Below are 48761 nucleotides of genomic sequence, written 5' to 3' on the forward strand. Positions count from 1 at the left end.
GTACCGTTGATCGTGATGGTCAATACAGCCGGATTACTCGTCGTGCCATCGGCATCAGTAACGGTATAGGTGAACTGGTAAGTAAGCTGCTGACCTTCGGCCAATGCTTGAGTAGCTTGCTTGGTGTTGTCTAATACAAAGCTATAAGTACCATCTTTGTTCAGGGTCAAGGTTCCGTAGTCGGAGATATTTGTTTCACTGGCTGCCCAATTAACAGTGACGGGAACATCCGCACCAGTCGAATCATTTGTGAGTACATTGCCGCTAACTGAATTAGCTTGCGCATCATCTTCCTTGACACCAACAGGTCCATCGTTAACAGCAACAGGCCCAGTATCCGTAATCGTGATATTCAGCTGAGCAGAAGATGCGCCGCCACCGCTGGTACCCATGGTGTAGGTGAAGGTGTCGACCACAGGATTGGGGCCGGAGTTATCGACGTGTGCAGGAGCAGTGTAAGTGTAGCTTCCGTCTGCGTTCAGCACTAAAGTGCCACCCAAGGCAGTGGTGTAGGTTCCAGGATTGGTGACGAAGGAAGTTTCGTCAGGGCTTACCGGATCGTTGGTCAGAACATTACCCTGAACGGTATTAGGAGCGGCGACGACGCCATCTCCAGACTCGGTCAAATATGTACCTTCTTGCACGGTAGCAACATCGTTGACAGCCTTATCGTCGTCGACAATCGTGACCGTGGCAGTATCGTTCGCCAGGGTCACGCCGATCGGATTGCTGAGAACGATCTTGAAGGTTTCGTTGGCTTCGATGTACTGATCCTGAACGATGTTTTCAGTCACAGTGAAGCCGGGAGAGCCGGCAGGAATGGTGATGGTGCGGGTTGTTGCGCCGTCAAAATAGTCACCAGGATTTGTCGCCGTGATAGGAACGATGGTGTAAGTGATCGTAACAGGCGTGGTGGCGGGTTGATCCAGCGTAATCAAGAAGGTGACAGTACGAGAACCACCATCGGAGCCCTCGATAATATTTGCAGCACTCGGGCCACCAACAGGAACAACGGTGCCGGGAGGCAGAATGATCACGCCGCCGCCATCGCCACCACCTGTGCTCACGCCTACGGTAACGCCTACAGACGCGGTGGGCGCTGCAGTCGGCACGGTAGGTTGGAGAATTTCAGCTGCCGATGCAAATGTCTGAGAAACAGGCCCAGTTGGGAAGCCGCTGTTCACATTGCCTTGCGTGTTGTTGAAATCGATCACTAACGGCGTGGAAGAGCCTTCATCCCCACCAGTACCACCGGCAGCGGCAGCATCGGTAACGATGGAAGGATCGCGGCCTTCTGCAATGGCTTTTTCGATTCGTGCGGCTTCGTCTTCGGCTTTTTGCTCGACATTTTCCTTCGGAGCATAGACGTCAGCATCGAGGACGATATGGGCAGAATGCGGGAGGTCGAGGTGAGTGCCGTCCTGGAATTCGATGAGGACGGTGCCATCGCCGGCAGTAACGATGGTTTCATTGGCAAAGACGGTATCACCAGCTTGGAGTACTCGCTCGTTTCCGTTTTGGTCCACAGCCTTGACAAGGCCGACTACAGCCTTGACGGTGCCGATGGAGGTGAGATGGGTGCCGGAAGCGACTGATTTGGTTTCTGTTGCCATGATGCTCTCCCCTATTCCTACAGTTCAAGTTAACCGAATGTAAGGCTATCCCTACATGATGATGGGATACTAGAGCACAGCAATTCGAGACTCCATTGTACTTTGGTACTAGGACACGATTATCTTCAATTGGATGTTTTCCTACTCCCGTCATTATCCCATGAGCCGCCTGTAGGGACACTTCTACAGCGCTGATAAAAAAACAGGCGCCAAAGGCGCCTGTAGAAGTTGCTACCCTTTTTGTTGTTGTTATAAGCGTTATGCGTCAGCCTTGAGATTACCGTGGCCGAGCAAGTTATTAATGATGCTGGTACTGTCATGTCCGGTAACCAGATCAACCCCTTGGAGAGTAATGGTCTGCGTCACAGCTGAGCCTGCTCCATCGGCATGAATACTGATAACAGTATCTCCACTCTTATTGATACTGAACGTGAGATAGTTATCCAGCGAAGCAGCATTGGAATGCTCACCGTGCAGCACATCGGACAAATTCAGCACATCACCGCCGTCACCCACCTTGAAGTCGGTGATGGTATCCGACCCGGTTTCGCCGGATTTCCAGACAAAAGCATTGCTACCCTTGCCGCCGGTGAGTAGATCATCCCCGCTGCTGCCTACTAAGATGTCATTTCCAGCGCCACCGACCAAGGTATCGTTGCCAGCGCCACCGACCAGGATGGAGTCACCCGTGCCAGCCTGCAATGCATCGTCGCCAACAGTGCCGGAAACCACGTGCACCGTATCAGAATTAGAGGCTGGTGCAGCCGTGCCATCCTGAGCTGTCGCGGTAGCAGTGATCTTGAAGGAATGCACGTCTGTCGATACCGTCACAGACAAATCGCTAACAGAAACAGTCCCAGTCTTGGCATCGACCGACACATGGCTATCGTTCAGCGGGATTGAGTAGGAACCATCGCTGTTTTGCGCATACCGTGAACGTTTCGTCGTGGCTTTCGCCAGCCGCCAGGGATTGGACATTCTTGGCATCGTTGTTCAGCGTGTAGGTCCAGGCGCCGGTCTGTGCGTCAACCGTCAGCGAGCCGTACTGGCCTGCGGCAGACGGACCGCCTTCGGCTTCATTGATGCTCCAGGTCTGGGTGGCTCCGTTGTCCACGTCGCTGGCGGTCAGCTGACCGCTCACGGAGGTCGTGGTGTCTTCCTTCACGGCACCAACGGCATCATTGGCGGAGCTGGTGATCACCGGGGCGTCGTTGGTGCCGGTGACCGTGATGGTCACGGTCTGTTCAGCCGTCGCACCCTGATCGTCCGTCACACGTACCGTGAACGTTTCGTCGTGGCTTTCGCCAGCTGCCAGGGATTGGACGTTCTTGGCATCGTTGTTCAGCGTGTAGGTCCAGGCGCCGGTCTGTGCGTCAACCGTCAGAGAACCGTACTGGCCTGCGGCAGACGGACCGCCTTCGGCTTCGTTGATGCTCCAGGTCTGGGTGGCTCCGTTGTCCACGTCGCTGGCGCTCAGCTGACCGCTCACGGAGGTCGTGGTGTCTTCCTTCACGGCACCAACGGCATCATTGGCGGAGCTGGTGATCACCGGGGCGTCGTTGGTGCCGGTGACCGTGATGGTCGCCGGTTTGAAGAACACGCTCGTTACCGTTGACATCAATGGCCTTCACCAGCCCGATGACGGTCTTTACCGTTCCTGCAGCATTCAAATGCGTGCCGGAAGCTACTGTTTTTGTTGTTGTTTCGTTCGCCACTTTAAGTTTCCCCTTAGAAAAGACTTAACCATCACTATGAAAACAGCTTTGGCGAACTATAAATAACGCTTAAAACCGGGCCAATCGTACCTCGGTACGTCAGCATTTCCTTACCTGCTCATAGGGGAAAAGCGGTAGTCAAATCGTCTATTTTCAAACCCCAAGCTCGGGCGTAAGATAATTCTTATGAATATGCGCTCTCTTTTGGTTTCGCTCGGCTATGTAGCGACGATTAACTCTGCCACCACAGGGTTGGCCATCGCCGACACCCCCATCCCTGATGAACCGCCGAAAATCCATGCCTTGTTATATATGGCAGAGCGCTACGAAGCGGGCGCCGAGGATCCGGAAAATGTCTGGCAGGCAGCGGTCAATTATTGCGAGGCCTCGCGTCTGGGTAGCATCGAAGCCCAGTATCGGCTGGGCATGCTCTACGCCTTCGGCAAGGGCGTGCCGGCGAATAAAGCCCTGGCGGCAGCCATGTTCTCGATGGCGGCTAACCAGGGACATGCCGAAGCTCAGAACATGCTGGAAACCATCAACCTCACGTCCTCCGAATTACCGGCTTGCGTAACCAGCGAAGCGCTGCCTGAACGTCCGCCCAAGGTGGTCTACGAACGCGATCTCGCAATGACGAATATCGAGCGTCATGTGGCATCGCTTCCTGACAACAAGCGCTGGATTATCGATCTAGTGGACACCTTGGCGATGTGGTACAGCGTCGATCCAAAACTGGTGCTTGCAATTATCGCCGTCGAGTCCAACTTCGAAACCAAGGCCCAATCACCCAAGGCCGCAATGGGCCTGATGCAACTCATTCCCGAAACTGCGGAGCGTTTCAACATCAAGAACGCTTTCGATGCGGCCCAGAACATCAAGGGCGGCATTCGCTATTTGCGTTGGCTACTCTCCTACTATCGCGGGAATGTGGCGCTCGTAGCAGCGGCTTACAATGCCGGAGAAAAAGCCGTGGACCGCTACAAGGGTGTGCCGCCTTACCCAGAAACCAAGAATTACGTGAAGCGCGTGATGGAGCTTTACCAGCACCAATCCCACCCTTACGACGAGAAGTTCACTCTGCCTTCCCCAGTGATCACGCGTGCAGGCTAATTCTTAACGTCGCAAACTAAACCATCAAAAACAAAACGCCGCCTCTTCTTTCGAAGGGCGGCGTTTTTCTTTGCCGATTAACGCTTAAGTCTTAGCGCTCTCTCAGCGCATCCGACTTGGCCTTGATGATGGGCTTGAGCAGGTATTGCAGGATAGTTTTCTTACCCGTACGAATATGCACTGTCGCCATCATGCCAGGCATAATCGGTAGTTTCTTCTTGCTGGCGCTGAACGTCGTTGATTTCGTCCGTACGCGCACCAGGTAGAAGCTCTCCGACTTGTCGCCTTTTTCGGTGGTAATGGTGTCTGCCGTGATGTTTTCCACTTCGGCATCCAGGCCGCCGAAAATGGAAAAGTCGTAAGCTGTGATCTTGACCGTTGCCTCCTGTCCTGGACGAATAAAGCCGACGTCGGAGGGACGAATCTTGGTTTCGATCAGCAACGTATCTTCCAAGGGCACGATTTCCATGACTTCCATGCCTGGCTGGATCACGCCGCCTACCGTCGTTACTTTAAGCTGCTTGATAAAACCGGTGACCGGAGCGCGCACTTCAGTACGGGTCAGGCGGTCGACCGCTGCAATGCTGGTTGCGCTTGTGCTTGCCAGTTCGGCACGGGCGGTATTGAGATCGTTTGCCGCATCGGAACGGAATTTCGCAATGGAAGCTGAAATCTTGGACTTTGCCTCGCCGATAGCTTGCTCCAGTCGCGGAATGGCCAGACGGGCCTCGTCCATTTCGCCTTTGACGTCGCTCAGCTGGCGTTCGAGTCGAAGGATTTCCACGTCCGACATCACACCCTGCGCAGCCAGGGGCTTACTCATCTTGAGTTCCTGGCTGACCAGGTTGTAGCTTTCTTCCAGTTGCTTGACCCGTGCCTTTTTCTCGCTGACTTCTTGCTGGCGCTGATCGGCCTGCTGGCGCAGCACAGTGAGGGCAGTTTCAAGTTCCTGCTGGCGGTTGACCATTAGCATGCGTTCTTCGCTGATCAACTGAGGGTTGGTCTTGAGCAAGTCGGCCGGTGCCTGGAATGCTTGCCCGGTAGACTCGGCCTCCAGTCGCGCCACCTTGGCGACTAGCGCATCGTGCTTGGCCTGCGTTTCGCCCAAGGAGGACGAAAAGCGTGTCGGATCCAATCTCATCACGATATCGCCTTTGTGGACCAGATCGCCGACCTTGACCGGAATCGCAGACACAATGCCGCCTTCCAGGTTCTGGATCACCTGCACCTGACTGGAAGGAATCACCTTGCCTTCGCCCACCGTGATTTCATCGATCTGCGCAAAATAGGCCCAGACGAAAAACACCAGGATGAAGGCCAGGACGCCCTTGGTGATCATCGAAGCGAAGTGCGGCGTAGATTGGAACAATGCCGCATTGCTGTCGGAGAGCAAATCCAGATCGGCCGGATTGACCACTTCCGGTTTCTTGGGCGGCTGTGGCGCGGGCTGCACCAGCTCCATGACGGGTTCAGCCACGTTGGTATCAGTTTTTTGCGACATGTAGTTTCCCCCCTGCCAAGGCTTCCAGAACCTGATCCTTCGGACCGTCAGCAACGATGCGTCCGTTATCGACCACGATGAGGCGATTGACGAGCGACAGCATCGAAGCACGGTGGGTAATGAGGATGAAGGTCTTGCCTGCAGTGTGTTGCATCAACTTGTTCTTGAGATTGTCCTCGCTGCGGTTATCCAAGGAGTTACTCGGATCGTCCAGCAGCATGATGGGCGGATCGAGCAACAATGCCCGCGCCACGGCAACCGTCTGTTTCTGACCGCTGGACAAGCCTTGACCGCGCTCACCGATCGGCATGTCGAAGCCCTGCGGATGGCGGTTGATGAACTCGGCCGCGCAGGAAATTTCCGCCGCACGCAACACCGCCAGGTCATCGACATAGGGCGCACCCAACACGATGTTGTCTTTCACCGAGCCGAAGAACAGCAAGGGTTCATCCGGGACGTAGCCGATGCTCTTGCGCAGCTCTGCCGGATCAATTTGACGGATATCCACGCCATCGATCCAAACCGAGCCTTCAGTCGGCTGATACAGACCGAGGATCAATTTTTCCAGCGTCGTCTTGCCGGAGCCGATACGACCGATCACACCAACCCGTTCACCCGGTTGGATATGGAACGACACATTCTGCAAGGCAGAGACTTGCTGGCCTGGATAATTGAATGTGACGTTCTTGAATTCGATCTCGCCCTTGAAGGTCTGGCGATTGACGAAGTTCTTGCCGGGTTCACGCTCCACAGGCAGCGCCATCATACGGTTGATGCCTTCAAGCGCAGCTTTAGCGTGGTGGAAGCGTGTCAGCAGCGATGCCACCTGCGACAGCGGCGCCAATGCTCGACCTGTAAGGAGGCTACAGGCGACCAGCGCGCCCATCGTCATTTCCTTGTCGGCGATCAGGTAAACCCCAACCACGACCACACCCACCGTCGCCAGTTGCTGGATGAAGGTGGCGGCATTGACCGTCACAGACGACAGGATGCGCGCCTTGAGGCTCAACTTGCCCAGATGCCCGATCAGTTGCTCCCAACGGCGCTGCATCGGCGCTTCGGCACCGATGGATTTGATGGTCTCAAGGCCGGTCAGGGTTTCGATCAAGGTCGCCTGACGTTGCGAGGATGTACGGAAGGTTTCAGCAATCACCTTGCCGAGCGCTCGCTGGGCAAAGAACGAAATGATCAGGATCAGCGGCACCGCGACAAGCACCGGAATCACGGTCAAGCCGCCCAGCCACCATATGATGAACAGGAAAATCAGCAGGAACGGCAAATCGACCAGCGTTGTAATGGTGGCCGACGTGATGAAGTCGCGGAATGATTCGAACTCCTGCACGCTGCTGGCAATTGCGCCGACTGAGGCAGGCCGCGCCTCCATACGGATGGACTGGATTTTCTCGAAGATATTGGCAGAGAGAATCACATCGATCTTCTTACCGGCAATATCGATGAAATAGCCGCGCAGGCCGCGCATGACGAAATCGAACACGTAGACCGCCATGACACCGATCGCCAGCACCCACAAGGTTTCGAAGGTGTGGTTGGGTACGACGCGGTCGTACACGTTCATGGTGAACAGCGGCACTGCGAGCGCAAACAGGTTGATCAGCAGCGAAGCCATCAGCACTTCGGCATAAATAGGCCACGCCATCTTGACCGTATCCCAGAACCAACTGGTCGGACGCGGGATAAAGCTGATGTCGGAACGGCTATCGAAGCGGAATGCCTGTTTCACGAAAATCGCGAAACCGGTGTATTGCGCCTGGATTTCTTCCAAAGATACCTCGATATCGCCGGCGCCGGCATCGGGGCTCAGCAAGCGCACGCGCCCATTGGCAGCATTACGCATCAAGATAGTGGCGCCGCCACCCTTAAGCAGCAGCACGACCGGCAGCGTGATGTCGGCAATTTTTTCTATTGGCCGCTTCAGAATCTTGGCCGTGAGACCAGCGCGCGCCGCAGCACGGGGAAAAAGCTCCGGTGTAAGCCTGGAAGACTCGAGCGGCAGGCCTGCTGTCAGGGTTTGGGGAGAAAATGGCCGATGCTGGAGCCGGGTCAACAGCACCAGGCAATTAGTCAGCGGATCGTCGGGAAGCAATGCATCCCGAGGAATATTCCATGAGGCCTCGTTATTGTTGGCAGACATGAGCGATCCTAAAATGTTGTAACGCGTCGTTAATAAATCATGGCTAGGCTTACAGCACCCGCCTCAAGGGAGCTACAGCAACCCCTCGTCGGGCACCACAAGATCGTTGGAACCGGCAAGACGACCACGCGCATCGCGGCGGCTGAGGATTTTCTCGCGGGCTTTTTCTGGTAACTCGGTAAAGGTGAGGAGATTCTTGTGGATCAGGAGGTCGACGACGTCCTCGATCACGCGAACGAAGGCGATGTCGGAATGCGTCAGTTCGCTGAGCGGGCTTGATTTGACGCTTTCGGGCAATACACCGCCGAAAAAGGTGAGGATATCTGGATGGTCGTTGGGAAGAAATTCCGACACGGCTTGACTAGGCTTAAGGAAGATCCCGCTTACCGCGCCCCCTGCATCCCTGCTGACATAAGGCATATTGTCAACCTTGTAAAATTTATTATCATTCATGATAGCATTGTTTTAATAATGTGCTTAAGAGCCTGTTCCACCGGTTCATTTCTGCCAGCATGGTTTGGCCGCCCTTATCTAAAAATGGAGCAGTAACCTGATGAATTTCCTCGTCAGCAAGAATCCAGCTCTGATCGATCATTTCTGGTCGGCGCTGCAAGAAAACGGAAACGCACAATTGCTCCCCAATTTTGCCGAGTTGACTTGGCGAGGCGCCACTTCTGGTAAGGGACTTGCCCTCATCGACACCAACGTTGCAGACTTCAAAGGCCCGGCAGGACTCGCTCATCTCAAACGTACCAATCCCGATATCAAGATACTGCTGCTGACGGAACAGCTCTCGCCGGAAAACGAGCTTTCGGCGCTGGCAGCCGGTGCAGCCGGCAGCTGCGGCCCCAACCTGCTCCCTGACAAAATACGGCAGATTCTCGCCACAGTTGAGGATGGCGGCGTATGGATTTCCAGCGCAGCGTTGCCTCAACTTCTGCAACGCCTGAAACGCTGGGAGAGCAACACTCAGGCCGAACAGAATGCAAAAAATCATAACGGCAGCGATCATCACGCCAGCATGGCTGGGCTGACCCCGCGAGAGCGCGAAATCGTCAATCTCGTCGCCAAGGGCGACAGCAATAAGATCATTGCCCGGGAACTCAACATTACCGATCGCACGGTAAAGGCGCACCTCTCCATCATCTTTCAAAAGCTCAAAGTCAACGACCGCCTGCAACTCGCGCTGCTCGCCAATCGCGCCATGGCAGAGTAACCCCGGCAATCCGTTTTCGGACCTGCATCACCGAATTTATGCTTGGCGCATGAATCTGGTGATAAACTTACGTCCGCCGATGAACCACGTTCAATCATTTCTCATCTTGCGCAGCCATCGCTGCTTGCGAAATCCGTTACAGAAATCGTCTATTGGCTATCCAGCCCTGCTGACCTGCCGGACTTAAGAGATTTTTGCCTATGTCGACACACTCCGAAAGCAACAGCCGCCTCGCAGCACTTTCTCTCGCCGCACTAGGCGTCGTTTACGGAGACATCGGCACCAGTCCGCTCTACACCATGAAGGAGGTGTTCGCCGGCACGCACCATCCCGTGCCGATCACACCGGACAATGTGCTGGGCATTTTGTCGCTTGTGTTGTGGTCGCTCATCATGGTGGTGTCGGTCAAGTACGTGGGCTTCGTGATGCGGGCGGACAATAGGGGCGAAGGCGGCATCATGGCCTTGATCGCACTGGCCTCGCGGCAAGCTGGAGATGACGCCGCCAAGCAGCGTTTCATCATGCTGGTCGGGATTCTCGGGGCCTGCATGTTTTACGCCGACGGCATGATCACCCCGGCCATTTCGGTGCTTTCGGCCGTTGAAGGCATGGAAATCGCCACCCCGGCATTTTCGCACCTGGTCGTTCCCACCACATTAGTCGTCCTGCTGGGATTATTCCTGGTCCAACGTCGCGGCACCGCCCTGATCGGCGGACTGTTCGGTCCCATCATGGTGGTATGGTTCGCCACCCTCGCCGTGCTCGGTCTCATCAAGATTCTCGAGGCCCCGGATGTATTGGCTGCCGTCAATCCCATCTATGCCTTCCACTTTTTCACGCGTAACGGCGATCTTGCCTTTTTAGCACTGGGCGCCGTAGTCCTCGCGGTCACCGGCGGCGAAGCGCTGTACGCTGACATGGGCCATTTCGGCCGACGCCCCATTCGCATCGCCTGGTTCGGCTTCGTGCTGCCGGCATTGATGCTCAATTACTTCGGCCAGGGTGCCGAAATCCTGCACAACCCGGAATCCATCAAGAATCCGTTCTACCTGATGGCGCCGGATTGGCTCTTGATTCCGCTGGTGTTTCTCTCCACCGCCGCCACCGTCATCGCATCGCAAGCAGTGATTTCAGGCGCGTTTTCAGTCTCCCGCCAGGCGCTGCAATTGGGCTATTTGCCCCGCATGCTGGTCCAGCACACTTCCGAAAGTGAAGTCGGTCAAATCTACCTGCCTCGCGTCAATTGGACGCTCATGATCGCCGTCATGGCCCTGGTCATCGGTTTCGAATCCTCCAGCCGCCTGGCCGCGGCCTACGGCATTGCGGTGACCGGCGACATGGTGATCACATCCATTCTTTCAGCGATTATTTTCAACGGTCTCTGGGGCTGGAGTCGGTTGCGTACCATCGCCGTGGTGTCGGTTTTCCTGTCGGTCGATCTGGGATTTTTCGGCGCCAACGTGCTCAAAATTCCCGCCGGCGGGTGGTTTCCCATCCTCATGGGCGTCATCATTTTCACCGTCATGACCACCTGGAAGAGCGGACGCCAGCTGCTTTACAAGCGTCTCAAGGACGACGCCATGGACTTGGAGCCCTTCATCGAGGCGATCAGCGCACACCCGCCGACCCGCGTTCAAGGCACGGCCATCTTCATGACGCCCAATCCTCATGGCGTGCCGCATGCCATGCTGCATAACCTCAAGCACAACAAGGTGCTGCACGAACAGGTCGTGCTGGTCACGGTCAAGGTGGAAGATATTCCCCATGTACCAGGCAAGGAGCGCGTGACCGTGCAGAACCTCGGTCACGGTTTTTATCGTGTAACCGTGAGCTACGGTTTCAAGGACGAGCCCGATTTGCCGCATGAACTCGAAGCGTGTGCCGATTACGGCTTGCAACTCGATGTCATGGATACATCATTCTTCATCGGCAAGGAAACCGTCATCGCCCGCCGCGATTCGGAAATGGCGTTCTGGCGCGAAAAACTCTTCATTACGATGTTCCGCAATGCAGACAGCGTGACCAACCATTTCAAACTTCCGCCCAACCGGGTGGTGGAACTGGGCGCTCAAGTCGCACTCTAATTTTTCATCAAAACAGGGAGGCAACAATGAATAAAATTGGCATTTTCACCCTATCCGCGATGCTGGCATTCTCGCCGTTGGCCATGGCCAACCACGACGGTTCCGATGGGGACCATTGCACACGCAATCACCGCATGGATTTGTCCAAGGCCGATAAGAACGGCGACGGTTTCATCGACAAGGAAGAAGCTGAAGCCGTACACCAGCAGAACTTCGACGAAATGGACACCAACCACGACGGCAAGCTGTCCAAGGAAGAAATCGCTGCGTGCAAGCGCAAATGCAGCCACAAGACCGGCATGCACGAAAAAGGCACGCAAGCCTTCAATAAAGCCGACAAGGACAACGACGGCACGCTGGATCGTGAAGAAGCGAAGAAGCTGCCGCACGTTTCCAAGAATTTCGACGCCATCGACGCCGACAAGGACGGCACTGTCGACCGCGAGGAAATTCACCAGTACATGAAAGACCACGCTAACAAGTAATATGAATCAGGAGCGCCCAACTGCGCTCCGATTCCCTTGCCATTGATTGCCGAATGTATATGAAGATGAATAAAAAAATCATAGCCGTGCTGCTTGCCGCGGGATTCTTCGCAAGCGGCTGCACACCCGTCCAGACTACCAAATCCGGTGCTGTCGGCGTGCAACGCAAACAATATATGTTGCTGTCCGAAAAGCAGGTCGAATCGATGTCGGCACAAAGCTACGTGCAGACCTTGCGCCAGGCCGAATCCAAGAAGGCCTTGAATACCAACGCCACAGAGACCAGCCGCGTCCGCGCTATTGCCGAGCGCCTGATTCCGCAAACCGCTGTGTTCAGGCCCGACGCTGCCAATTGGAAGTGGGAAATCAACGTGCAGGAAAGCAAGGAGGTTAACGCCTACTGCATGGCCGGCGGCAAGATCATGGTGTACACCGGCCTCATCGACCAGCTGAAACCCAGCGACGACGAACTCGCCGCGGTCATGGGCCACGAAATCGCCCATGCCTTGCGCGAGCACAGCCGCGAGCAGATGTCCGAAGCTTATGCGCAGCAGATCGGCCTGGTCGGCCTGGCAGCCATTGTCGGCGTCACGACCAAGGATTCCAACAACGCCAACGCCACGATGGCGCTGGGAAGCCAGGTAGCCGCCGTATCCCTGACACTGCCGCACAGTCGTCGAGACGAGCACGAAGCCGACGAGATCGGCCTTGAACTCGCCGCACGCGCCGGCTACAACCCCAATGCGGCCCTCTCGTTGTGGGAGAAGATGTCCAAGGTCGGTGGCGGCAAACCGCCAGAACTGCTGAGCACCCACCCTTCCGATGCGTCCCGCATGGCCGATATCCAACGGCTGATTCCGACCGTCATGCCGCTGTACGAGCAGTCCAAACAGAAACACTGATCGATACTGCCATCTGATGCACAGCCGGAGCGCTCATGCTACGCTCCGGCCATCGCACCGCTAGGCGGGATCATGAACAAACGCATCAACGACCTTGTCGACCGCATCAACGACCTTGTCGACCGCATCAAAGCGCTCGAACTCGAACTAGAGTCCGAACTCGATCGAGCCCGCGAACATCTCAACTACCGCCTCATCGGACACAAGGTTCGCTTCGAACAAGCAATCCGCCTGCAACACCGCCGTTTCAAGATCAACCTGTTCCGCTATGTGCTGTTCCCCAAGTGGCAGCATGTTGTCGTCGCCCCCTTTATCTATGCCGTATTTCCGGCACTGGTCGTGCTGGATATTCTGGTCAGCCTTTATCACGCCGTTTGTTTCCCACTCCTGCGCATTCCCAAAGTCAAGCGCAGCGATTTCATGGTTTTCGACCACCAGCATCTCGCCTACCTCAACTTGTTGGAAAAGCTCAATTGCCTCTATTGCTCCTACGGCAATGGGCTCATTTCGTACATCAAGGAAATCATCGGCCGCACCGAGCAATACTGGTGCCCCATCAAGCATGCACGTCATGTGCTTGCAGCGCATTCGCGCTATGGCTATTTCGTGGACTATGGCGACGCGGAAAGTTTTCGCCGCGAGCTGGAAAACATCCGCAAATTCAAAGACTGACGAATAAACGCGAACTCAAGTAAAATTGCGTTTTTTTCAAGTTCGTTAGGGCCGACCATGCAGGAATTGCAATCCATTATCGAAACCGCGTTCGAGAACCGCGCCAACATCAACCCCGCCAACGCCGACAAACAGGTGAAGGACGCCGTGTTCACGGTGCTGGAAGAACTCAACGCAGGCCGCCTGCGCGTAGCCACCCGCATCGGCGACAGTCAGCAGTGGGAAACCCACCAATGGATCAAGAAGGCCGTGCTGCTGTCCTTCCGCCTGGAAGACAACAGCCTGCTGGACGGCGGCTGCACCAAGTATTTCGATAAGGTGCCCAGCAAGTTTGCCGACTACACCGAAGCCGACTTCAAGGCAGGCGGTTTCCGCGTAGTACCCAACGCCGTTGCCCGCCGCGGTTCCTTCATCGGCAAGAACGTCGTCCTGATGCCCTCCTACGTCAACATCGGCGCCTTCGTCGATGAAGGCACCATGGTCGACACCTGGGCCACCGTCGGCTCCTGCGCCCAGATCGGTAAGAACGTACACTTGAGCGGCGGCGTCGGCATTGGCGGCGTGCTCGAACCCGTGCAAGCAGGTCCCACCATCATCGGCGACAACTGCTTCATCGGCGCACGCTCCGAAGTAGTGGAAGGCGTGGTCGTGGAAGACAACTGCGTGATCTCCATGGGCGTCTATATCGGTCAATCGACCAAGATCTATGACCGCGAAACCGGTGAAATCCATTTCGGCCGCGTGCCTGCCGGCTCCGTCGTGGTGAGCGGCAACCTGCCTTCCAAGGACGGCAGCTACAGCCTCTACTGCGCTGTGATCGTCAAGAAGGTCGACGCAAAGACCTTGGGCAAGGTCGGCATCAACGAGTTGCTGCGCGGCGTATAAAGCGCACGTTTTAACTCCGCTGTCACAAGCGCATGGTAGTTTCCCGATAAAAACTTCGGGAACCGCCATGCGCTTTTTACTTCTGCTTTCCCTGCTTTCGCCGCTCTCTTGCCTCGCTGAAACAACACAAAAAGGCTTGGAACAAGTCCAGCACATCATCGTCATCTATCTGGAAAACCACGGTTTCGACAACCTATACGGTCGATTCCCTAACGCCGATGGCTTACCTGAACATCCGACTCCACAAACCGACCCGAACGGCCAGCCTTATGTCAGCTTGCCGCCGGTGATGAATACCGAACACAAGCCTGCCGTACTTGATTCGCGTTTTCCATCCGATCTACCCAATCGCCCTTTTCCCATCGACCGCTACGTCCCGCCCGAGCAGAAAACAGGCGATCTGGTTCACCGCTTTTATCAAAACCAGGCGCAGATCCACGGCGGCTTGAACGACCGGTTTGCAGCGATTTCGGATGCCGGTGGATTAGCCATGGGGTACTACGACGGATCGACACTTCCATTACGGAAATATGCCCAGCGCTACACATTGGCAGATCATTTTTTCCAGGGTGCATTCGGCGGCTCTTTTCTCAACCACTTCTGGCTGGTTTGCGCCTGCACACCTCGATTCGATAACGCTACTGAAGCGATGCGGGCCGTGCTCGACAAAGACGGACGACTGATCAAGGATGGCGCCGTCACCCCGGATGGCTATGCCGTCAACACGCTGCAACCCGCGACCATCCCGTTCAAGCTCGGCACATCCCCAGCCGCAAGACTACCGTTGCAGCCCATGGATACCATCGGCGACCGCCTTTCTGAAAATGGCATCGCCTGGGCTTGGTATTCAGGCGGATGGCAAGCCGCAATCGACGGCCATCCGGGGCCGGACTTTCAGTTTCATCACCAACCGTTCGGTTATTTCAGCCGTTACGCAGAAGGCACACCGGGCCGGGCAGAACATCTCAAGGACGAAGCGGAGTTTTTGTCCGGCATCGATAGCGGACATCTGCCCGCAGTGGCGTTCTACAAGCCTATCGGCGAGTTGAACGAGCATCCTGGATACGCCGACTTGATGGCGGGAGAACAACATATCGCCGAGTTGCTGGGCCGCATCGAGAAAAGCCCACTCTGGCACAACGCCGTCGTCATCGTGACTTATGACGAAAACGGCGGCTTCTGGGATCACGTCGCTCCGCCCGCTAAAGACCGTTGGGGGCCGGGGACACGCGTACCGACGTTGGTGATCTCACCGTGGGCAAAACGCAGCCACGTGGACCATACCGAATACGACACGACCTCCATCCTCAAGCTCATCGAAACCCGCTTCGGGCTACAGCCGCTGGGCACCCGCGATGAAAATGCAGACGGATTGAGCGGCGCTTTCGATTTCGACCAACCGCCTGACTGATAAAATAAGAATTTTTAGCTAGCAGACTTTCATGAAACTCTACGGCATTCCCAACTGCGACACGGTCAAGAAGGCACGCCACTATCTCGACAGCCGCAACATTCCCTACGAATTCCACGATTTCAAGAAGCACGGCGTAACGGAAGCGCTGATCTCCGGATGGATGAAGCAAGTTGGCTGGCAAAAGCTGTTGAAGAAAACCGGCCCGACCTGGGGCAAGTTGCCGGACGATATTAAGGCAAACATCCAGGACGACACATCCGCCACCGCGCTCATGCTGGAAAAACCCAACATCATCAAGCGCCCTGTTTTGGAGAAGGATGGAAAGGTGCTGGCATTGGGCTTTAGCGAGAGCGATTACGCCGCGCTTTTTTAATGGCACAAAAGAAGTGCGTCCATGTAGGGCGGCACGCACACTTTTAAGGCATTTCCTACAATCCAAAGTCGCAATGCCCGCGAGCCAAGCACCACGGCGTGCGTGGCATGGGGCTTGCTAATAAACACAGTATCTCCGGTTAACTTGGCCAACGGCGGCCATCGACAACGACGTCTCTCCGGCAAAAATTCTTCCATGGGCCACAAACCCATGGGGTTGCATGTCCGTTATTCGAGGGATCGTCTCATGTTGCTTTCGCCCGCCATTGGCCTGATGCACCGGTTGCGACTGAAAAATAAATTCAGTCTTAGCGTACTGTTTCTGCTGGCCCCCGCCGCACTCATCTACCTGCGCGATTGGCTGCCGCAGTTTTCTCAACCGCTGCTCGTTATCGCCGCGTTTATGCTGGCACTCGGGCTCATCGCCTTCCTGGCCCTCTACCTTTCCATTCGCCAAGCCATCGAGAACATCCTGACTGCCGTCAAGGCGATGGCCGAAGGCGATTTGGCTGCACGGAGCAATTTGGACACACCCGACGAATTCGGCCTGGTTTCGGTTCGCCTCAACGAGATGGCACGAGAAACTGGACGTTTGATCAAGGATGTCCATGCGGCTGCAGAAGAAGTGGCCAGCGCGTCGTCCGAATTAGCCGCTGCGGCTTCGCGCGTCGTATCCGGGGCCAATGCCCAGAATGCGCTCTCGGAAAAATCGACGCTGTCCATGCAGCACATGCAGGCCAGCGCTTCGCAAGTAGCCGAAGCCGCTGAGCGGTCGCAAGCCATCGCGGAAAAAGCCGGTCAATTGTCCGAAAACGGCACGGCCATCGTCAAAGCTGCCGGTGATGAAATGCAGCGCATCCAAGGCTCGATGATCAGCCTCACCGAACTGGTGTCCTCCATGGGGCAACGCTCAGATGAAATTCGCGGCATCGTCGATGTCATTCGAGGCATTGCAGACCAGACCAACCTACTGGCGCTTAACGCCGCCATCGAGGCCGCACGTGCCGGGGAAGCGGGACGAGGGTTCGCCGTGGTGGCTGATGAAGTTCGCAAGCTTGCCGAGCGCACCTCCAATGCCACAGGCGAAATCGGCGGCATGATCCTCGGCATCCTCGAGGAAATATCAGCGGCCGTCGCCGGCATGGAAGAAGGCCGCCAACAGGCCGAATCCGGTGTTCGCATGGCCCTGGAGGCAGCAGAAGCGTTGCAAAGCATTCGTGAAGGCGCCCACAGCACCATGGATCGTGTGCGCGCCATTGCCGATGCGACCCAGGAACAAACGCGCAACAGCCGCGAAGCCGTGCAAAGCATGGCGGATATCGCCAGCATGGCGCAGGAAAACACCGCAGCCAGCCATGAAGCCGCCAGCGTATCGCAATACCTGGAAACGCTGGCTTCGGACCTGCGCTTGTCCGTGCAACGTTTCAAAATCTAATCGCCGCGGAGCTTTTTCATGACGACCACTTTGCTTTGTCTCGCCGTATTCATCGTCATCGGCATCATGCTTAACCTGGCCGAACACGGCCGCCGCAAGCGCAAGCAGCAGCGGCAGGAACATGGCCTTGCCGTACTGCGCGCGGGCCTCGACCTCATGGCTGCCGTACAGCAGCATCGCGGCATGTCAATTGCCTTTCTCAACGGCGACGCCTCATTCCGCCCCAAGCTCATGGGCAAACGCCAGGAAATCCAGAACATCCTCAACCGCATCCCGCCGGTACTGGAAAGCACGCCCGAACTGCACCCGGATCGCCGCAGCTTTGCCGTGATCGTCGATCAGTGGAACGAAATGCTGGCAACCTCCGAAGGCCAAGTCCCGGAAACGAGTTTTAAACAACATACCTCGCTGGTACGCGGAATCATCCACCTCATGGGCGACATGGGCGAGCATCTCGGTTTGCTGGATGGAGAAGGCAGCACCTTGGCGCGACTCTCCAATGCGCTGCTGTTGAAACTGCCGCTCCTGCTCGAAAGCATCGGCCAGGCGCGCGCATTGGGGTCCGGCTATGCCGCGCAAGGCCAGTGCGGCGCCGTCGGCCGCATCCGCTTGAGCTTTCTCGAACAGCGCATTCGCGAATGTTTCGAGGGCGTGCATAATGCTTCCATCGAGAATGAAGCGGTTTCCAAGAAGGTAGACGAATTCCTGCTGACGCTCGAAAGCCGGTTCATCAAGACGGATGCGGTAGATATCGCGCCTGCGGTGTTTTTCCAGACTGCCACGGACGCCATCGATTCATGCCTGGCGCTATGGCGCGATGTCGCCCAGGACACGAGTACAGCCGTCATGAGCCGCGGCTAGGGCGAGCACTGCCACGGCTGACTGGAACAGCCGTGGAATGCTATGCTTTCGTTTTTGCATCATTCCAGACCATCATGACCGCCACCCTTGATCTTGCCCGCGCCCTGATTGCGCGCCGTTCGCTGACGCCGGACGATGCCGGCTGCCAGGAAATCCTTATCGAACGCCTCGAAAAACTAGGCTTTCGCATCGAAAAAATGCGTTTCAGCAACGTCGATAACTTTTGGGCTCGCCGCGGCACGGCCAGCCCCGTCATCGTATTTGCCGGCCATACCGATGTGGTGCCGAGCGGCCCTATCGACCAATGGGTGAGCCCGCCGTTTGAACCCACCATCCGCGACGGCATGCTGTACGGTCGCGGATCAGCAGACATGAAGACCTCTATCGCCGCCTTTATCGTGGCGCTCGAAGAGTTTCTTGCCAACAACCCCGACCATCCTGGCTCTATTGCACTCCTGATCACTTCCGATGAAGAAGGCGTGGCCGTGGACGGCACAGTGAAAGTGGTGGAAGCCTTGCAGGCACGCGGCGAACTGCTGGATTACTGCATCGTGGGCGAGCCGACGTCCAACAAGAAGGTCGGCGACATGATCAAGAACGGCCGCCGCGGTTCGCTCTCCGGCACGCTTATCGTCAAAGGCATCCAGGGCCATATCGCCTACCCTCACCTGGTCAAGAATCCCATCCACATGGTAGCGCCTGCCGTGGCCGAACTCGCCACGACGGAGTGGGACAAGGGCAACGAATATTTCCCGCCGACCTCGTGGCAGATTTCCAATTTCAATAGCGGCACGGGGGCAACCAACGTTGTGCCGGGCCATGTCGAAATCCTGTTCAACTTCCGATTCTCCACCGCGAGCACCGAGCAAAGCCTGAAAGATCGCGTGCATGCCATCCTGGACAAGCACGGGCTGGAATACGATCTCGAGTGGGAGTTGTCGGGCAAACCCTACCTCACGCCCAAGGGCAGCCTGGTTGCGGCCATTTCCGCCGCCATTGAAGAAGCCTATGGTGTCACGCCGGAGCTTTCCACCAGTGGCGGCACTTCAGACGGTCGCTTTATCGCCGATATCTGTCCTCAAGTGATCGAGTTCGGGCCGCTCAATGCCACCATCCACAAACTCAACGAATGCGTGGGCGTGGCAGATATCGATCCGCTCAAGGACACGTATCGGCTGACGCTGGAAAAACTGCTTAAATAATTTTTATCACACTCGAGAGACCAGCGAGCCCCGCCTCGCAGGTTCCTTTTTGCGGAAAAAAGAAACATGACAACGCATTCCCATACCGAACTCTTCACCATCCGCGACTGGCTGCGCTTTGCTGTCAGCCGCTTCGAGGAGGCCGGCCTGTTTTTCGGACATGGCACGCAAAACAGCTTCGATGAAGCGGCCTGGCTCATCATGGCAGCGCTGCATTTACCGCACGACGCCATGGAAACCTTCCTGGACGCAGTGATCACCGAAACCGAACGCAAGCATCTGCTGCACCTGATCGAACGCCGCGTGGATGAACGGATTCCAACAGCCTATCTGGTTCGCGAAGCATGGCTGGGCGAATACAAGTTTTATGTCGACGAACGCGTCATCGTGCCGCGCTCCTTCATTGCCGAACTACTGCGCGAAGACCTGGAACCCTGGATCGAGAATCCGGAAGAAATCGTGCATGTGGCCGATATTTGTACCGGTAGCGGGTGCCTCGCCATCCTGCTGGCGCATGCCTTCCCCAATGCAGACGTGGACGCCATCGACATCTCGGACGATGCCCTTGCCGTGGCGCGCCGCAACATCACCGACTACGGGTTGGAAGACCGCGTGCATGCCGTCAAGTCGGACATGCTGTCTGCGCTGGGTGACAAGCGCTATGACATCATCATCTCCAATCCACCCTATGTGAACGCCCCCTCCATGGACGCCCTGCCACCCGAATACCGTCGCGAGCCGCAACTGGCGCTGGCCTCTGGCGACGATGGGTTGGACCACGTCCGCGATTTGCTGGAAGCGGCGCCGGCCCACCTCATCCCCGGCGGCCTGTTGATCGTCGAGATCGGCCATAACCGCGATGCGCTCGAAGCGGAATTCCCCGGGTTGCCCTTTACTTGGCTGGATGTCAGCGCGGGCGACGAGTTCGTATTCATGTTACGGCGCGAAGACATCGTCGGCGGTATTTGAAAACCGCTTAACCTCTGCAATAATCCGGTTAATCTGACACCGCCATCCGAAACTTCAAAAATGTCAGAATCAGGGTCAGGGGATTGAATAAACAACGATTAATTCATGCCATCGTCGCAGGGGTGCTGCTCAGTGCAGCTTATGCCCGGGCCGACGCAGGGAAAACCAGCGACCTCACGGTGCTGCCCTTCGAGCAACTGCTTGGCATGGAAGTCACGACCGCCGCCAAGATCGCACGGCAAGTCACGGATGAGCCCTCCGCGGTCACCGTCGTGACCGCAGACGACATCCGCGCCTACGGCTACCATTCCCTGGCCGATATTCTCAACAGCATACGCGGGCTGTACACCACCTACGACCGCGCTTTCCAATATCTAGGCGGCCGCGGATTCGGCCGTCCCGGCGACTTTGCCGGGCGTATCCTGTTGATGATCGACGGCTATGCCACCAACGACAACATCTATAACCAGAGCTATATCGATAACTCCGGGCTGATCGACGTCGAATTGATCGACCGCGTGGAATACGTTCCCGGCACCGGCTCCGTGGCTTACGGCAATAACGCCTACTTCGGCATCATCAACATCATCACCAAGAAAGGCCGCGATTTCGGCGGCACGCAGTTCTCCGCCGAGGGCATGAGCTACGGCGGCAAGAAAGGCCGCGCCACTTACGGCAACCGGCTGCAAAACGGCGCCGACGTGCTGCTCTCATTCTCCTGGCTGGATAGCGACGGACAAAACCTGTTTTTCCCCGAATTTCTCGACCCGGCCAACGAGAACCCCAATGTCGCCAGCAATCATGCCGTGGCCCGCCATCTGGACTACGAGGAAAGCAAGCGCGTCTTCGGCAAGCTGCAATACGAAAACCTGACGCTGGAAGCCGCCTACGTCGATCGCAGGAAAGGCATTCCCACCGCATCCTACGGCGTCGAATTCAATGCCTACAACCAGTATTGGGACAACAACGGTTTCGTGAGCGCCAAGTACGATCTGGACCTCGGTGCCAAGCTCAAGTCATCGACCCACGCCTATTACGGCAACTATCTCGACCGCGGCGCGGGCATGTATCTCGTGGGCGGTATGTGGCGCGAACACAACCTGGGGCAATGGTGGGGCATCGACCAGAAGTTCGTGAGCACGGCTTTCGAGGACCATACGCTGGTATTCGGTGCCGAATACCGCGACGACTTCCAGATGGATCTGCACGACCCGGTGGCCACTTCGAGCCATTCGCGCCAGACCATCAGCGCCTACCTACAGGATGAAATCTCGCTCACCGATCAATGGCGGCTCAACCTGGGCGCGCGCTACGACTATGCCAGCGACTTGGGCAGCGAGGTCAACCCGCGCATTGCGGTGATGTATGCCCTACAGCCGCAAACCATGCTCAAGGTCGCGTATAGCACGGCGTTCCGCATGCCGGCCACCTACGAGAAGTACTACACCGACGGCGAGCAGCTTCCTAACAATCGTCTGCAATCCGAATACGTCACCACGACCGAGCTGATACTCCAACACGATTTCACGCCGCAAACCCGACTCATCAGTTCGCTCTACCATTACCGCACCCACGACCTCATCACCGACGTCGATATCGACGCCAACACCAACCATTTCATCAACGTCGGCAGCAGCCATACCACCGGCATCGAGATGGAACTGGAGCGAAAATGGGATAACGGCGTGCGCTTGCGGGCCAGCTATTCACATCAGGATTCCATCGACCAAAACAATCAGTGGATGGTCAATTCCCCCCGCAACCTCGGCAAATTCAACCTCACCTTCCCGTTCATGCAGCATTGGCTGCGGAGCGGCCTGGAATTGCAATACACGGGTTCCCGCCGCACCAAGGGTAATAACGAACTGGGCAGCTACACGCTTGCCAACCTGACCTTCACCACCGAACGGCCAGTTTACGGGCTGGGTGCTTCGCTCAGCCTTCGCAATGTGTTCGATCGCAATTACGCCGCCGTGGCCCCGGATGGACTAACGCAAGACAGCCTGCCCATGGACGGTCGCAACGTGTGGTTGCAGCTGACGTACGATCTTAAATGACCTTGCCCCGGCTCACACTGATTGCGTTGACCCTAGCCTCACCCGCCGTACTGGCGGACCCGGTGCCGGAATACGAGATGAAGGCGGCTTTCCTGTATAACTTCGCCTCGTTCACCGAATGGCCCGAGCCCATCGCCGGCAATTTCAACCTGTGCGTTTTCAGCAACGACCCTATCGGCAACGCGCTATCGTCGCTGGAAGGCAAGCCGATCCAGAACGCCCGGCTCTCCGTGCTGCGCATTACCGAAACCGCCCAGGCCCGACAATGCCAACTGCTATACTGGAGCGACTCCGGCGTCGTCAATGTCAGGAGACTGCTGCAAAACGTCGCCGACCTTCCTATCCTGACGGTCAGCGCCGACGGAGAATCTGAAAGGGCCGGGGCCATGATCAATATGACGGTCGAGAACAACAAGCTCGCTTTCTCGGTCGATGTGGAACCCGCCCACCGCGCTCGTCTCAACCTCAGCTCCAAGATGCTGCGGCTGGCTTACCGGGTGTACTAACCATGCTCGCTCGCTTCTTCAGTCGCACCCAGATCAAGACCAAGCTCGCGTCGTTCCAGCTCTTTGCCATTTCTTCAGCCTTGTTCGTGGTGCTGGCGGTCATGCTCAACTATGAGTATTTCTCAGTTCGGCAGGAGCTCAAGCAAAAGGTCGAGGTCGAGGCGAGCATCATCCAGGAAAACAGCGTAGCAGCGCTGGCTTTCGTCGATGCCAAGTCTGCCAAAGAAGTGCTCGCTACGCTGGAGGTGGCGCCCGGCGTCACCCAGGCCGCATTGTTGCTGCCGAACGGCAAGGTATTCGCCCAATACCGCCGCTCGATGGACACCGAGCTTCATTACGACCCGGAAGGCAGCGGCGCTCATTTCGGCCTGAATACGCTCACGCTCTATCGCGACATCAAGCTCAACGGCAAGCCGATCGGCAAGCTCTTTATCGAAGCCGGACTGTCTCGTTTCCACGAGAGCATGAAGCTCTACACCATGGTGTTTATCCTGGCGGCGCTGGGCGCGCTCGGGTTTTCGCTGCTAGTACTGGGCAAGCTCAACCGGACCATTTCCGAACCGCTGACCAACTTGGCCCGCCTCACCCGACACGTTTCCCTCTGGCAGGACTATTCGCTACGAGCGGATATCGAGAGCAACGACGAAATCGGCGAACTGGCCCGCGGGTTCAACGCCATGCTGGAGCAGATCCAGCGACGCGATAACGAATTGGGCACCGAGCTTAACCAGCGCAAGCAGGCCGAGCAGCGGCTCAATCAACTGGCTTACTACGACAACGTCACTCACCTACCCAATCGCCACTACTTCAAGGAACGCCTGGAACTGGTGATCAGCAGCGTGCAGCGTTTCGGCGAAGTCTGCGGATTGATGTTCATCGACCTGGACGATTTCAAGATCGTCAACGACACGCTGGGCCACCATATCGGCGACGAATTGCTGAAGGAAGTGGCCCACCGCTTCAACCATGCGTTGCGTACCGGCGATATCGTATGCCGCATCGGCGGCGATGAATTCGCCGTGATCCTGGAAAACATCCAGAATTCCGACCAAGCGGAACGGGTGGCCGACAAGATCATTAAGACGTTGGCCAAGCCCATCCATGTCGAAGGCAAGGATATCTTCATCAGCGCCAGTATCGGCATCGGCATGTGCCCAGACCATGCCTCGGATATTCCCAACTTGCTCCGCAATGCCGATACGGCCATGTATCGCGCCAAGGAGCATGGCAAGAACTGCTACCGGTTGTATCTACCTGAAATGGAAGGCAAGGCGATCAAGCGCTTCACGCTGGAAAACAGCTTGCGCCGCGCTATCGACCAGGATGAGCTGGTTCTGCATTACCAACCGCAGATCGATATCGTCAGCAATCGTATTGTCGGGTTCGAAGCGCTGTTGCGCTGGCAACATCCGGAAATGGGCATGATCCCGCCGTCGGAATTCATCCCTGTCGCGGAAGAGAGCGGCCTCATCATTACCATCGGCGAATGGGTACTGCGCACCGCTTGTCTCCAAGCGCGAGAATGGCAAACCCTGGCGCCGGAATTGACCATGAGCGTCAACCTATCTGCAAGACAGCTGCGCCAGGCGGATATCGTCGAGCGCGTGCTTCACATCATCGAACAAACCGGCATGCCGCCGCATTTGCTTGATATTGAGCTTACCGAGAGCATGCTGATGGACAACATGGAAGAAACCATCCGCAAGACCGAACATTTGCGGAGCACGGGCATCCGCATTTCCATCGACGATTTCGGCACCGGCTATTCGTCCATGAGTTATCTGAAGCGTTTCCCGATCACCAGCCTCAAGATCGACCGCAGCTTTATCCAGGACATCCCGACCGACGCCGACGATATGGCGATTACCCAAGCCATTATCGCCTTGGGCAAGAGCCTGCAAATCAACCTCATCGCAGAAGGTGTGGAAACGCAGGAACAATTGGAGTTCTTGCGCGACAACTTCTGCGCCCAGGCCCAAGGCTTCTTGCTTAGTAAGCCGTTGCCGCCGGAAGCCGCTGCAGATTACCTCTGCGCCAATCTAGGCATTGCTGTACCGTCCCAGGCCGAACTGGCGTAGGTAGGTTATCCACCCACCTTATTCATTGAGTTCCTTCTTGCGGGCCCAAACGTCAAACAGGGTCATGAATTTTTGCTTGCTGCTCAAACGCTCATCGGATAGCGCGTCCAGGAATACCGACAGGCGTTTGGATTTCACGATGGTGTAAAGGGTCAGCACCGTCACCGGTACGAACACCGCCATGAAATAAGCCAGCTTCATCATGGGTGTGCTGTCGGCATCGGCGAACAGATTCATCCCGAGCACACCTGTTGCAACCGTACCGATCAACCCGAAAGTCGTTACCACGGTCAGCCGGATCACGATTTCCGCATGGCGCTTGAGCTGATCGCTATCGAGATATTCCGTCATATCCAGGATGCGGCGGCGAGTGCGCTCGAACAACTCCTGCGTATCCAAGTGCCGGATCATCATGGCGAACAAGTCGCGCGATTGCGCTTGGTCGGAAACCGATTGGAACCAGTAGCGGTGGGTAAACCGCAGGAAAATCTCCAGCGTATGGCGCACGTTCTTGCGGAAATCGCGTATCGATTCCGGGTCGTCGATATCGAGCCGGCTGATGGCGGAAACAAGCCGGTCCGAGAGCATCAGCAACGCGGCTTTCTGGAAATGCGCAATGAGGAACAACAAGAAATACTGGTGGCGGAACTGGCTGATGATGCCGGTTTCCTTATCCGTAAAAAATGCTTCGCCCGCACTGCCGAGCACGGTAAAACTTTGGCCGTTGCAAATGATCCGGGTATTGCCCCAATGCTCGTGCCCCGGCTCCCAATAACGATCGTAGCAATACCTGGCCTCGAAATCCTGCAGGAACCCTTCGGAATACGGCAGGCTTTGCGAATCGCCGGGGCGTGTCACCAGACCCAGGCGGATCAAGTCGCCGCGAGTCAGGCATGACACATCGTCGAACGCCATGTAGCTCATAAGCGGCATGCGCTGGTATTCGATCTCGCGGTAGCGAATCAGCCCTTCCTCGTCGGAATAATGCTGCACCAGCGGCTTGAGCAAATATTCCCAGTGAGACGCTACTCTCGGTACCCGTTGCTCGCGCACGAACTTGAGATAGCGTTCTTTCTGTTCGTAATCGGATGCGGCCAGGACATTGCCTTGCTTATCCAGCCATTCGACTTTCTCTGCACAATGGCCGCCCTGGCCGTTCTGTTCCCAATGGCTGGGATACGCACGGCCGAAGCGGAACAGCGTTTCCATCGCCCGGTCCAGCGGCAGCTTATCGCCGATGATCTCGACCACGAGAATGGCGATATCGATGTCGTAGAAGAAATAGAGATCGGTATGGTCGACGGTAAACAGGTGTGGTTCTAAATCGCCGCCGAACTTGATGCGCGCTTGGGCCACATCGCTGCGGGTAAAAACACGGATAGGCGATTGTCCGTAACTGCTATCGTCCTGGCCGCGGATGCCTTCGCCGTAAAGAAAACGCTGGGCGAAAGGCAAGAAGGTGACGAACTCACGGTACCGCCGCTCGCTGAACCGGCCCGAAGTGGCGTTGAATTCGTCCTGCACCAGATTCCAGGGCGTATCCGGCGTTGCGGCGAGATAATCCCAATAAGGATGAATTTGCAGGTCGTTGCCCTGGGGGATTAATTGCACCGGCCACAACAGAACTTGGCGGAAGCTCGCGATCGCTGGCTGCTGCCCGGACTGGCTCATGACATTCCCCTCTGGTAACAGCCCGGCAATCATCGTCCTGACCCGAGCTGGATGTTGTTTTTAACCTCTCCCGCGGTTGCGATCGCTACGCCGCTGCTGCTTGGTTGCGGGATTAAAGGAAGCCTTGGGCTTGGCTTTGGCCCAGCCGGCTTTCCTGACCTTGCGTTCCTTGGGTTCCTGGGCGGCAGCGGCCATGGCAATGCGGGAAGCGCGCGGCGTAAACGGTTTGCCAACCTGCTCCTTCTCGCGTGCCGTCATCGGGCGCTGCTGCTGGCTGCTGCGCGGCACAGGCAAACCGGCCCATTCCAACAGCGCACGCACTTCCTTGTCCTGCAAGGTCAGCAACTGGCCGCGTTTGAGGCGTGGCGGCAGCGTTACCGGGCCGAAGCGCACGCGCATCAGGCGGCTCACCATCAAGCCCTGGGCTTCGAACAGGCGGCGCACTTCGCGCTTGCGGCCTTCGCGCAGGATAACCTGATACCAGTGGTTGGAGCCTTCGCCGCCCCGATCCTGAATCGCGTCGAAGCTGGCGATACCGTCATCCAGTTCCACGCCTTCGGTCATCTGTTCCAGTTGCTCGTCGGTCAGCTCGCCCATCACCCGCACGGCGTATTCTCGCTCGACTTCATAACGAGGATGCATGAAGTGGTTGGCGAGTTCGCCAGAAGTGGTAAAGATCATCAGGCCGCAAGTATTGATGTCCAAGCGACCGATCGACACCCACTTGGCACCGCGAATATGCGGCAGCTTCTCGAACACGCTGGCACGCTTTTCCGGGTCGTCCTGGCTGACGATCTCGCCTTCCAGCTTGTGGTAGAGCAGCACGCGCGGCATTTGCGGCTCGGTCTGCAACTTGACCACGCGCTTGTCGATACGCACGACGTCATCCGCCCCCACTGTTTGCCCGAGTTGGGCCGGCTCGCCGTTAACGGTGACGCGGCCGCTGGCAATCAGCTCTTCCATGTCGCGGCGCGAACCGAGACCGGACACCGCCAGCACCTTTTGCAAACGTTGCGGTGCGGCAGCTGCGGGTTTCTTGCGCGCGCGTACTACCGGCGCTTCCTCTTGTTGCTCCTGCACCGGGCGGCGCATGGGGCCTGTTCTGCGAGTACTCATATTTCCAGCTTGATCTCCTGTTGTGCCAGCGTTTGCAACGGTGGCAGCTCCTGCAACGATCTCAAGTTGAGATCGTCCAGGAACGTTTTCGTAGTCGCGTAAAGCGAAGGCCGTCCTGGCACTTCGCGCTGGCCGACGATGTCGATCCAGCCGCGTTCCTGCAGTGTGCGCATCACATTCTGGTTGACTGCCACACCGCGAATTTCCTCGATATCGCCGCGCGTGACCGGCTGTTTGTAAGCGATGATCGCCAAGGTTTCCATCACCGCACGCGAATAGCGCTGCGGCCGTTCAGGCGTGAGCCGGGCAATAAATGGCGCGTACTGCGGCTTGGCCTGGAAACGCCATCCGCTGGCAACTTGGAGCAAGTCAAGCGTGCGCGGCTGCCAGTCGCCGCGCAGTTCATCCAGCAGCATGCGCAAGGTCGCCCGCTCCATCCTCGATTCGAACAGCCGCTGCATGTCGTCCAGCGACAGTGGTTCCGGGCTGGTGAGCAAGGCGGCTTCCAGCACGTTTTTAAGCTCCTGGATCGATTCAGACATTCGTCATGACCTCGACAGGTTGCAGATAAATCGGGTCGTAGGCCTGCTGCTGGGTAATCCGCAGCAAACCTTCGCGCGCCAGTTCCAGCATCGCCAGGAAATAAGCCACCAGCTTGGGTACGCCCTCTTTCACGTTGAACAAGGCAGTAAACTCCAGCATGCCGTCCTGGTTCAGCCTGCGCAAAATCAGCGACATGTGCTCGCGCACCGACAACTGTTCGCGGGTAATGCGGTGATGGGTAAAGTGCTTGGCACGTTCCAGCACGCCGTGCCAGGCCGCAAGCAAATCGTCCATGGTGACCGTCGGCAAGTTCTGCTGCGGCATATGGTCGAAATAAGCCTGCGCCACCATCAGTTCGCGCCCCACCTGCGGCAACGCGTCGAGCTGCTGGGCTGCAAGCTTCATGGATTCGTATTCCAGCAAGCGTCGCACCAGTTCAGCACGCGGGTCTTCTTCCTGCTCAATCTCAACAGGTCGAGGCAACAGCATGCGCGACTTGATCTCGATCAGCATCGCCGACATCAGCAGGTATTCCCCCGCCAACTCCAAATTGCCCGCCCGCATCTGCTCGACATAATCCATGTACTGCCGCGTCAGCTCCGCCATCTGGATATCCAGGATATCCAGGTTATGCTTGCGAATCAGGTACAGCAACAAGTCCAGCGGGCCTTCGAAGGCTTCGAGGTACACCTCGAGCGCATCCGGCGGGATGTAGAGATCCTGCGGCAGTTCCAGGAGCGGTTCGCCGTGGATGAGCGCATTGATCTCGGCAGTTGCCTTGAACATCGCAGCCACTTGCGGTGCGGCACGCCCTTCGCTGTCCTGCCGAGTCGCCTCGACCGCGCCGTCCCGTGCTGTTGCCATTGTCGCCCCTAACTCGCGCTCATGCCGGAATCCAGCATGATTACGAGTAGTTCAACCCCATCACTTCGCGCACTTCGCGCATGGTTTCACGAGCCAGCTTGCGCGCTTTTTCGCAGCCGTCGGCGACGATGTTCTTCACCAGCGTCGGGTCTTCGGCGTACATTGCGGCGCGTTCCTGGATGGGCTTGAGCTCGGCCAGCACGCCGTCGATCACCGGCTGCTTACATTCGATGCAGCCGATGCCGGCGCTACGGCAGCCGTTGAGCACCCATTCCTTCTTCTGCTCGTCCGAATAGACTTCATGCAGCTGCCATACCGGGCACTTGGTCGGCTCGCCCGGGTCGGTACGGCGCACACGTGCCGGGTCGGTCGGCATGGTCTTGATCTTCTTGGCGACGACGTCGGGGTCTTCGCGCAGTGAAATCGTGTTGTTGTAGGACTTGGACATCTTCTGCCCGTCCAGGCCCGGCATTTTGGAAGCCGGGGTCAGCTTGGCATCCGGCTCGACCAGGATAATCTTGCCGCCGCCTTCGAGAAAGCCGAGCAAGCGTTCGCGGTCGCCCAGGCTCAAGCCTTGCTGTTCCTCGATCAGCGCCTGTGCGGAGAGAAGCGCTTCATCGTCGCCGGATTCCTGGTAACGATTGCGCAGCTCTTCGTAGAGCGCGCCGCGCTTGCTGCCCAGCTTCTTGATGGCGGCTTCGGCCTTTTCTTCGTAACCCGGCTCACGGCCGTAAATATGGTTAAAGCGGCGTGCGATCTCGCGGGTGAATTCGATATGCGGAACCTGGTCTTCGCCAACCGGAACCTGGGTCGCCTTGTAGATCAGGATGTCGGCGCTTTGCAGCAATGGGTAGCCAAGGAAGCCGTACGTCGACAAATCCTTGCTCGCCAGTTTTTCCTGCTGGTCCTTATAGGTCGGCACGCGTTCCAGCCAACTTAAAGGAGTAATCATGGACAGCAACGTATGCAACTCCGCATGCTCCGGCACGCGCGATTGCAGGAAGATGGTGGCATAGGCCGGATCGACACCCGCAGCAAGCCAATCGATGACCATTTCCCACACGCTTTCCTCAATGATGCTGGGCGTGTCGTAATGGGTAGTGAGCGCGTGCCAGTCGGCGACGAAGAACAGGCACTCATGCTCGTGTTGGAGCTTGAGCCAGTTCTTCAGCACGCCGTGATAATGCCCGAGGTGCAGGTTGCCAGTGGGGCGCATGCCCGACAGTACGCGTTCAACAGCCATTTGTTTTTAACCTTAAAAAATGAACCTTAAGAAGTGAATTTTGGAAAATCCACTCTTAGAAAAATAACCATGAAATCAATTGTAAAACAGTCATGATAAATGGCCACAAAATTGCGCCAAGTACATGGGTAAACATCAGCACCAGCAGGATGATGAATCCGTAGGGTTCGACCTTGGCGAACTGCCAAGCCAAGCGGTGCGGCAGCAGGCTCACTGCGATACGTCCGCCATCGAGCGGCGGCAACGGTAGCAGATTGAGCACCATGAGCACCACGTTGATCATGATGCCTGCCGTGCCCATGAGCGCCAGCGGCGTCGAGACGAAGGCCGGCAACAGCGGCGAGACCTTGATCGCCAGCGCCCAGAAAATCGCCATGATGAAGTTGGATCCCGGTCCGGCAGCAGCCACCCACAACATGTCGCGCTTGGGATGGCGCAAGCGACCGAAGTTGACCGGCACCGGCTTGGCCCAGCCGAACAGGATGCCGCCCACCAATAAGGTCAGCCCCGGAATCAGCAGCGTGCCGATGGGGTCGATGTGGCGCAAGGGATTGAAGCTGATGCGCCCGGCGGCTTCCGCAGTCATGTCGCCGAAATACCGGGCGACATAGCCGTGCGCGGCTTCGTGCACGGTAATGGCAAAGATCACCGGCAGTGCATAGATGGTGATACGCTGGACGGTGTCCAGGCTGGATAAGGCTTGCAGCAGTTCGAACAGCATCAGTATTCCTCTTCAAAACCGAAAGACGCGATATCGCCGCGGCCCTTGCGCACCAGCGCAGGCTCTTCCTTGCTCAAGTCGATCACCGTGGTCATCTCGTTGGCGCAAGCGCCGGCATCGATAACGAGGTCCAGTTGGTGCTCCAGCCGGTCGCGGATTTCCCACGCCTCGTTAAGCGGGCCTTCTTCGCCGGGCAGCGTCAGCGTCATGCTCAACAAGGGTTCGCCCAATTCATCAAGCAAGGCTTGCGTTACCGCATGCTCCGGCACGCGCAAGCCTATCGTGCTGCGCTTGGGATGCTGCAAGCGGCGCGGCACTTCTCGCGTGGCTTCCAGAATAAATGTATAGCTCCCGGGCGTGTGTGCCTTGAGCAAGCGGAACTGCCGGTTATCGACCCGCGCATAGGTGGCAATGTCGGTCAGGTTGCGGCACACCAGCGTGAACAGATGGTCTTCATCCACGCCGCGAATGGCGCGGATACGTTCCTGCGCTTCCTTGTCGCCAAGAACACAGCCCAGGGCATAGCACGAATCGGTGGGGTAAGCGATAACCCCGCCGTTGCGCAGGATCGCCACCGCTTGCTGGATCAGACGGGCCTGGGGATTCTCGGGGTGGATGGAAAAATATTGGGACATGATCAGTGCACCGCCGCCATTTCGGCCCAATCGTGCCAGATGGGTTTGCAAATGGAAGGCAAGGCAGGCAAACGGCCCATTTCCACGTAAGTCATGCCCGGCCCGTGGTAATCGGAACCGGTCGATGCCAGCAGATCGAATTGATGCGCCAAACGGGCGAATTCCTGGTACTGATCGGCCGTGTGGCTGCCGGTGACGACTTCTACCGCCTTGCCGCCCAGCTCGCGGAACTCATGCAACAGGTTGAGCATGTTGGTGCGACCGAGGTCGTAGCGTCCCGGATGTGCCAGAACGGGCACGCCGCCGCTGCCGACGATCCAGCTTACGGCTTCTTCCAGGTCCGCCCAATTGTGCTCGAAATAACCGGGTTTGCCGGGGACGAGAAAGCGTTTGAACACACTACGCACTTCGTTGGCGTAGCCCTGCTCCACCATCCATCGCGCAAAATGGCTGCGGCTGATGATGCCACCCTTGGTGGCATGTGCGTAAGCGCCTTCCAGGCTGCCGGCAATGCCTGCGCGCGCGAGACTATCAGCCATGCCTTGGGCCCGTGTATGACGGCTGTCGCGGATGCGTTTCAGCCCGTCCTTGAGCGGCGCATACTCGGGATCGACCTTGAGGCCTACGATGTGCAAGGTACGACGATGCCAGGTCACCGAGATTTCCACACCATTGATAAAGCCTAGCCCATGCGCTTTGGCTGCCTCGGCAGCCTCCGCCAAACCGGCCACGTCGTCATGGTCGGTGAGCGCGAGCACATCCACTCCGCGTTCGGCGGCGTAGGCCATTAGATCGGCAGGCGCGAGCAATCCATCGGAAACCGTGGAATGGCAGTGGAGATCGAATTGGGGAGTCATGCGGGGAGTGTGTTGAAATCAAGCCGAATCATAGCATTAGGCGCGATAGCTTGCTATCTCGGCACCCTCAAACCTAGGGGAAATCCGGCGATTTTCCTACGTTTTCGCCTGTTCGTCGCCCGACTTCCAGCCCCAGTTGAGCCAGACGCGCAGTCGACGAAATGCCTCGTGGGGCAACGCGTCCGGAAACAGTACGACCGGCAGCATGCGTTTTCGCCCTTCCAACCGCAGATGCAACACGGTGAGCCAGGGCTGAACGAAACTCGACCCCAGGATTTCTGCCGGAACCCAATCATCCTGCACAAGTCGTACCGAGAACGAGCCATCTTTGGTCAACTTGAGACCTCGCACCTTGCCCGGAAGTTGCCGCAGGTAAATCATGAGGCTTGCTACTAGCGCCATCGCAATTACCGTCTTGACGAGCCAGGCGAGAGGCAAGACGACGATGGCAATCAGGCACAACCCGTGCATGATCACGAGCAATGCTCGCAACCGACACGAAGGGATCAAGTCGGCCTGGAAGGGCTTGAAGTTATAATGGGACGGATTTTTCGACAATTTTCTTATTCTTGTTTTTATATTCTGGAATCGAAATGGCAAACACCTGGTTAGACTTTCTGGCTGCATCGGGCGCGCAACTGGCGGAATCCCGCGTCCAGCATTTCGGCCAACCGCAAGCAGAACTCGTCGCCGCAGCCGAAGGCGATGTCATGGCCGACCTCTCGCATCTGGGCCTGCTCGAACTCACCGGCGAGGACACACAAGCTTTTCTGCAAGGCCAGCTCACCAACGACATCAAGCTGCTCAATGGCAGCAACAGCGAATACGCTGGTTATTGTACGGCCAAGGGCCGCCTGCTCGCGACCCTGCTATTGTGGAAGCAAGGCGACGCGCATTACGCCCAGCTCGATGGTGGCATTACCCCAGCCATCATGAAGCGGCTCGGCATGTTCGTATTGCGTTCAAAAGTAAAAATTGCGGATGCGAGCACCGCAAAGGTTCGCATCGGGCTCTCGGGCAAGAATGCAGAAGCTGGGCTTTCTGTCGTGTTCCCGACCATTCCCGCACAACCGCATCAACTGGTCGTCCACAACGAGACGGCACTGCTGCGGCTCCCGGGCATCATGCCGCGTTTTGAGATCGTCGTCCCGGTCGATGCCGCTTCAGCGCTTTGGAATCAGCTGGCAGCCAAATTCAAGCCCGTCGGCAGCGCAGTGTGGGAATGGCTGGAAATCCGGGCTGGCGTACCGCAAGTCACCGCCGGTACGCAGGAAGAATTCGTCCCGCAGATGCTCAATCTCGACCTTCTGGGCGGCATCAGCTTCAACAAGGGCTGTTACACCGGCCAGGAAATCGTCGCTCGCACGCACTACCTGGGGAAAGTGAAGCGCAGAACACACTTGGCGCATACCACGGCAACATCGGTCGCCCCTGGGGACAAAATTTTCGGCACTGACACGGCCGAACCTGTGGGCTTAATTGTCAACGCAGCGGCAGCAGTGCAAGGCGGATTTGAAGTACTCGCTGAAATTCGTCTGGAAAGCGTGGAAGCCGGGCCGATCCGACTAGAGGATGGGAGCGTGCTGGAACTACGAGATTTGCCTTACGGCTTGTGAGGCGTGGGAGCGGCAGCAGGTTTGGCCGCTTCCGTTTTATTCGGGACCGGCTTGACCGGTTCCGTCTTTTGAGGGGCAGGTGCAACAGGCGGCGTTCCGCCATCCACCACCTGATAGAACACCTCATCCTGCTTCACCATGCCGAGTTCGCTGCGGGCGCGCTCTTCAATCGCGGCGTAGCCTTGCTTGAGGTCGCGCACTTCAGCATCCAGCGAATTGTTACGCGCCTTGAGCTTATCGTTGGCAGTTTTCTGCTGCTCGATCTGATGGTTCAAATCCCACACGCGCATCCAGCTACCCTTGCCGAGCCACAATGGATATTGCAGCGCGGCGATCAGGATGACCAGAAAAAGGGTGAGCAGCCTCATCAGGATTTAAAAGTAACGATTGCCATCGACATAGAACCTACCCCTCTCCGAAACGCTGCATGGTTTCGGACACGGAAAGCGCTCATGCCTGACGGCAACCGCACTTTTTAGCCGATCAGGTTGTAATAGGCGTCGCGGCCGGGGTAGCTGGTAGCGCTTCCCAGTTCTTCTTCGATACGCAGGAGTTGGTTGTACTTGGCGATGCGCTCAGAACGCGAGAGCGAGCCCGTCTTGATTTGCATCACATTGCTGGCCACGGCGATGTCGGCGATGGTCGTGTCTTCGGTTTCGCCGGAGCGGTGCGAGATCACAGCAGTGTAGCCGGCGCGCTTGGCGGTCTCGATGGTCTCGAAGGTCTCGGTCAGCGTGCCGATCTGGTTCACCTTGATCAGGACCGAGTTGGCAACGCCGCGCTTGATACCGTCACGCAGGATCTTGGCATTGGTAACGAACAGGTCGTCGCCGACCAATTGCACGGAATCGCCCAGGCGCTGGGTCAGGATGCTCCAGCCGTCCCAATCGAATTCGCTCATGCCGTCTTCGATGCTGATGATGGGGTACTTGTCCACCCAGGTCGCGAGGTAATCGGTGAACTGCTCGGAAGACAATTCCAGGCCTTCGGAAGCAATGTGATACTTGCCGTCCTTGTAGAACTCGGAGCTGGCGCAATCCAGGCCGATCATCACTTCGCTGCCCGGCTCGTAGCCGGCGGCGGAAATCGCTTCCAGGATGTACTGGATAGCCGCTTCGTTGGAGGGCAGGTCGGGCGCAAAGCCGCCTTCATCGCCAACCGTCGTTGCCAGCCCCTTCTTGTGCAGAATCTTCTTTAGTGCATGGAACACTTCGGCGCCGCAACGCAGTGCTTCGCGGAAGCTGGGACGACCTGCGGGGATGATCATGAATTCCTGCATGTCCACGCTGTTTTCGGCATGGGCGCCACCGTTGATGATGTTCATCATGGGCACCGGCAGTTGCATCTGCTGGGAACCGCCGAGGTAACGGTAGAGCGGCAGGCCGGATTCGTCTGCGGCAGCCTTGGCACAGGCGATGGATACGGCCAGCATGGCGTTGGCGCCCAAGCGAGATTTGTTCTCGGTGCCGTCGATGTCGATCAGCGTACGGTCGATGAAGGCTTGTTCTTCGACATCCAGGCCAGCCAGCGCCTCGGCGATTTCGGTGTTCACGTTTTCGACGGCTTGCAGCACGCCCTTGCCCAAGTAGCGGGCGGCATCGCCGTCACGCAGTTCTACGGCTTCCTTGCTGCCGGTGGAAGCGCCAGAGGGTACGGCAGCACGGCCGATGATACCGGACTCAAGCAGAACGTCGGCTTCGACGGTGGGATTGCCGCGTGAGTCGAGGATTTCGCGGGCGATGACTTCAACGATTGCGCTCATATTTTTTCCTTAATACGTCATTAATGCAGGGCTAGCCTGCTTTTGTACGTTGCAGGCGAGGCCGCCTGCGCTATAGGTTATAGCTCTTGTTCGACAAACCCGTGCTTCTTCACCAGGCTATCGATGTCGATCAGCGTTTCCAGCAAGGCACGCATCTTGGGCAGCGGCCAGGCATTGGGGCCGTCGGACAAGGCCTTGGCGGGGTCGGGGTGGGTTTCCATGAATACGCCGGCCACGCCGGAGGCGACCGCAGCACGTGCCAATACCGGCACATGTTCGCGCTGACCGCCCGACTTGTCGCCCTGCCCGCCCGGTTGCTGCACCGAATGGGTGGCGTCGAACACCACCGGGCAATCGGTATTGCGCATCACGGCCAGGCCGCGCATGTCCGACACCAAAGTGTTATAGCCGAAGGAAGCGCCGCGTTCGCAGACCATGATGTTGTCTACGCCGCCGTTGGCTTCCTTGGCCTTATCGACCACGTTCTTCATGTCCCAAGGGGCCATGAACTGGCCCTTCTTGATGTTCACCGGCTTGCCCGTTGCGGCGCATGCCTGAATAAAATCGGTCTGGCGGCACAGAAAAGCCGGGGTTTGCAGCACATCCACCACGGCAGCCACTTCCGACACTTCCATTTCGTTGTGCACGTCGGTGAGCACCGGCACGCCGATCTGCTTTTTTACTTCTGACAGAATGCGCAGCCCTTCTTGCATACCCAAGCCGCGGAAGGTCTTGGTGGAGCTGCGATTAGCCTTGTCGTAGGATGACTTATAGATGAAGTTGACGCCCAATTCAGCGCAGATTTCCTTGAGTTGGCCGGCGGTGTCCATTGCCATTTGCTCGGACTCGATCACGCAAGGACCGGCAATCAGGAACATCGGTTGGTAAAGGCCGACCTCAAAACCACAGAGCTTCATTATTTGCCTTCCTTGTTTTTAATCGCTGCTTCCACATAAGCCTTGAACAGCGGGTGGCCGGCACGTGGGTTGGAAGTGAATTCCGGGTGGAACTGGCAAGCGACGAACCAGGGATGGACGTCCTGCGGCAGTTCGACCATTTCGCACAGTTGCTCGGTCGGCGTACGCGCAGAGACTACCAGGCCGGCGGCCTTGAGCCGATCCACGTAGTTGTTGTTCACCTCGTAGCGGTGGCGATGGCGCTCGTTGACTTCCTTGCCGTAGATCTTCTCGGCAAGCGTGCCGGATTCGATCGGGCACTTCTGTGCGCCCAGGCGCATGGTGCCGCCGAGATCGGAATTTTCGTCGCGCTTCTCGAGCTTGCCGGAAGCATCCTTCCATTCGGTGATCAGGCCGACGATAGGATGCGGCGATTCCGGGTTGAATTCGGTGCTATTGGCGTTTTCCAGGCCGGCGACATCGCGGGCGAATTCGATCACAGCCAACTGCATGCCCAAACAAATGCCGAGATAAGGCACCTTGTTTTCGCGGGCATAGCGAATCGCGGCAATCTTGCCCTCGGTGCCGCGCTTGCCGAAGCCGCCGGGAACCAGGATGGCATCCATTTTCTTTAAGGCACCGACACCGTCGCGCTCGATGTCCTCGGAATCCATGTAATGGATCTTGACCTTGGAACGGGTATGCATACCGGCGTGGATCAACGCCTCGGTGAGCGACTTGTAGGACTCGGTAAGATCGACATACTTGCCGACGAAGGCGATGTCGATGTGATGTTCCGGATGCTCCAGTGCGTCGATAAGCTTTTTCCATGCCGACAGATCGGCTGCCTTGGCGAGGATATTCAGCTTGTGGCAGACGATCTCGTCCAGCATCTGGTCGTGCAGCATGCCGGGAATCTTGTAGATCGAATCGGCGTCGATGGCGGAAATGACGGCTTCCGGAGCGACGTTGGTAAACAGCGCGATCTTTCGGCGCTCGTCCTCGGGAATGGAGCGGTCGGCGCGACACAGCAAAATATCGGGTTGAATACCGATTTCACGCAGCTCCTTGACGGAATGCTGGGTCGGCTTGGTCTTGAGCTCGCCGGCCGTCGGAATCCATGGCAGCAGCGTCAGGTGCACGTAGCAGGCATTGCCACGGCCTTCTTCGATGCCCATCTGACGGATAGCTTCGAGGAACGGCAAGGACTCGATATCGCCCACGGTGCCGCCGACTTCAACGATAGCCACGTCGGCGCCTTCCGCGCCGCGCTTGATGTTGTTCTTGATTTCGTCGGTGATATGCGGAATCACCTGCACGGTCTTACCCAGGTATTCGCCGCGTCGTTCTTTCTTGATGACGCTTTCATACACTTGGCCGGTGGTGAAGTTGTTGCGCTTGCTCATGCGCGAGCTGATGAAGCGCTCGTAATGGCCGAGATCGAGGTCGGTCTCGGCGCCATCGTCGGTGACGAAGACTTCGCCATGCTGGAATGGGCTCATGGTGCCGGGATCGACGTTGATGTACGGATCCAGCTTAAGCATGGTGACTTTGATGCCGCGGGATTCGAGGATTGCTCCCAAGGATGCCGCCGCAATGCCCTTGCCCAGGGATGAAACCACCCCACCTGTTACGAATACATATTTGGTCATGAAATTGCTCGAGCCTGTTTCAATAGGCTCTTTGGGGAATGTCGCGGACGGGAGCGAATTTTACCCGAAACGGGGGGGCGTCACAATGAAGGATGAGGGTGAGCTGCGCCTTTTTCACGAGCCAGGCAGTGAGTCTGGCTAAGCGCCGACCTGGGCGGAAACTGATACCGGGTAAAGCTTTTGACGGCAGCGCGGAAAATTGCGGCAGCCCCAGAATTCGCCGCGCCGACTCTTGCGTCTGAGCATTTTTACCCCGCAGGCAGGACAGGTCGGCGTAGTGTAGTCGCCTGCTGCAGCTAAGGCCAGCAAGCGTTTTTGCGCAACGTCCGGCAGGCGTTGCAGCATCAGCATCAACATGCTGCCGGTCATGAGCGTGATGCCGTTGGTATTGGCGTAGGCACGGGCTTCTTCAGCAAATTCGCCGGCAGCAATGAAAAAACCTTTGGCGATCTTGCGATGGTTCAATACCTCGCAAAAAAGTTTCACAGCCGCTGCGCTGACGGCCTCTTCGGCTCCAGCCGCACATTGCACCAGGAAAAACTCGGCCTCCCCCTGCTGCACCTTGATAGCCGTTCGCCCTTCGGTATCCAGCAGCAAGCATTCCACCGCATGGCCTTTCTCCTCGAAATAGGCCATGCATAGGTCTTGGAAGCGTTTCCACTCAAGGCTCAGCAATAACTCTAGCGTCCAGGCGTCGGGACGGTCGTATAAGGAGGTAACGGTACGACCGATGGTTGGGGCATGCCACGTGCGCTCCATGGCCTGAGTCGCCCGAAAATTGCCAGTGCCGGCCAGCGAGTATTTACGGCGCGGTCGCCGGCGCAGCACGTAGCGGTTGAGCGCGGCAATCAGTGCAAATGCCCCGGCGAGAATGTATCCCACCGGCTCGGCAGCAAGGCCGAAAGTCTTGAGAACGGGAATTCCCGATGACTGGAGTATCGGCAACACAGCGGCATCGACGACCAGCAATATCGCTGCAATCGCCGCGGAAACCTTCCAATGTTCGAACAGCGCGATCTCGACCAGCGACGGCAGTCGAGCACGTTTAGCCATCGTTGCTTTTCCAGCGCCCGTAGCCCTTGAATTGCTCGTGTACCTCGGCCATTTGCTCAGGCGTCAGTAAATGCGGTTCGCCGGCCTGCAATGCCCGCCAGTATTGCTCACACAGGGTTTCCACCTCCAGCGCCACGGCAAAGGCTTCGTCGAGATCACGCCCCAGAGAGATCATGCCGTGATTGGCCAACAGACAGGCCTTACGTTCGTGCAAGGCCGTCACTGCTGCATCCGAAAGCGCCTGGCTGCCGAACAAGGCATAAGGCGCACAGCGAACGGTATCGCCACCCGCCACGGCAATCATGTAATGGAACGGCGGAATTTCGCGGCGGAGACACGCCAATGTCGTCGAGAACATGGCATGGGTATGGATGACCGCGGCGATTTCCGGTCTCGCCGCGAGAATGTCACGGTGAAAACGCCATTCGCTAGTCGGTGCGCGTTTGCCCTGGGCCTGGCCGTCGAAATCCATCTGCACCATGTCGTGCGGCGTCATGGATTCGGCCGTCATGCCGGTTGGCGTCACCAGGAAACCGTCCCCCACGCGCACGCTGACATTGCCGGACGTACCGCGATTGAGGCCATAGTCCGACAGCTTGCGGGCAATCGCTAGTAATTGTTCTCGGATCAGAATCATGACGGGTTCTCCTGGCGCCGCGTTAACCTTCGTAGAGCAATTTCATTGCCTGGGGGGCGGCAATACCGCGTTCGGTAATGATGCCGGTCACCAGTCGTGCTGGTGTCACATCGAATGCAGGATTGGCAGCACTGGAGCCTTGCGGCAGCACATTGACGCAGAGGATCTCGCCCTGCGTCGTCTTCCCCTGCACCCAAGCCACTTCATCCGCAGAACGCTCTTCGATTGGAATCTCGCGAAGGCCGTCACTGATGGCCCAATCGATGGTGGGCGATGGGACAGCGGCATAAAAAGGTACTTGGTTGTCGTATGCAGCCAATGCCTTAAGGTAGGTACCGATCTTGTTGCAGACGTCACCGGTTGCCGTCACGCGATCCGCACCGACAATGACCACGTCCACCTCGCCGTGCTGCATGAGGTGTCCACCGGCGTTGTCGGCAATGACAGTATGAGGCACGCCATGATTCGCCAGCTCCCATGCTGTCAGGCTGGCACCCTGGTTGCGCGGTCGCGTTTCGTCTACCCAGACGTGCAACGGCAACCCTGCCTCGAAGGCGGTATAAATTGGTGCCAATGCCGTGCCCCAATCCACGGCAGCCAGCCAGCCCGCATTGCAGTGGGTGAGCACATTGAGCGGCCGCCCCTTTTTTTGGTACAAGGCTTGCAGCATTTCTGCGCCATGACGGCCAATGGCCTGGTTCAAGGCCACATCCTCGTCGCAAATGGCGGCGGCTTCAAACCATGCAGCCTCATGCCGTTGTGTCTCAGGCAAAGGCTTCAGAACGTTCAGCATACGTTGCACGGCCCAACGCAGGTTGACCGCGGTCGGTCGCGTGGCCATGAGAAACGCGGCAGAATCGTCCAGCCATGCTTCATCCACCCCTTGCTTGGTCGCCAATGCCATCCCGTAGGCAGCCGCTGCACCGATCAACGGAGCGCCGCGAACCAACATATGCCTTATAGCCTCTGCCGCCTCATTCACATTCGACAAAGGCTTGACCTCGAAAGCGTGGGGCAACCGGGTTTGGTCGATAATCTGGACGATCTCGTGGCCGATAGGGTGAATAGTCCTGTAAGGTTGTCCGTTGATTTTCATTCGATTTTTTAAGCTTGCTCAACCTATCCACAGAAGTTGTGGATAACTTTGTGAATATCCTCAGAATAAGTTGTCAGGTTCGTGTAAGGATAACGTTTTTATACCACCGCCTATTTTTTAATCGCCTGACAACTTCATTAAAAATCAATAACTTACATTATATCTTTGGGAAATAAAGAATTTCCCTACAAAGTTAAAGTAACACTTGAGCACTTGTGCACAACCAAGCTTGACATTCGCTTAAATAGGTCAATCTTGTCCGATTATTCCTATTTCTTGACTGGGGCTATACAGGGTAAGGCTGCACGGGCATTTTGTGTAGTAGCCGCGATAATTTCGACTACCGCAATTCCCCTAATTTGCGCCAATACCTCAGCAATTTTACGCAACTCACCTGGCTCGTTTCTCCCCTTGCCCACCCACTCAGGTGGAATATCCGGAGCATCAGTTTCGAGCACGATGGACTCGAGCGGTAGCGTTGCCGCGAGGCCCCGTATATGGCGGGCACGTTCCCATGTCATGGCACCGCCGAAACCTAGCTTAAACCCCATAGCGACCAGGATTTCCGCCTGCTGCCGGCTGCCGTTGAAGGCATGGGCAATGCCTCCGGGAACCTCAATACGACGCAAATGCTTGAGGACGTGATCGACGGCTTTGCGTACGTGCAGGATGACTGGCAACCCCAGATCACGGGCGATTTTGAGCTGCTCGGAGAGGAAAAATACCTGACGCTCGGCATCGTAGCCTTCGCAATAGAAGTCGAGCCCGATCTCCCCCACCGCGACAACGCCCTCCGTTTTGCAACGCTCGCGGACCAAGTCGAGATCCTCATCGTCGGCTTGGTCGACAAACAAAGGGTGAATGCCGAAGGCCGGGCGACACAGGTCGTATTGCTCGCATATGTGAGCGACCTGCTCGAAATTTTGTCGATTGATACCGGGCACCACGATTTCGCTAACCCCGGCTTCTCGCGCCCGAGCGACTAATTGCGCACGGTCGGCGTCAAATTCCGCTGCATCGAGATGGCAGTGCGTATCAACGAGGCCGTGCTCGAATGCGGATGTCGGGTCCGACATTGCGCACCTCCACAATCTCGAGATCCATGCGCTGGTCCATTGCAGTCAACGCTGGGATATCGAACATCCCGCGGGCAGAAGACCCTAAAAGCGTCGGGGCAAGATATAAAAGAAACTCGTCAATGAGACGTAGGCGCAGCATTTCCCCGGTCAAGGTAGGGCCGGCCTCCAGATGAAGCTCGTTAGTGCCTAGCTTTGCAAGTTCGATCATGAGCGCAGGCAGATCAACGCTGCCGTTATCGTTCGGCAAGCACAGCAGTTCTACGCCTGCTTTTCTCAGTATATCCGCCTGGGGCAAAGTATCGTCGGCGCAGACGATCAATACGCCTCCGTCCACAATAGCAGCATCTACTGGCGTACGTAATTTGCTATCGACGACGACGCGCAAGGGCTGGCGGCCGATATCGAAATCGCGCACATTCAATTTGGGGTTGTCGGCCAATACGGTTCCCATACCCGTCAATATGGCACAGGCCCTCGCACGCCACTGTTGGCCGTCGCGCCTAGCTGCCGGACTAGTAATCCATTGGCTGACACCGTTTTCCAGAGCCGTCCGTCCATCAAGGCTAGCAGCGACCTTGGCCCTTACCCAAGGTCGATTACGCTCCATGCGAGAGACAAAACCGACATTAAGCTCGCGTGCCTCACTGCTCATCAAGCCAGAAGCGACGGCAATCCCTTGAGACTGCAACAGCGACAGGCCCTTGCCTGCCACCAGAGGATTGGGGTCTTGCATGGCCGCGATCACCCGAGCCACCCCCGCCTTAACTAAGGCTTCAGCGCAAGGCGGCGTGCGGCCGTAGTGGCTGCAGGGCTCTAACGTGACATAAGCCGTTGCGCCGCGTGCTGCTTCACCTGCCTGGCGTAGGGCATGCACTTCGGCATGTGGTTCGCCAGCGCGTTCATGCCACCCTTCTCCCACAACTTGTCCATCGCGCACGAGGACGCAACCGACACGGGGATTGGGAGAGGTCGTATGAAGGCCGCGCGCCGCTAGTTGCAGGGCATGCGCCATGTGGGCGTGATCGGAGGCAGAGAAAGCGGTCATGGTTGAAGCCGGCGCAGTGCCGAGGGTTAATGCTGGACGATAGCAGTATGCAGCAGACGCTCGTCCGCGTCGAAATAGAGCCTGAGCCCATGCACCACCCATTGGCACATCCCGAGTTCGTACTCGGTTTGTGCTGTGTCTTCCCATGCGGGGCGGCCGAGCATCATGGCAACGTCACGTTTGCTCATGCCGGGCTTGAGGAGATGCTGCTGAAGATCGAGCACCATATCGCCCCGATCGCAGGGCTTGTCTTGGTGCGGCGTCATCCACCGCACCTGGTCGAATTGGTCGTGGCCGAACATGAAGCGGTCTTTCATGGCCCACCACCCGAAAAAGACAATGGTGACGATCAATGTGAATATCGCGAACCCAATCGCCAGCACAGTCAACGGATAGGTTTTCTCGTCGGCCATGCCAGGCACCTCAATCGGGATCGGTACTGCGACGGCGCTGTTTGCCGAGGTCGCGGATGGCTTCGTGGAAGTCGTCTACGTCCTGGAAACTGCGATAAATAGAGGCAAAGCGGATATAGGCCACCTTGTCCAAGCGCTTCAATTCCTGCATCACAGCTTCGCCGAGCTGGCGCGAGGGAATTTCGCGCTCGCCCTGGGCCAGCACCTTTTGCTCGATATGCTCGATGGCCTGATCGACGTATTCCGTGGGTACCGGCCGCTTGTGCAAAGCACGGGTAAAGGAAAGGCGCAGCTTGTCGCGTGAGAATTCCTCGCGTGTGCCGTTCTGCTTGACCACTTGCGGCATGTGCAGCTCAGCCACTTCATAGGTCGTGAAACGCTTTTCGCAGGCTGAGCAACGGCGACGGCGACGAATGGTGTCGCCTTCGTCGTTAACCCGGGAATCGATGACCTGGGTATCGTCAGCGCCGCAAAAAGGACATTTCATGAGGTCAGCTTAGTAGTCGTGAGGAGAGCCGAGAGTATTGAACGCCATCACTCGGCTCACGCCACGTTTAGGCACCGTAGACCGGGAACTTGGAGGTCAGCGCCTTGACTTCAGCCGCTACCTTGGCGATTACGGCCTCATCGTTCGGGGCATCCAGCACGTCAGCAATCAGGTTGGCCAGCACTTCGGCTTCCTGCTCCTTGAATCCGCGGGTCGTCATGGCCGGCGTACCGATGCGGATACCGCTGGTAACGAATGGTTTTTGCGGATCGTTGGGAATGGCGTTCTTGTTCACCGTGATGTGCGCACGGCCCAACACGGCTTCAGCATCCTTGCCGGTCAGGTTCTTGGGCTGCAGGTCGACCAGGAACACGTGGCTCTCGGTGCGACCGGACACGATACGCAGGCCGCGCTCGACCAGTACCTTAGCCATGACGCGAGCGTTGGCCATCACTTGTTCCTGATACAGCTTGAACTCATGGCTAGCAGCTTCCTTGAAAGCGACTGCCTTGGCGGCGATGACGTGCATCAACGGACCACCCTGGATATTCGGGAAAATTGCGGAATTAAGCGCTTTCTCGTGCTCGGCAGAAGACAGGATCAAACCGCCGCGTGGGCCCCGCAGAGTCTTGTGCGTGGTGCTGGTGACGAAATCGGCGATCCCGACCGGGCTGGGGTACAGGCCAGCGGCGACCAGACCGGCATAGTGCGCCATATCGACGAAAAGATAAGCGCCAACGCTATCGGCGATCTTGCGGAAACGCTTCCAGTCGATCACCAGGGCATAGGCAGAAGCACCGGCCACGATCATGCGCGGCTTGTGTTCGTCGGCTAGGCGCTGCACTTCGTCGTAATCGATTTCTTCGGTTTCCGGATGCAGACCGTAGGTGACGGCGTTAAACACCTTGCCGGAGAAGTTTACCGAGGCGCCGTGGGTCAAGTGGCCGCCATGAGCCAGGCTCATGCCGAGAATGGTATCGCCGGGCTTGAGCACGGAGAGATAAACGGCCGCATTGGCCTGCGAGCCGGAGTGCGGCTGCACGTTGGCGTATTCGGCGCCGAACAATTTCTTGGCGCGGTCGATCGCCAATTGCTCGGCAATGTCCACGTATTCGCAACCGCCGTAGTAACGCTTGCCGGGATAGCCCTCAGCGTACTTGTTGGTCAACACGGAACCTTGGGCTTCCATCACAGCCGGGCTGGTATAGTTTTCAGAAGCGATCAGCTCAATGTGGTCTTCCTGACGCTGACGCTCCGCTTCCATGGCGGCAAAGAGTTCCGGGTCGAATTTGGCGATAGTTTGCGATGCGCTAAACATAGAGAAATTTCCGAAAGATTTCCAAAAGTTGAAACTAATTGAATTTTAACATAGTCGGCAGGGTGAAACTGAGCGTAAGTCAGCGTCGAAATGCAAGAAATGAAGCACGGCCTACGCTTCGCATTTCTTGCTCACAGAACGCCGCCGCAGTTAGATGGGTATTTGGAGGGGTATAATGAAGTCCTTATTTTTCTTCGGTTTTATGCATGAGCATCATCCGTGAACAGGATTTGATCGACAGCGTTTACGACGCGCTGCAGTACATCGCCTGCTACCACTCCCCCGATTTCATTAAGTCGCTGCACCAGGCTTACGAACATGAGTCCTCTCCGGCAGCGCGCGATGCCTTGGCGCAAATTCTGTTGAACTCCTACCTCTGCGCCCAAGACAGCCGCCCGTTGTGCCAGGACACCGGCATTGTCGTCGCTTTCGTCAAAGTCGGCATGAGCGTGACCTGGGATACCTACCGCAGCTTGCAAGAGATGATCGATGACGGCGTTCGTCGGGCTTACCGCGATCCGGACAATACCCTGAGGGCCTCCATCGTCAGCGATCCGGCTGGTAAACGACGTAACACCGGCGACAATAGCCCAGCGGTCGTGCATGTGGAATTGGTTCCGGGCGACAAGCTTGAAATCTCCATTGCCGCCAAGGGCGGCGGTTCTGAAAACAAGTCCCACCTCGCCATGCTTGAACCGTCCGACGATATCGTCGAATGGGTATTGGAAACCATACCCAAGATGGGTGCCGGTTGGTGTCCGCCCGGCGTGTTGGGCATCGGCATTGGCGGTACGGCCGAAAAAGCCGTCTTGATGGCAAAGGAATCGCTCATGGCGCCGATCGATATCCAGCAGTTAAAGGTACGAGGACCTGCCAACCGCGCTGAGGAATTGCGTCTGGAACTTTACGACAAGGTCAACAAGCTCGGTATCGGCGCCCAAGGACTGGGCGGGCTTTCCACGGTTCTTGACGTCAAGGTGGTGGACTACCCAACGCATGCAACCTCTTTGCCTGTCGCCATCATTCCCAATTGCGCAGCGACAAGGCATATACATTTCACACTGGACGGCAACGGTCCGGCGAAATTGCCCGTGCCCAAGCTTGAAGATTGGCCTCAAGTGGCCCTAGACTCAGCATCGCCAGCACGACGAATCGACTTGGACGCCTTAAAGCATAAGGATATCCAGCAATGGCATCCCGGTGAAAAGCTCTTACTTAGCGGCAAGCTACTGACTGGGCGAGATGCAGCGCATAAGCGCATTGTGGAGCTGATGTCGAAGGGGGAGTCTTTACCAGATGGCGTCGACTTCACCAATCGGTTCATCTACTACGTAGGGCCAGTCAACCCCGTGCGAGACGAAGCGGTAGGACCCGCCGGCCCGACAACGGCTACCCGCATGGATCGATTTACGGACTTCATGCTTAAGAATACCGGATTGCTTGGCATGATCGGCAAGGCAGAGCGCGGAGAGGAGACGGTAGCGTCGATTAAACAGCATGGTTCAGTTTATCTGATTGCCGTGGGCGGTGCCGGCTATCTGGTCTCCAAGGCCATCAAGTCCGCACGCGTCGTCGCATTCGAGGATTTAGGCATGGAAGCGATTTACGAATTTATCGTCGAGGATATGCCGGTCACAGTCGCCGTCGATAGCAGGGGAGAATCCGTTCATTTGACCGGTCCGGAAGAGTGGAAAGCACGAATCAGCAATATCCCAGTCGTCACAGCATAAACAAGGCATCTACGATGCATTTGCTAGCCCCACTGACACCACAACCAACTACTACTTCAAGAGAACTAACAATGAAATGGACTGATATTCAGCGCATTGCTGAAGAACTCTACGACCAATACCCGGAGATTGATCCCAAGACCATACGCTTCACCGATCTATTCAATTGGGTGATGGCATTGGAAGGTTTCGAGGACGATCCCAAGCATTGCGGGGAGAAAATTCTGGAGGGTATTCAGCAAGCCTGGATTGAAGAGGCTGAATGAACTTAATACGGCCAGTGGTTCTTAAATCCCCTGGCCGGTACCACGAAACACAAAGTAAACCGCTCCCATCAGGCAGAGCCCTGCCCAAAGAAAATCGAGCTTGATCTGCTGCCCCATATATATGGCAGCGAACGGGACAAAAACTGCGAGCGTGATGACTTCCTGCAGGATTTTCAATTGAGCCAGCGACAAACCGGTATATCCGATGCGGTTAGCCGGAACTTGCAGCAGGTATTCGAAGAGTGCGATGCCCCAGCTGACCAGTGCAGCAATCCACCAGGGCTTTTCGCTAAGATTCTTGAGGTGCGCGTACCAGGCAAATGTCATGAAGACATTAGATAAAACCAGTAGCCCGGCTGCCTTGAGCCAAATCGGCATAAATTAGATGGCAGATTCGTCGATTTCGCCAGTGCGAATGCGGATTATTTTTTCGACGGAAGTGACAAAAATCTTGCCGTCACCGATCTTCCCGGTGCGTGCAGCATTGATGATGGCCTCGATCGCACTATCGACTTGATTATCTGCGACGACCAGTTCCAGCTTGATCTTGGGCAGAAAATCAACGACATACTCAGCACCCCGGTAGAGTTCAGTATGCCCTTTTTGGCGGCCGAATCCTTTTACCTCAGTTACCGTCATCCCGCTGACACCAATCTCCGACAAGGCCTCACGCACTTCGTCCAGTTTGAATGGCTTGATAATCGCTTCGATTTTCTTCATCTATGCACCTTCTGCCGATGTTCAAAACAAATACGGATGTTAGCAGAAAGGCTATCACTTGTCCCTGTGACAGACGGCAGCAAATGGAGGATCACAAACGCGAAAGGCCCTC

General features: G+C 57.0%; 48 protein-coding genes. 19 read left to right on the plus strand and 29 right to left on the minus strand.

All coding sequences use genetic code 11. The annotated features are described in order from the left end of the window. The 3 genes from NMK_RS13935 to NMK_RS13945 form a co-directional block, all read right to left on the minus strand. A partial coding sequence (locus NMK_RS13935) for a retention module-containing protein (protein ID WP_146187216.1) occupies positions 1 to 1613 on the minus strand: 1613 nt, incomplete at its 3' end. A 258-nt stretch (positions 1614 to 1871) separates the two neighbouring features. Next, on the minus strand, positions 1872 to 2591 hold the full coding sequence (locus NMK_RS13940) for a type I secretion C-terminal target domain-containing protein (protein WP_193861504.1): 720 nt from the start codon (positions 2589 to 2591) through the stop codon (positions 1872 to 1874). Next, positions 2497 to 3213, minus strand: coding sequence for a VCBS domain-containing protein (locus NMK_RS13945; protein WP_181376295.1), 717 nt, complete (start codon positions 3211 to 3213; stop codon positions 2497 to 2499). Before NMK_RS13945 ends, NMK_RS13940 begins: the two co-directional genes overlap by 95 nt. Before the next feature lie 301 nt (positions 3214 to 3514). On the opposite strand from NMK_RS13945, the gene NMK_RS13950 reads away from it, so the two are divergent. Further along, on the plus strand, positions 3515 to 4438 hold the full coding sequence (locus NMK_RS13950) for a transglycosylase SLT domain-containing protein (protein ID WP_109016380.1): 924 nt from the start codon (positions 3515 to 3517) through the stop codon (positions 4436 to 4438). 91 nt (positions 4439 to 4529) lie between these two features. On the opposite strand, the gene NMK_RS13955 is transcribed toward NMK_RS13950, so the two are convergent. From NMK_RS13955 to NMK_RS13965, 3 genes are all read right to left on the minus strand, one after another. Further along, positions 4530 to 5939, minus strand: a complete 1410-nt coding sequence (locus NMK_RS13955; protein ID WP_109016381.1) for an HlyD family type I secretion periplasmic adaptor subunit — start codon at positions 5937 to 5939, stop codon at positions 4530 to 4532. Further along, positions 5923 to 8091, minus strand: coding sequence for a type I secretion system permease/ATPase (locus tag NMK_RS13960; protein WP_109016382.1), 2169 nt, complete (start codon positions 8089 to 8091; stop codon positions 5923 to 5925). Before NMK_RS13960 ends, NMK_RS13955 begins: the two co-directional genes overlap by 17 nt. Positions 8092 to 8163: 72 nt before the next feature. Continuing rightward, positions 8164 to 8544, minus strand: coding sequence for a hypothetical protein (locus NMK_RS13965; protein WP_109016383.1), 381 nt, complete (start codon positions 8542 to 8544; stop codon positions 8164 to 8166). Between the two features lie 100 nt (positions 8545 to 8644). On the opposite strand from NMK_RS13965, the gene NMK_RS18805 reads away from it, so the two are divergent. The 15 genes from NMK_RS18805 (at position 8645) to NMK_RS14040 (ending at position 25229) form a co-directional block, all read left to right on the plus strand. Next, a complete protein-coding gene (locus NMK_RS18805) occupies positions 8645 to 9307 on the plus strand; it encodes a response regulator transcription factor (RefSeq protein ID WP_227871512.1) in 663 nt (220 codons plus the stop codon). 200 nt (positions 9308 to 9507) lie between these two features. Continuing rightward, complete coding sequence (locus NMK_RS13975) at positions 9508 to 11391, plus strand: potassium transporter Kup (RefSeq protein WP_109016384.1); 1884 nt, start codon at positions 9508 to 9510, stop codon at positions 11389 to 11391. A 26-nt stretch (positions 11392 to 11417) separates the two neighbouring features. After that, positions 11418 to 11876 carry an EF-hand domain-containing protein gene (locus tag NMK_RS13980; protein WP_109016385.1) on the plus strand — a complete coding sequence of 153 codons (459 nt, stop codon included), beginning with the start codon at positions 11418 to 11420 and terminating at the stop codon, positions 11874 to 11876. Between the two features lie 65 nt (positions 11877 to 11941). Next, positions 11942 to 12778: a M48 family metallopeptidase gene (locus NMK_RS13985; protein WP_227871513.1), complete on the plus strand. Its 837-nt coding sequence runs from the start codon at positions 11942 to 11944 to the stop codon at positions 12776 to 12778. A 72-nt stretch (positions 12779 to 12850) separates the two neighbouring features. Then, entirely contained in the window at positions 12851 to 13450 is a 600-nt protein-coding gene (locus tag NMK_RS13990) for a hypothetical protein (protein WP_109016386.1), read from the plus strand. Between the two features lie 57 nt (positions 13451 to 13507). After that, positions 13508 to 14335, plus strand: a complete 828-nt coding sequence (gene dapD / locus NMK_RS13995) for a 2,3,4,5-tetrahydropyridine-2,6-dicarboxylate N-succinyltransferase (protein WP_109016387.1) — start codon at positions 13508 to 13510, stop codon at positions 14333 to 14335. Between the two features lie 67 nt (positions 14336 to 14402). Then, a complete protein-coding gene (locus tag NMK_RS14000; RefSeq protein WP_109016388.1) occupies positions 14403 to 15746 on the plus strand; it encodes an alkaline phosphatase family protein in 1344 nt (447 codons plus the stop codon). A 31-nt stretch (positions 15747 to 15777) separates the two neighbouring features. Next, positions 15778 to 16122, plus strand: coding sequence for an ArsC family reductase (locus tag NMK_RS14005; RefSeq protein ID WP_109016389.1), 345 nt, complete (start codon positions 15778 to 15780; stop codon positions 16120 to 16122). Positions 16123 to 16368: 246 nt separating this feature from the next. After that, positions 16369 to 17556, plus strand: coding sequence for a methyl-accepting chemotaxis protein (locus tag NMK_RS14010; RefSeq protein WP_181376296.1), 1188 nt, complete (start codon positions 16369 to 16371; stop codon positions 17554 to 17556). Positions 17557 to 17574: 18 nt separating this feature from the next. Further along, a complete protein-coding gene (locus tag NMK_RS14015; RefSeq protein ID WP_109016391.1) occupies positions 17575 to 18417 on the plus strand; it encodes a nitrate- and nitrite sensing domain-containing protein in 843 nt (280 codons plus the stop codon). A gap of 74 nt (positions 18418 to 18491) precedes the next feature. Further along, positions 18492 to 19619 (plus strand): succinyl-diaminopimelate desuccinylase, encoded by a 1128-nt coding sequence (gene dapE / locus NMK_RS14020; RefSeq protein WP_109016423.1) that lies wholly within the window; start codon positions 18492 to 18494, stop codon positions 19617 to 19619. A gap of 66 nt (positions 19620 to 19685) precedes the next feature. Continuing rightward, entirely contained in the window at positions 19686 to 20588 is a 903-nt protein-coding gene (prmB, locus tag NMK_RS14025) for a 50S ribosomal protein L3 N(5)-glutamine methyltransferase (protein WP_109016392.1), read from the plus strand. A gap of 83 nt (positions 20589 to 20671) precedes the next feature. Next, positions 20672 to 22645, plus strand: coding sequence for a TonB-dependent receptor plug domain-containing protein (locus tag NMK_RS14030; RefSeq protein ID WP_227871514.1), 1974 nt, complete (start codon positions 20672 to 20674; stop codon positions 22643 to 22645). Further along, a complete protein-coding gene (locus NMK_RS14035; RefSeq protein WP_109016393.1) occupies positions 22642 to 23151 on the plus strand; it encodes a YfiR family protein in 510 nt (169 codons plus the stop codon). The genes NMK_RS14030 and NMK_RS14035 overlap by 4 nt, the downstream gene beginning before the upstream one ends. 2 nt (positions 23152 to 23153) lie before the next feature. Further along, entirely contained in the window at positions 23154 to 25229 is a 2076-nt protein-coding gene (locus tag NMK_RS14040; RefSeq protein WP_109016394.1) for a bifunctional diguanylate cyclase/phosphodiesterase, read from the plus strand. Positions 25230 to 25247: 18 nt separating this feature from the next. Here NMK_RS14040 and NMK_RS14045 read toward each other — a convergent pair whose 3' ends face one another. The 9 genes from NMK_RS14045 to NMK_RS14085 all read right to left on the minus strand — a co-directional run bounded on the left by NMK_RS14045 (position 25248) and on the right by NMK_RS14085 (position 33437). Beyond that, complete coding sequence (locus tag NMK_RS14045; RefSeq protein ID WP_109016395.1) at positions 25248 to 26900, minus strand: hypothetical protein; 1653 nt, start codon at positions 26898 to 26900, stop codon at positions 25248 to 25250. 60 nt (positions 26901 to 26960) lie between these two features. Beyond that, a complete protein-coding gene (locus tag NMK_RS14050; RefSeq protein ID WP_109016396.1) occupies positions 26961 to 27992 on the minus strand; it encodes a pseudouridine synthase in 1032 nt (343 codons plus the stop codon). A gap of 20 nt (positions 27993 to 28012) precedes the next feature. Next, positions 28013 to 28558, minus strand: a complete 546-nt coding sequence (gene scpB / locus NMK_RS14055; RefSeq protein WP_109016397.1) for an SMC-Scp complex subunit ScpB — start codon at positions 28556 to 28558, stop codon at positions 28013 to 28015. After that, positions 28551 to 29345 (minus strand): segregation and condensation protein A, encoded by a 795-nt coding sequence (locus tag NMK_RS14060; RefSeq protein ID WP_227871516.1) that lies wholly within the window; start codon positions 29343 to 29345, stop codon positions 28551 to 28553. Before NMK_RS14060 ends, scpB begins: the two co-directional genes overlap by 8 nt. Positions 29346 to 29463: 118 nt before the next feature. After that, complete coding sequence (locus NMK_RS14065) at positions 29464 to 30666, minus strand: tryptophan--tRNA ligase (RefSeq protein WP_109016399.1); 1203 nt, start codon at positions 30664 to 30666, stop codon at positions 29464 to 29466. Between the two features lie 55 nt (positions 30667 to 30721). Beyond that, positions 30722 to 31387, minus strand: a complete 666-nt coding sequence (locus tag NMK_RS14070; protein ID WP_109016400.1) for a site-2 protease family protein — start codon at positions 31385 to 31387, stop codon at positions 30722 to 30724. Continuing rightward, positions 31387 to 32022: an L-threonylcarbamoyladenylate synthase gene (locus tag NMK_RS14075; RefSeq protein ID WP_109016401.1), complete on the minus strand. Its 636-nt coding sequence runs from the start codon at positions 32020 to 32022 to the stop codon at positions 31387 to 31389. Before NMK_RS14075 ends, NMK_RS14070 begins: the two co-directional genes overlap by 1 nt. Before the next feature lie 2 nt (positions 32023 to 32024). After that, positions 32025 to 32879 (minus strand): 3',5'-nucleoside bisphosphate phosphatase, encoded by an 855-nt coding sequence (locus NMK_RS14080; RefSeq protein WP_109016402.1) that lies wholly within the window; start codon positions 32877 to 32879, stop codon positions 32025 to 32027. A 96-nt stretch (positions 32880 to 32975) separates the two neighbouring features. Next, a complete protein-coding gene (locus NMK_RS14085) occupies positions 32976 to 33437 on the minus strand; it encodes a protein YgfX (protein WP_146187217.1) in 462 nt (153 codons plus the stop codon). 35 nt (positions 33438 to 33472) lie between these two features. Here NMK_RS14085 and ygfZ point away from each other — a divergent pair, with 35 nt between their 5' ends. Then, positions 33473 to 34495: a CAF17-like 4Fe-4S cluster assembly/insertion protein YgfZ gene (ygfZ, locus tag NMK_RS14090; protein ID WP_109016404.1), complete on the plus strand. Its 1023-nt coding sequence runs from the start codon at positions 33473 to 33475 to the stop codon at positions 34493 to 34495. Here the strand turns inward: ygfZ and ftsB are convergent. The 12 genes from ftsB to glyA all read right to left on the minus strand — a co-directional run bounded on the left by ftsB (position 34483) and on the right by glyA (position 45933). Then, on the minus strand, positions 34483 to 34863 hold the full coding sequence (gene ftsB, locus NMK_RS14095; protein WP_109016405.1) for a cell division protein FtsB: 381 nt from the start codon (positions 34861 to 34863) through the stop codon (positions 34483 to 34485). The genes ygfZ and ftsB overlap by 13 nt on opposite strands. Positions 34864 to 34970: 107 nt before the next feature. Next, on the minus strand, positions 34971 to 36257 hold the full coding sequence (gene eno, locus NMK_RS14100; protein WP_109016406.1) for a phosphopyruvate hydratase: 1287 nt from the start codon (positions 36255 to 36257) through the stop codon (positions 34971 to 34973). Between the two features lie 77 nt (positions 36258 to 36334). Beyond that, positions 36335 to 37174: a 3-deoxy-8-phosphooctulonate synthase gene (kdsA, locus tag NMK_RS14105; RefSeq protein WP_109016407.1), complete on the minus strand. Its 840-nt coding sequence runs from the start codon at positions 37172 to 37174 to the stop codon at positions 36335 to 36337. Next, the gene (gene pyrG / locus NMK_RS14110; protein WP_109016408.1) at positions 37174 to 38805 is read right to left on the minus strand and encodes a CTP synthase; all 1632 of its coding nucleotides are present in this window, start codon (positions 38803 to 38805) and stop codon (positions 37174 to 37176) included. Before pyrG ends, kdsA begins: the two co-directional genes overlap by 1 nt. Before the next feature lie 138 nt (positions 38806 to 38943). Then, entirely contained in the window at positions 38944 to 39858 is a 915-nt protein-coding gene (locus tag NMK_RS14115; RefSeq protein WP_109016409.1) for a restriction endonuclease, read from the minus strand. Further along, positions 39851 to 40495: a class II aldolase/adducin family protein gene (locus tag NMK_RS14120; RefSeq protein ID WP_109016410.1), complete on the minus strand. Its 645-nt coding sequence runs from the start codon at positions 40493 to 40495 to the stop codon at positions 39851 to 39853. Before NMK_RS14120 ends, NMK_RS14115 begins: the two co-directional genes overlap by 8 nt. A 22-nt stretch (positions 40496 to 40517) precedes the next feature. Next, positions 40518 to 41591, minus strand: a complete 1074-nt coding sequence (gene mtnA, locus NMK_RS14125; RefSeq protein WP_109016411.1) for an S-methyl-5-thioribose-1-phosphate isomerase — start codon at positions 41589 to 41591, stop codon at positions 40518 to 40520. A gap of 269 nt (positions 41592 to 41860) precedes the next feature. Beyond that, positions 41861 to 42667, minus strand: a complete 807-nt coding sequence (locus tag NMK_RS14130; protein WP_109016412.1) for a TatD family hydrolase — start codon at positions 42665 to 42667, stop codon at positions 41861 to 41863. Next, positions 42627 to 43715: a bifunctional diaminohydroxyphosphoribosylaminopyrimidine deaminase/5-amino-6-(5-phosphoribosylamino)uracil reductase RibD gene (gene ribD, locus NMK_RS14135; protein WP_109016413.1), complete on the minus strand. Its 1089-nt coding sequence runs from the start codon at positions 43713 to 43715 to the stop codon at positions 42627 to 42629. Before ribD ends, NMK_RS14130 begins: the two co-directional genes overlap by 41 nt. Before the next feature lie 26 nt (positions 43716 to 43741). Beyond that, positions 43742 to 44128 (minus strand): hypothetical protein, encoded by a 387-nt coding sequence (locus NMK_RS14140; RefSeq protein WP_109016414.1) that lies wholly within the window; start codon positions 44126 to 44128, stop codon positions 43742 to 43744. A gap of 10 nt (positions 44129 to 44138) precedes the next feature. Continuing rightward, on the minus strand, positions 44139 to 44615 hold the full coding sequence (gene nrdR / locus NMK_RS14145; protein WP_109016415.1) for a transcriptional regulator NrdR: 477 nt from the start codon (positions 44613 to 44615) through the stop codon (positions 44139 to 44141). 67 nt (positions 44616 to 44682) lie between these two features. Beyond that, on the minus strand, positions 44683 to 45933 hold the full coding sequence (gene glyA / locus NMK_RS14150; protein WP_109016416.1) for a serine hydroxymethyltransferase: 1251 nt from the start codon (positions 45931 to 45933) through the stop codon (positions 44683 to 44685). Positions 45934 to 46139: 206 nt separating this feature from the next. Between glyA and NMK_RS14155 the strand changes: the two genes are divergently transcribed. Then, positions 46140 to 47663, plus strand: coding sequence for a fumarate hydratase (locus NMK_RS14155; RefSeq protein WP_109016417.1), 1524 nt, complete (start codon positions 46140 to 46142; stop codon positions 47661 to 47663). Between the two features lie 71 nt (positions 47664 to 47734). Further along, on the plus strand, positions 47735 to 47929 hold the full coding sequence (iscX, locus tag NMK_RS14160; RefSeq protein WP_109016418.1) for a Fe-S cluster assembly protein IscX: 195 nt from the start codon (positions 47735 to 47737) through the stop codon (positions 47927 to 47929). Positions 47930 to 47950: 21 nt separating this feature from the next. On the opposite strand, the gene NMK_RS14165 is transcribed toward iscX, so the two are convergent. Then, entirely contained in the window at positions 47951 to 48307 is a 357-nt protein-coding gene (locus NMK_RS14165; RefSeq protein WP_109016419.1) for a DMT family protein, read from the minus strand. A 3-nt stretch (positions 48308 to 48310) separates the two neighbouring features. Continuing rightward, positions 48311 to 48649 (minus strand): P-II family nitrogen regulator, encoded by a 339-nt coding sequence (locus NMK_RS14170; RefSeq protein WP_109016420.1) that lies wholly within the window; start codon positions 48647 to 48649, stop codon positions 48311 to 48313. Positions 48650 to 48761: the final 112 nt, after the last annotated feature.

It is taken from the genome of Novimethylophilus kurashikiensis, from assembly GCF_003112435.1.
GTDB lineage: Bacteria > Pseudomonadota > Gammaproteobacteria > Burkholderiales > Methylophilaceae > Novimethylophilus > Novimethylophilus kurashikiensis.

Coding starts and splice junctions, on each gene's coding strand:
- NMK_RS13955 (WP_109016381.1), bottom strand. CDS start 5,939: ATGTCGCAAAAAACTGATACCAACGTGGCTGAACCCGTCATGGAGCTG.
- dapE (WP_109016423.1), top strand. CDS start 18,492: ATGACCGCCACCCTTGATCTTGCCCGCGCCCTGATTGCGCGCCGTTCG.
- NMK_RS14165 (WP_109016419.1), bottom strand. CDS start 48,307: ATGCCGATTTGGCTCAAGGCAGCCGGGCTACTGGTTTTATCTAATGTC.
- scpB (WP_109016397.1), bottom strand. CDS start 28,558: ATGTCTGAATCGATCCAGGAGCTTAAAAACGTGCTGGAAGCCGCCTTG.
- NMK_RS14015 (WP_109016391.1), top strand. CDS start 17,575: ATGACGACCACTTTGCTTTGTCTCGCCGTATTCATCGTCATCGGCATC.
- NMK_RS14120 (WP_109016410.1), bottom strand. CDS start 40,495: ATGATTCTGATCCGAGAACAATTACTAGCGATTGCCCGCAAGCTGTCG.
- prmB (WP_109016392.1), top strand. CDS start 19,686: ATGACAACGCATTCCCATACCGAACTCTTCACCATCCGCGACTGGCTG.
- NMK_RS14115 (WP_109016409.1), bottom strand. CDS start 39,858: ATGGCTAAACGTGCTCGACTGCCGTCGCTGGTCGAGATCGCGCTGTTC.
- NMK_RS13990 (WP_109016386.1), top strand. CDS start 12,851: ATGAACAAACGCATCAACGACCTTGTCGACCGCATCAACGACCTTGTC.
- NMK_RS14155 (WP_109016417.1), top strand. CDS start 46,140: ATGAGCATCATCCGTGAACAGGATTTGATCGACAGCGTTTACGACGCG.
- NMK_RS14010 (WP_181376296.1), top strand. CDS start 16,369: ATGTTGCTTTCGCCCGCCATTGGCCTGATGCACCGGTTGCGACTGAAA.
- NMK_RS14035 (WP_109016393.1), top strand. CDS start 22,642: ATGACCTTGCCCCGGCTCACACTGATTGCGTTGACCCTAGCCTCACCC.
- NMK_RS14045 (WP_109016395.1), bottom strand. CDS start 26,900: ATGAGCCAGTCCGGGCAGCAGCCAGCGATCGCGAGCTTCCGCCAAGTT.
- NMK_RS18805 (WP_227871512.1), top strand. CDS start 8,645: ATGAATTTCCTCGTCAGCAAGAATCCAGCTCTGATCGATCATTTCTGG.
- dapD (WP_109016387.1), top strand. CDS start 13,508: ATGCAGGAATTGCAATCCATTATCGAAACCGCGTTCGAGAACCGCGCC.
- NMK_RS14040 (WP_109016394.1), top strand. CDS start 23,154: ATGCTCGCTCGCTTCTTCAGTCGCACCCAGATCAAGACCAAGCTCGCG.
- NMK_RS14065 (WP_109016399.1), bottom strand. CDS start 30,666: ATGGCTGTTGAACGCGTACTGTCGGGCATGCGCCCCACTGGCAACCTG.
- NMK_RS13950 (WP_109016380.1), top strand. CDS start 3,515: ATGAATATGCGCTCTCTTTTGGTTTCGCTCGGCTATGTAGCGACGATT.
- NMK_RS14050 (WP_109016396.1), bottom strand. CDS start 27,992: ATGCGCCGCCCGGTGCAGGAGCAACAAGAGGAAGCGCCGGTAGTACGC.
- eno (WP_109016406.1), bottom strand. CDS start 36,257: ATGAGCGCAATCGTTGAAGTCATCGCCCGCGAAATCCTCGACTCACGC.
- ribD (WP_109016413.1), bottom strand. CDS start 43,715: ATGACCGCTTTCTCTGCCTCCGATCACGCCCACATGGCGCATGCCCTG.
- NMK_RS14005 (WP_109016389.1), top strand. CDS start 15,778: ATGAAACTCTACGGCATTCCCAACTGCGACACGGTCAAGAAGGCACGC.
- nrdR (WP_109016415.1), bottom strand. CDS start 44,615: ATGAAATGTCCTTTTTGCGGCGCTGACGATACCCAGGTCATCGATTCC.
- mtnA (WP_109016411.1), bottom strand. CDS start 41,591: ATGAAAATCAACGGACAACCTTACAGGACTATTCACCCTATCGGCCAC.
- NMK_RS14000 (WP_109016388.1), top strand. CDS start 14,403: ATGCGCTTTTTACTTCTGCTTTCCCTGCTTTCGCCGCTCTCTTGCCTC.
- NMK_RS13975 (WP_109016384.1), top strand. CDS start 9,508: ATGTCGACACACTCCGAAAGCAACAGCCGCCTCGCAGCACTTTCTCTC.
- NMK_RS13985 (WP_227871513.1), top strand. CDS start 11,942: ATGAATAAAAAAATCATAGCCGTGCTGCTTGCCGCGGGATTCTTCGCA.
- NMK_RS14070 (WP_109016400.1), bottom strand. CDS start 31,387: ATGCTGTTCGAACTGCTGCAAGCCTTATCCAGCCTGGACACCGTCCAG.
- NMK_RS13980 (WP_109016385.1), top strand. CDS start 11,418: ATGAATAAAATTGGCATTTTCACCCTATCCGCGATGCTGGCATTCTCG.
- pyrG (WP_109016408.1), bottom strand. CDS start 38,805: ATGACCAAATATGTATTCGTAACAGGTGGGGTGGTTTCATCCCTGGGC.
- NMK_RS14080 (WP_109016402.1), bottom strand. CDS start 32,879: ATGACTCCCCAATTCGATCTCCACTGCCATTCCACGGTTTCCGATGGA.
- NMK_RS14130 (WP_109016412.1), bottom strand. CDS start 42,667: ATGTCGGACCCGACATCCGCATTCGAGCACGGCCTCGTTGATACGCAC.
- glyA (WP_109016416.1), bottom strand. CDS start 45,933: ATGTTTAGCGCATCGCAAACTATCGCCAAATTCGACCCGGAACTCTTT.
- NMK_RS14170 (WP_109016420.1), bottom strand. CDS start 48,649: ATGAAGAAAATCGAAGCGATTATCAAGCCATTCAAACTGGACGAAGTG.
- ygfZ (WP_109016404.1), top strand. CDS start 33,473: ATGGCAAACACCTGGTTAGACTTTCTGGCTGCATCGGGCGCGCAACTG.
- NMK_RS13960 (WP_109016382.1), bottom strand. CDS start 8,091: ATGTCTGCCAACAATAACGAGGCCTCATGGAATATTCCTCGGGATGCA.
- NMK_RS14060 (WP_227871516.1), bottom strand. CDS start 29,345: ATGTTCAAGGCAACTGCCGAGATCAATGCGCTCATCCACGGCGAACCG.
- NMK_RS13940 (WP_193861504.1), bottom strand. CDS start 2,591: ATGTCCAATCCCTGGCGGCTGGCGAAAGCCACGACGAAACGTTCACGG.
- iscX (WP_109016418.1), top strand. CDS start 47,735: ATGAAATGGACTGATATTCAGCGCATTGCTGAAGAACTCTACGACCAA.
- ftsB (WP_109016405.1), bottom strand. CDS start 34,863: ATGAGGCTGCTCACCCTTTTTCTGGTCATCCTGATCGCCGCGCTGCAA.
- NMK_RS14075 (WP_109016401.1), bottom strand. CDS start 32,022: ATGTCCCAATATTTTTCCATCCACCCCGAGAATCCCCAGGCCCGTCTG.
- NMK_RS13965 (WP_109016383.1), bottom strand. CDS start 8,544: ATGAATGATAATAAATTTTACAAGGTTGACAATATGCCTTATGTCAGC.
- kdsA (WP_109016407.1), bottom strand. CDS start 37,174: ATGAAGCTCTGTGGTTTTGAGGTCGGCCTTTACCAACCGATGTTCCTG.
- NMK_RS14140 (WP_109016414.1), bottom strand. CDS start 44,128: ATGGCCGACGAGAAAACCTATCCGTTGACTGTGCTGGCGATTGGGTTC.